Origin of the sequence: Coprococcus sp. AF21-14LB (assembly GCF_003458885.1) — a bacterium.
GTDB lineage: Bacteria > Bacillota > Clostridia > Lachnospirales > Lachnospiraceae > UBA9414.
This window is the reverse complement of record NZ_QRVX01000009.1, coordinates 1-57,671: the sequence shown is the minus strand read 5'-3', so window position 1 is coordinate 57,671 and position 57,671 is coordinate 1. Positions and strand designations below refer to the sequence as shown.

General features: G+C 41.4%; 51 protein-coding genes, 1 tRNA gene, 1 other RNA gene, 10 pseudogenes and 1 riboswitch (1 of these 64 running past the window's edge). Of the genes and pseudogenes, 48 read left to right on the top strand and 15 right to left on the bottom strand.

The features are described from left to right. The 4 genes in view from cobA to DWX73_RS03815 are tightly spaced (at most 19 nt apart) and all read left to right on the top strand, a layout consistent with a single transcriptional unit that may run on beyond the window. Positions 1 to 279, top strand: partial view of a uroporphyrinogen-III C-methyltransferase gene (gene cobA / locus DWX73_RS03830; protein WP_118347027.1) — the 3' end only. Its footprint begins 1,269 nt before the window's first position; 279 of the gene's 1,548 nt are visible here — the last part of the coding sequence; the start codon falls outside the window, past its left edge; it ends in the stop codon at positions 277 to 279. After that, complete coding sequence (locus DWX73_RS03825; RefSeq protein ID WP_118347025.1) at positions 261 to 1,964, top strand: MutS-related protein; 1,704 nt, start codon at positions 261 to 263, stop codon at positions 1,962 to 1,964. Before cobA ends, DWX73_RS03825 begins: the two co-directional genes overlap by 19 nt. A gap of 19 nt (positions 1,965 to 1,983) precedes the next feature. Continuing rightward, the gene (gene rnhA / locus DWX73_RS03820) at positions 1,984 to 2,466 is read left to right on the top strand and encodes a ribonuclease HI (protein WP_118347023.1); all 483 of its coding nucleotides are present in this window, start codon (positions 1,984 to 1,986) and stop codon (positions 2,464 to 2,466) included. Continuing rightward, positions 2,463 to 3,344: a uroporphyrinogen decarboxylase family protein gene (locus DWX73_RS03815; protein WP_118347022.1), complete on the top strand. Its 882-nt coding sequence runs from the start codon at positions 2,463 to 2,465 to the stop codon at positions 3,342 to 3,344. The genes rnhA and DWX73_RS03815 overlap by 4 nt, the downstream gene beginning before the upstream one ends. 116 nt (positions 3,345 to 3,460) lie before the next feature. Here the strand turns inward: DWX73_RS03815 and DWX73_RS03810 are convergent. Continuing rightward, positions 3,461 to 4,887: pseudogene (locus tag DWX73_RS03810) on the bottom strand (aspartate ammonia-lyase). A 152-nt stretch (positions 4,888 to 5,039) separates the two neighbouring features. Here DWX73_RS03810 and DWX73_RS15735 point away from each other — a divergent pair. From DWX73_RS15735 to DWX73_RS03770, 9 genes and pseudogenes are all read left to right on the top strand, one after another. Then, a complete protein-coding gene (locus DWX73_RS15735; protein WP_442871978.1) occupies positions 5,040 to 5,141 on the top strand; it encodes a helix-turn-helix domain-containing protein in 102 nt (33 codons plus the stop codon). A 41-nt stretch (positions 5,142 to 5,182) separates the two neighbouring features. Then, positions 5,183 to 6,007, top strand: coding sequence for a LysR family transcriptional regulator substrate-binding protein (locus DWX73_RS03805; RefSeq protein WP_330413446.1), 825 nt, complete (start codon positions 5,183 to 5,185; stop codon positions 6,005 to 6,007). A gap of 24 nt (positions 6,008 to 6,031) precedes the next feature. Next, positions 6,032 to 6,382: RNase P RNA component class A (rnpB, locus tag DWX73_RS03800), an RNA gene on the top strand. 204 nt (positions 6,383 to 6,586) lie between these two features. After that, positions 6,587 to 7,185, top strand: a pseudogene (locus DWX73_RS03795) (AAA family ATPase). A 42-nt stretch (positions 7,186 to 7,227) separates the two neighbouring features. Continuing rightward, the gene (locus tag DWX73_RS03790; RefSeq protein WP_118347020.1) at positions 7,228 to 7,794 is read left to right on the top strand and encodes a CDP-alcohol phosphatidyltransferase family protein; all 567 of its coding nucleotides are present in this window, start codon (positions 7,228 to 7,230) and stop codon (positions 7,792 to 7,794) included. A 1-nt stretch (position 7,795) separates the two neighbouring features. Then, the gene (locus DWX73_RS03785; RefSeq protein WP_118347018.1) at positions 7,796 to 8,572 is read left to right on the top strand and encodes a copper homeostasis protein CutC; all 777 of its coding nucleotides are present in this window, start codon (positions 7,796 to 7,798) and stop codon (positions 8,570 to 8,572) included. A 19-nt stretch (positions 8,573 to 8,591) separates the two neighbouring features. Further along, on the top strand, positions 8,592 to 9,221 hold the full coding sequence (locus DWX73_RS03780; protein WP_118347016.1) for a hypothetical protein: 630 nt from the start codon (positions 8,592 to 8,594) through the stop codon (positions 9,219 to 9,221). Beyond that, positions 9,110 to 11,080 (top strand): transglutaminase domain-containing protein, encoded by a 1,971-nt coding sequence (locus tag DWX73_RS03775; RefSeq protein ID WP_118347014.1) that lies wholly within the window; start codon positions 9,110 to 9,112, stop codon positions 11,078 to 11,080. The genes DWX73_RS03780 and DWX73_RS03775 overlap by 112 nt, the downstream gene beginning before the upstream one ends. A gap of 24 nt (positions 11,081 to 11,104) precedes the next feature. Beyond that, positions 11,105 to 12,520, top strand: coding sequence for a leucyl aminopeptidase family protein (locus DWX73_RS03770; protein WP_118347012.1), 1,416 nt, complete (start codon positions 11,105 to 11,107; stop codon positions 12,518 to 12,520). Between the two features lie 126 nt (positions 12,521 to 12,646). On the opposite strand, the gene DWX73_RS03765 is transcribed toward DWX73_RS03770, so the two are convergent. Continuing rightward, positions 12,647 to 13,102, bottom strand: a complete 456-nt coding sequence (locus DWX73_RS03765; protein ID WP_118347010.1) for an aspartate carbamoyltransferase regulatory subunit — start codon at positions 13,100 to 13,102, stop codon at positions 12,647 to 12,649. A gap of 12 nt (positions 13,103 to 13,114) precedes the next feature. Further along, on the bottom strand, positions 13,115 to 14,035 hold the full coding sequence (pyrB, locus tag DWX73_RS03760; RefSeq protein ID WP_118347008.1) for an aspartate carbamoyltransferase: 921 nt from the start codon (positions 14,033 to 14,035) through the stop codon (positions 13,115 to 13,117). 235 nt (positions 14,036 to 14,270) lie between these two features. On the opposite strand from pyrB, the gene pheA reads away from it, so the two are divergent. Both pheA and DWX73_RS03750 read left to right on the top strand, forming a co-directional pair. Further along, positions 14,271 to 15,416: a prephenate dehydratase gene (gene pheA, locus DWX73_RS03755; RefSeq protein WP_118347006.1), complete on the top strand. Its 1,146-nt coding sequence runs from the start codon at positions 14,271 to 14,273 to the stop codon at positions 15,414 to 15,416. Between the two features lie 20 nt (positions 15,417 to 15,436). Next, a pseudogene (locus DWX73_RS03750) lies at positions 15,437 to 16,722 on the top strand (ATP-binding protein). 6 nt (positions 16,723 to 16,728) lie between these two features. On the opposite strand, the gene DWX73_RS03745 reads toward DWX73_RS03750, so the two are convergent. Beyond that, the gene (locus tag DWX73_RS03745; protein ID WP_118347004.1) at positions 16,729 to 17,256 is read right to left on the bottom strand and encodes a GNAT family N-acetyltransferase; all 528 of its coding nucleotides are present in this window, start codon (positions 17,254 to 17,256) and stop codon (positions 16,729 to 16,731) included. Between the two features lie 22 nt (positions 17,257 to 17,278). Beyond that, positions 17,279 to 19,012 (bottom strand): Rqc2 family fibronectin-binding protein, encoded by a 1,734-nt coding sequence (locus tag DWX73_RS03740; RefSeq protein WP_118347002.1) that lies wholly within the window; start codon positions 19,010 to 19,012, stop codon positions 17,279 to 17,281. A gap of 192 nt (positions 19,013 to 19,204) precedes the next feature. On the opposite strand from DWX73_RS03740, the gene glyA reads away from it, so the two are divergent. The 9 genes and pseudogenes from glyA (at position 19,205) to DWX73_RS03695 (ending at position 27,450) form a co-directional block, all read left to right on the top strand. Then, the gene (gene glyA / locus DWX73_RS03735) at positions 19,205 to 20,452 is read left to right on the top strand and encodes a serine hydroxymethyltransferase (protein WP_118347000.1); all 1,248 of its coding nucleotides are present in this window, start codon (positions 19,205 to 19,207) and stop codon (positions 20,450 to 20,452) included. Between the two features lie 37 nt (positions 20,453 to 20,489). Continuing rightward, the gene (locus DWX73_RS03730; protein ID WP_118346998.1) at positions 20,490 to 21,515 is read left to right on the top strand and encodes a M20/M25/M40 family metallo-hydrolase; all 1,026 of its coding nucleotides are present in this window, start codon (positions 20,490 to 20,492) and stop codon (positions 21,513 to 21,515) included. Between the two features lie 104 nt (positions 21,516 to 21,619). Then, a complete protein-coding gene (locus DWX73_RS03725) occupies positions 21,620 to 22,498 on the top strand; it encodes a YicC/YloC family endoribonuclease (protein ID WP_118346996.1) in 879 nt (292 codons plus the stop codon). Positions 22,499 to 22,518: 20 nt separating this feature from the next. Then, positions 22,519 to 23,156, top strand: a pseudogene (gene gmk, locus DWX73_RS15455) (guanylate kinase). 3 nt (positions 23,157 to 23,159) lie between these two features. Next, the gene (gene rpoZ / locus DWX73_RS03715; RefSeq protein ID WP_118346994.1) at positions 23,160 to 23,405 is read left to right on the top strand and encodes a DNA-directed RNA polymerase subunit omega; all 246 of its coding nucleotides are present in this window, start codon (positions 23,160 to 23,162) and stop codon (positions 23,403 to 23,405) included. A gap of 69 nt (positions 23,406 to 23,474) precedes the next feature. Next, positions 23,475 to 24,800 carry a 30S ribosomal protein S12 methylthiotransferase RimO gene (rimO, locus tag DWX73_RS03710; RefSeq protein WP_118346992.1) on the top strand — a complete coding sequence of 442 codons (1,326 nt, stop codon included), beginning with the start codon at positions 23,475 to 23,477 and terminating at the stop codon, positions 24,798 to 24,800. After that, a complete protein-coding gene (gene pgsA / locus DWX73_RS03705) occupies positions 24,797 to 25,339 on the top strand; it encodes a CDP-diacylglycerol--glycerol-3-phosphate 3-phosphatidyltransferase (RefSeq protein ID WP_118346990.1) in 543 nt (180 codons plus the stop codon). The genes rimO and pgsA overlap by 4 nt, the downstream gene beginning before the upstream one ends. A 164-nt stretch (positions 25,340 to 25,503) precedes the next feature. Next, positions 25,504 to 26,036, top strand: a pseudogene (locus DWX73_RS03700) (CinA family protein). Further along, positions 26,026 to 27,450, top strand: coding sequence for a GNAT family N-acetyltransferase (locus DWX73_RS03695; RefSeq protein WP_118346988.1), 1,425 nt, complete (start codon positions 26,026 to 26,028; stop codon positions 27,448 to 27,450). Before DWX73_RS03700 ends, DWX73_RS03695 begins: the two are co-directional and overlap by 11 nt. Positions 27,451 to 27,535: 85 nt before the next feature. Here DWX73_RS03695 and DWX73_RS03690 read toward each other — a convergent pair whose 3' ends face one another. The 3 genes from DWX73_RS03690 to DWX73_RS03680 all read right to left on the bottom strand — a co-directional run bounded on the left by DWX73_RS03690 (position 27,536) and on the right by DWX73_RS03680 (position 30,136). Then, complete coding sequence (locus tag DWX73_RS03690; RefSeq protein WP_118346986.1) at positions 27,536 to 28,546, bottom strand: GGGtGRT protein; 1,011 nt, start codon at positions 28,544 to 28,546, stop codon at positions 27,536 to 27,538. A 30-nt stretch (positions 28,547 to 28,576) separates the two neighbouring features. Further along, complete coding sequence (locus DWX73_RS03685; RefSeq protein WP_118347059.1) at positions 28,577 to 29,269, bottom strand: iron-sulfur cluster assembly scaffold protein; 693 nt, start codon at positions 29,267 to 29,269, stop codon at positions 28,577 to 28,579. Between the two features lie 252 nt (positions 29,270 to 29,521). Beyond that, complete coding sequence (locus DWX73_RS03680) at positions 29,522 to 30,136, bottom strand: helix-turn-helix domain-containing protein (protein WP_118346984.1); 615 nt, start codon at positions 30,134 to 30,136, stop codon at positions 29,522 to 29,524. 444 nt (positions 30,137 to 30,580) lie between these two features. Here DWX73_RS03680 and DWX73_RS03675 point away from each other — a divergent pair, with 444 nt between their 5' ends. From DWX73_RS03675 to DWX73_RS03595, 16 genes and pseudogenes are all read left to right on the top strand, one after another. Then, entirely contained in the window at positions 30,581 to 31,588 is a 1,008-nt protein-coding gene (locus DWX73_RS03675; protein WP_118346982.1) for a proline racemase family protein, read from the top strand. Between the two features lie 21 nt (positions 31,589 to 31,609). After that, the gene (locus tag DWX73_RS03670) at positions 31,610 to 31,936 is read left to right on the top strand and encodes a (2Fe-2S)-binding protein (RefSeq protein ID WP_242996595.1); all 327 of its coding nucleotides are present in this window, start codon (positions 31,610 to 31,612) and stop codon (positions 31,934 to 31,936) included. Then, the gene (locus DWX73_RS03665) at positions 31,933 to 33,018 is read left to right on the top strand and encodes an NAD(P)/FAD-dependent oxidoreductase (protein WP_118346980.1); all 1,086 of its coding nucleotides are present in this window, start codon (positions 31,933 to 31,935) and stop codon (positions 33,016 to 33,018) included. The genes DWX73_RS03670 and DWX73_RS03665 overlap by 4 nt, the downstream gene beginning before the upstream one ends. After that, positions 33,018 to 33,863 (top strand): (2Fe-2S)-binding protein, encoded by an 846-nt coding sequence (locus tag DWX73_RS14655; RefSeq protein WP_118346978.1) that lies wholly within the window; start codon positions 33,018 to 33,020, stop codon positions 33,861 to 33,863. The genes DWX73_RS03665 and DWX73_RS14655 overlap by 1 nt, the downstream gene beginning before the upstream one ends. Continuing rightward, the gene (locus DWX73_RS03655; protein WP_158556818.1) at positions 33,856 to 35,025 is read left to right on the top strand and encodes an NAD(P)/FAD-dependent oxidoreductase; all 1,170 of its coding nucleotides are present in this window, start codon (positions 33,856 to 33,858) and stop codon (positions 35,023 to 35,025) included. Before DWX73_RS14655 ends, DWX73_RS03655 begins: the two co-directional genes overlap by 8 nt. 31 nt (positions 35,026 to 35,056) lie before the next feature. Then, complete coding sequence (dapA, locus tag DWX73_RS03650) at positions 35,057 to 35,947, top strand: 4-hydroxy-tetrahydrodipicolinate synthase (protein ID WP_118346974.1); 891 nt, start codon at positions 35,057 to 35,059, stop codon at positions 35,945 to 35,947. Between the two features lie 18 nt (positions 35,948 to 35,965). Beyond that, positions 35,966 to 37,372 (top strand): aldehyde dehydrogenase family protein, encoded by a 1,407-nt coding sequence (locus DWX73_RS03645; protein ID WP_118346972.1) that lies wholly within the window; start codon positions 35,966 to 35,968, stop codon positions 37,370 to 37,372. Between the two features lie 233 nt (positions 37,373 to 37,605). Further along, on the top strand, positions 37,606 to 38,262 hold the full coding sequence (locus DWX73_RS03640; RefSeq protein ID WP_118346970.1) for a YkgJ family cysteine cluster protein: 657 nt from the start codon (positions 37,606 to 37,608) through the stop codon (positions 38,260 to 38,262). Then, on the top strand, positions 38,259 to 39,872 hold the full coding sequence (locus DWX73_RS03635) for an oligosaccharide flippase family protein (protein ID WP_118346967.1): 1,614 nt from the start codon (positions 38,259 to 38,261) through the stop codon (positions 39,870 to 39,872). The genes DWX73_RS03640 and DWX73_RS03635 overlap by 4 nt, the downstream gene beginning before the upstream one ends. A gap of 260 nt (positions 39,873 to 40,132) precedes the next feature. Beyond that, entirely contained in the window at positions 40,133 to 40,774 is a 642-nt protein-coding gene (locus tag DWX73_RS03630) for a DUF3796 domain-containing protein (RefSeq protein ID WP_118346965.1), read from the top strand. A 3-nt stretch (positions 40,775 to 40,777) separates the two neighbouring features. Then, complete coding sequence (locus DWX73_RS03625) at positions 40,778 to 40,981, top strand: helix-turn-helix transcriptional regulator (protein WP_118346963.1); 204 nt, start codon at positions 40,778 to 40,780, stop codon at positions 40,979 to 40,981. Between the two features lie 282 nt (positions 40,982 to 41,263). Continuing rightward, positions 41,264 to 42,133, top strand: coding sequence for a DUF5688 family protein (locus tag DWX73_RS03620; RefSeq protein ID WP_242996593.1), 870 nt, complete (start codon positions 41,264 to 41,266; stop codon positions 42,131 to 42,133). 434 nt (positions 42,134 to 42,567) lie between these two features. Continuing rightward, positions 42,568 to 42,645 (top strand): annotated as a pseudogene (locus DWX73_RS13860) (type II toxin-antitoxin system HicA family toxin); the annotation flags it as partial. 34 nt (positions 42,646 to 42,679) lie between these two features. Further along, the gene (locus DWX73_RS03605; RefSeq protein ID WP_118346959.1) at positions 42,680 to 43,069 is read left to right on the top strand and encodes a type II toxin-antitoxin system HicB family antitoxin; all 390 of its coding nucleotides are present in this window, start codon (positions 42,680 to 42,682) and stop codon (positions 43,067 to 43,069) included. Between the two features lie 154 nt (positions 43,070 to 43,223). Further along, positions 43,224 to 43,295, top strand: a tRNA-Arg gene (locus DWX73_RS03600). A 32-nt stretch (positions 43,296 to 43,327) separates the two neighbouring features. Further along, entirely contained in the window at positions 43,328 to 43,972 is a 645-nt protein-coding gene (locus DWX73_RS03595) for a hypothetical protein (RefSeq protein ID WP_118346957.1), read from the top strand. 92 nt (positions 43,973 to 44,064) lie between these two features. Here DWX73_RS03595 and DWX73_RS03590 read toward each other — a convergent pair whose 3' ends face one another. The 6 genes and pseudogenes from DWX73_RS03590 to DWX73_RS03565 form a co-directional block, all read right to left on the bottom strand. After that, positions 44,065 to 44,403, bottom strand: a complete 339-nt coding sequence (locus tag DWX73_RS03590; RefSeq protein WP_118346955.1) for a hypothetical protein — start codon at positions 44,401 to 44,403, stop codon at positions 44,065 to 44,067. Between the two features lie 13 nt (positions 44,404 to 44,416). Further along, the gene (locus DWX73_RS03585) at positions 44,417 to 44,848 is read right to left on the bottom strand and encodes a hypothetical protein (protein ID WP_118346953.1); all 432 of its coding nucleotides are present in this window, start codon (positions 44,846 to 44,848) and stop codon (positions 44,417 to 44,419) included. Further along, positions 44,842 to 45,539, bottom strand: a pseudogene (locus DWX73_RS03580) (ABC transporter ATP-binding protein). Before DWX73_RS03580 ends, DWX73_RS03585 begins: the two are co-directional and overlap by 7 nt. Before the next feature lies 1 nt (position 45,540). Then, positions 45,541 to 45,909, bottom strand: coding sequence for a GntR family transcriptional regulator (locus DWX73_RS03575; protein WP_118346951.1), 369 nt, complete (start codon positions 45,907 to 45,909; stop codon positions 45,541 to 45,543). A 99-nt stretch (positions 45,910 to 46,008) separates the two neighbouring features. Further along, positions 46,009 to 46,915 (bottom strand): annotated as a pseudogene (locus DWX73_RS03570) (deoxyribonuclease IV). After that, on the bottom strand, positions 46,912 to 47,586 hold the full coding sequence (locus DWX73_RS03565; RefSeq protein WP_118346949.1) for a flavin reductase: 675 nt from the start codon (positions 47,584 to 47,586) through the stop codon (positions 46,912 to 46,914). Before DWX73_RS03565 ends, DWX73_RS03570 begins: the two are co-directional and overlap by 4 nt. A gap of 224 nt (positions 47,587 to 47,810) precedes the next feature. On the opposite strand from DWX73_RS03565, the pseudogene argS reads away from it, so the two are divergent. Then, positions 47,811 to 49,576 (top strand): annotated as a pseudogene (gene argS, locus DWX73_RS03560) (arginine--tRNA ligase). A gap of 56 nt (positions 49,577 to 49,632) precedes the next feature. Then, complete coding sequence (locus tag DWX73_RS03555; protein ID WP_118346947.1) at positions 49,633 to 50,874, top strand: alanyl-tRNA editing protein; 1,242 nt, start codon at positions 49,633 to 49,635, stop codon at positions 50,872 to 50,874. Between the two features lie 77 nt (positions 50,875 to 50,951). On the opposite strand, the gene thiT is transcribed toward DWX73_RS03555, so the two are convergent. Continuing rightward, positions 50,952 to 51,506, bottom strand: coding sequence for an energy-coupled thiamine transporter ThiT (thiT, locus tag DWX73_RS03550; RefSeq protein ID WP_118346945.1), 555 nt, complete (start codon positions 51,504 to 51,506; stop codon positions 50,952 to 50,954). Further along, positions 51,500 to 51,598, bottom strand: a riboswitch (TPP riboswitch). Its footprint overlaps the gene before it by 7 nt. 148 nt (positions 51,599 to 51,746) lie before the next feature. On the opposite strand from thiT, the gene DWX73_RS03545 reads away from it, so the two are divergent. From DWX73_RS03545 to DWX73_RS15450, 6 genes and pseudogenes are all read left to right on the top strand, one after another. Further along, a complete protein-coding gene (locus DWX73_RS03545; RefSeq protein ID WP_118346943.1) occupies positions 51,747 to 52,637 on the top strand; it encodes a CPBP family intramembrane glutamic endopeptidase in 891 nt (296 codons plus the stop codon). Positions 52,638 to 52,785: 148 nt separating this feature from the next. Then, positions 52,786 to 53,904, top strand: coding sequence for a C40 family peptidase (locus tag DWX73_RS03540; protein WP_118346941.1), 1,119 nt, complete (start codon positions 52,786 to 52,788; stop codon positions 53,902 to 53,904). Between the two features lie 282 nt (positions 53,905 to 54,186). Beyond that, positions 54,187 to 55,350, top strand: a complete 1,164-nt coding sequence (locus tag DWX73_RS03535) for a C40 family peptidase (RefSeq protein ID WP_118346939.1) — start codon at positions 54,187 to 54,189, stop codon at positions 55,348 to 55,350. Between the two features lie 274 nt (positions 55,351 to 55,624). Then, positions 55,625 to 56,389 (top strand): 30S ribosomal protein S2, encoded by a 765-nt coding sequence (gene rpsB / locus DWX73_RS03530; protein ID WP_118346937.1) that lies wholly within the window; start codon positions 55,625 to 55,627, stop codon positions 56,387 to 56,389. A 28-nt stretch (positions 56,390 to 56,417) separates the two neighbouring features. Beyond that, the gene (gene tsf / locus DWX73_RS03525) at positions 56,418 to 57,338 is read left to right on the top strand and encodes a translation elongation factor Ts (RefSeq protein ID WP_118346935.1); all 921 of its coding nucleotides are present in this window, start codon (positions 56,418 to 56,420) and stop codon (positions 57,336 to 57,338) included. 146 nt (positions 57,339 to 57,484) lie between these two features. Further along, positions 57,485 to 57,568 (top strand): annotated as a pseudogene (locus DWX73_RS15450) (arsenate reductase family protein); the annotation flags it as partial. Positions 57,569 to 57,671: the final 103 nt, after the last annotated feature.

The following is a 57,671-nucleotide window of genomic DNA, read 5'->3' as shown; positions in this document are numbered from 1 at the left end:
GAAGAGCGTTACGCATATATTGATCTTCGGCGAGAATTTTCCTACGAAAGAACCTATGCGATGTTTACAAGCGCTTCTACTGTCAGAGGATTTGTCAATGCAGCAGAGGGGATAGAACTCGGACAGGTGCATGCATTTTGCATAGGGAAGCAGACAGAAAAAGCAGCCAGAGCATTTGGCATGAAAACATTGACTGCAAAGGAGGCAACATTGGAATCACTTATCGCATTAGCGAAAAGTGTACAAAAAGGAGAGAACCTATGGGAACAGACATTTTAATTACAGGAAGTGTGCTTGCCGTTCTTCTGATTCTTTACAGTGTTATGTCGGCGAGTCGCCGTGCCAATCTCCTGAATCGCAGAAGAAAGATTGAGCGGGAGTGGGGAAATGTTCCGGACAGGGAATATATCAGCGGAGAATTAGAAAATATTGCACACTATTATCAGAATAAACTAAAGCGCCAAGAAGAAAAAAGTCATGTGATTGATGATATTACCTGGAATGATTTGGATATGGATCGAGTGTTCTGTATGCTGAACCGTACATATTCTTCTGTCGGACAGGAATATCTTTATTATATGTTAAGAACACCGGAAATGTCGGAAGAAAACATGCAGGAAAGAGAACGGCTGATCAGACATTTTGCAGAAGCAAAAACGGTCCGCACGGAATTACAGATGCAGTATTTTGAAATTGGCCGAACGAAGAAAGTATCTATCTGTGATTATATCCAGACATTGGAATCGCTGAAGCCAAAAAGCAATATGCCGCATTATCTGTCCATTTTTATTTTTCTGCTCTGTGCAGTTGGATGCTTTCTGAATCCAGCGGTAGGATTTCTCATATTGCTTGCGGATATAGGAGTTAATATCCGGGTTTATTATAAACAGCGGGGAGAAATCGAACCATACATTGTAACATTTGTACATTTGATCCGGATGCTGAAGGCAGGAGAGAAGATTAGTCGTATAGAAGATACTGAAATTTCTTCATACATAAATGAAATCAGAGAAATCCGCAAAAGTTTCGGGGCGTTTCAGAAAAAATCAGGATGGATTGCAGGCGGAGACAAAATGTCAGGATCGGCGCTTGATGTGTTTGCAGATTATATTCGTATGTTGTTTCATATTGATCTGATTGTATTCAATCAGATGCTGGGAGAGGTGCAGAAGAAAAGCCGGGAAATCTACAGGTTGATGGATCTTCTCGGAATGTTGGAAGCACATATTGCAATCGCTTCTTATCGGGAAAGTCTTCCGTTTTATGTACTGCCGGAATTTCTGAAGAATCAGGGAACAGAACTGGAAGCAGAAGATGTGTATCATCCAATGATCCGGGAGCCGGTAGCGAATACAATCCGTACGAAGAAAGGGGTACTGATTACAGGTTCAAATGCTTCAGGAAAATCCACATTTTTAAAAACCATTGCGATCAACGGAATCCTGGCACAGACAATCCATACCTGTCTTGCACATACCTATCGGACAAAATTCTTTCGCGTGTACTCTTCAATGGCGCTGCGGGACGATCTTGACAGTCAGGAAAGTTATTATATTGTAGAAATCAAGTCATTAAAGAGAATTCTAAATAAGACAAATGGGGAAGTGCCGGTACTTTGTTTTATTGATGAGGTACTTCGAGGAACGAATACCGTAGAGCGCATTGCAGCATCTGCACAGATTTTAAAGAGTCTGGCAGGAAATAATGTACTTTGCTTTGCGGCAACACACGATATCGAGTTGACGCAAATGTTGGAAGCCGATTATGATAATTATCATTTTCAGGAAGAAATCGTGGAAAATGATATTCTTTTTGACTATATTTTATATCCGGGACGTGCGACTTCAAGAAATGCAATTCGTCTGCTTGGCATGATCGGATATGACGAAGAGATTATCCGCAGAGCAGATGCAACCGCAGAGGAATTTTTAAAGAGTGGGGAATGGATTCTTGCAGAATTGTAGTGAGATAAAAGGAGGCAATATGAAAGTTCAGATTTATACGGATGGTGCAGCCAGAGGAAATCCGGATGGACCGGGAGGTTATGGAACTGTGTTGGAATATGTAGATTCAAAAGGAACTCTGCATGTGAAAGAGTTATCTCAGGGGTATGTGCGAACAACAAATAACCGGATGGAATTGATGGCAGTTATTGCGGGGTTAGAAGCGTTGAACCGCCCATGTGAAGTAGAGCTTTATTCCGATTCCAAATATGTCGTGGATGCTTTTAATCAGCACTGGATTGACGGATGGCTCAAAAAGGGCTGGAAGCGGGGGAAAAATGAACCGGTAAAGAATGTAGATTTATGGAAAAGACTTCTGAAGGCAAAAGAAAACCACCGCGTAACATTTTATTGGGTAAAGGGGCACGATGGGCATCCGCAGAATGAAAGATGTGATACGCTGGCAACGACAGCGGCAGATTCAGATAAGCTGATCATTGATGAGGGAGTGTCAGAGTCATGAGAAAAATTACGGAATTTCATTGTGAGCCGGAGAATCTGGATGGGCGTCAAAAAGAAGACGCGCTGAAGGCAGGATGTGTATTTCCGGAGGCTTATATCCAACAGGAAGAAATGATAAAACTGGCAAAATTTTATAAAAAAAGCAGTGGAGATGTATTTTGTGAAATGCCATTTTGCCATACACTTGAAGCAGAAGCGCTTGGTGCGGACATTCGTCTCGGTGATGGAACAACGCCGCCCCGGGTAGGAAAGTATTGTTGTGAGACTGTGGAGGAGCTGTTGGCGCTGCCGCAAATGCAGCTTGAAAGTGGACGAATGGCAGAGACTTTAAGGGCCTGCAGAGAGCTTACTCAGAATGGAGAAAAAGTAGTATTTAACTTGTCAGGACCGCTTACGATATGCAATTCCCTAATTGATATTCGAACTATTTTTAAAGCATTTCGAAAATGTCCGGAGCAGATGAAGAAGTTATTGGATAAATTCTGTCAAGAAGAGCTTCGGGTAATAGCAGCGGCAGAAGAAGCAGGGGTAAGATGGTTTAGTTATGCAGATTCAGCAGGGGCGGTCAGTATGATCGGACCAAAACTGATGGAACAGCTGACGGAAACATTTACAATGCCATTTTTAATACAAGCCTGCAGACAGATGCACCGTGACAGTATGATGATTCTTTGTCCGAAAACTACCTTTGCGCTTCTCGGAACAGGTTTAGGGACATTAAGAGATGTCAAACTTCCAGAGGTGATGACATATCATGAGGCATGTGCCAGAATGGCAGGAACTGTGAAAATTGCAGGGCAGATGTGTATGAAACGGCGAGAATATCAATTGAAGAATCAGATCCTGAAAGAAATAGTTCTGACAAGCAGAGAAGATTAGCAGTATCTTTCCGGAATCAATGGAGGAAAACAATAAAAATACAGGGCTGACATTTCACGCGCAATCCGTGAAATGCCGGCCCTTCTTATGTGTGATGCTCTATGAGATTTGTCGGTTTATTTGTTTCCCGGAATACCAGGTTCTGTCATATTAACAGGATCAAGGATCTTGTTTAATTCTTCTTCTGTCAGAAGATGTTCTTTTAAAATTAATTCGCGGATGGAAGAACCTGTCTGAAGAGCAGCTTTTGCAATGTCAGCAGCTTTCTGATATCCAACATAAGGGCAGATAGCAGTAATGACACCGATACTGTTTTCTACAAGATAACGACAACGTTCTTCATTTGCTGTGATTCCCTTTACGCAATTATCAACGAAAGTCTCAACAGCATATGCCAATGTATCAATAGACTGGAAGAGGCAATAGAATACAATTGGTTCGAATGCATTTAATTCTAACTGTCCTGCTTCAGCAGCCATAGTGATTGTCATATCATTTCCGATAATATTGAAAGCAACCTGATTAACCACTTCCGGGATAACCGGATTCACTTTTCCCGGCATGATAGAAGAACCGTTCTGTCTTGCAGGCAGGTTAATCTCGCCAAATCCGGCTCTAGGACCGGAAGACATTAAACGAGGTCATTGGCAATCTTAGAAAGTGTTACGGCACAGGCTTTGATTGCACCGGATACAGCAACAAAAGGATCAAGGCTCTGTGTAGAGTCGATTAAGTCAAATGCCTGCACAAAATCCATTCCGGAAATTTCGGATAGATTTGGCACAATACGTTTTAAATAGCCTTTATCTGCATTGATTCCGGTTCCGATAGCTGTTCCGCCCATATTTAATGTACGCATTTCGTCCATTGCTTTGTCCATACGATGGATATCTCTCATAATAGCAACAGAATATGCCTGGAATTCCTGACCGAGACGAATCGGAACAGCATCCTGCATCTGAGTACGTCCCATCTTAATTACATGATCAAATTCTCTTGCTTTTTCACAAAATGCTTCATGAAGTCTTTTTAATTCTTTCTTTAAATTTTCAAGCAATCTTAAAGAAGTCATTTTTCCGGCAGTAGGAATAACATCGTTCGTAGACTGACCGCAGTTTACATGGTCATTTGGGTTTACGATAGAATAGTCACCTTTCTGACCGCCAAGAAGCTCGATAGCGCGGTTGGCAATAACTTCGTTGGCATTCATGTTTAAAGAAGTACCTGCGCCGCCCTGAATCGGATCTACAATAAAATCATGCTGAAATTTACCTGCAATGACTTCATCACATGCTTTGCAGATCGCCTCAGCAATGGACTTGTCCAGTGTTCCTACTTCGCAGTTAGTAATTGCAGAAGCTTTTTTAATATATGCAAGGCTGCGGATGATTTCCGGATGCATATAGAGTCCGGTAATGTGGAAGTTCTCGGCAGCGCGCAGAGAATGTACTCCATAGTAGACGTTTTCCGGAACATCTTTCACGCCGATCGAGTCTTTTTCCATACGATAATTTTTTCCGTCCAAATTTACTTTCGTAACCATAATTCATTCTTTCCTCCAGATTTTGGTTTTCTTCTTGCTCTTAGTATACGTTGATGCTATAGTATAATCAAATACATATATTTTTATAATAAATATAATTTTTATTACTATACTAATGCACTTGCGGTATTACGAAAGCGGGGGAGAAATTGATGGAGGAAATTTTTCAGGGAATGGAATATATTTATGAAGTGTACAAGGAGAAAAGCTTTTCGAAAGCGGCCAGAAAATTATTTATTTCACAGCCTCTCTGAGTGCAAATGTAAAACGGATTGAACAGAAAATCGGCTATCCGGTGTTCGACAGGAGTACGAATCCGATTCGACTGACCGAATGCGGCGCCCGCTATATCGGTGCGGTAGAAGAAATTATTGCTGTTCAGAACAGCTTTGCCAATTATATTTCAGATTATGGGGAGCTTCGTACCGGACATTTGCGGCTTGGAGGAAGTAATCTTTTTTCTTCCTATGTTCTGCCGAAGCTGATAGGAAGTTTTACAGAACGTTTTCCGAAGGTTACGATTGAATTAGTAGAAGAGACAACCGCAAATCTTGAAAAATTTCTTGGAGCAGGGCTGTTAGACCTTGTAGTGGACAATTCGCGATTTAATGAAGCTGTATTCGGTATGCAGCTGTATCGGACAGAACATCTGCTTCTGGCAGTACCACGGCATTTAAAAGAGAATGAAGGGCTTGCATCATATCAGCTCATTCCCAATGGAAGTGGGAAAGGAACAAAGTTTCAGGAGGGAACAAAGGCAGTTCCGCTGGAATTATTTAAAGAGGCTCCATTTCTTCTTCTGAAACAGGAGAATGATACGCGGCAAAGGGCGATTCAAATCTGCAAAGAGCATGGATTTTCACCGAAAGTTGTGCTGGAACTTGATCAACAGGTAACTTCCTATAACATTACTTGTTCCGGAATGGGAATTTCGTTTGTCAGCGATACACTGATTCGCCGCGTTCCGCCGCATCCGGACGTAATCTACTATAAGCTGGATGGAGATGAAGTAGAAAGAGACATTTGTTTTTACTGGAAACAGGGAAAATACATGAGCAGAGCCATGACAGAATTTCTACGACAGGCATGTTTACAATCAAGTGATTTTATGGTAAAATAAATAACTCAGTGAAAGAAATAAATCTAAGTAGGACAGACAATCGCGGCTGCATGTACCGAAAGGTCGCAGGTGAGGAAAGTCCGGGCTTCACAGGGCAGGATGCCGGATAACGTCCGGTAGAGGTGACTCTAAGGCCAGTGCAACAGAAATAAACCGCCTGAGAAGACTCAGGTAAGGGTGGAAAGGCAGTGTAAGAGACTACCGCCCCGGTGGTAACAGCGGGGGCACATGTAAACCCCATCCGAAGCAAGACCGAACGAAAACAATGTGGCGGCCCGTCACGTTTTAGGTAGGTCGCTTGAAACTGTCGGCAACGGCAGTTCTAGATAGATGATTGTCCAACGACATAACCCGGCTTATCGTCCTGCTTAGATTTGTTTTCATCATAAGTTCCGATGCAAAGATGACGCGTATTCGGATAGAGTATATACGGTTAAAGTTAGCAGATACAGAGAAGAAATTCGGTATCTGTTTTTTATTTTTTTAGGTGAATTATGGTAAATCTATACAAAAAATGTTATAATACAAACATCACAACTAGATATAATCCGCATAGCGGTGTGGAAGGGGGACGTTTGTATGAAACGAGTCATTACAATTAACAGAACTTATGGAAGTGACGGACGGGAGATCGGAAAGGCTCTTGCAGTGAAGCTTGGCATCCACTATTATGATAAGCAGCTTTTGAAGATTATTCTGAGAGAAAAGACATTCCATATGAGGAACTGGCGAAAGTAGACGAAAAGCGCGCAAGTATGTGGCTGTACCCTGTAAATGATGAGTACCAGATGGAGCCGAAGTTCAGGTTTGAGCCAATGAACGATGTGCTTTTTGGTGAGACAGATAAGCTGATTCGGGAATTAGCTGAGAAAGAAGATTGTATTATCATTGGAAGATGTGCCAATGCAATCTTAAAGGATTGTGATTCTGTAAAAAGTATATTTATCCATGCACCGCTGGAGGCGCGTATTAATACTGTTATGAGGCGGGAACAGTGTGATCTGAAAGAGGCGAAGGCGTTAATTCGCAAGATGGATAAGCAGCGCCGGTATTATTATAATTATTACACCGATCAGGATTGGATGGATATGGAGCAGTATCATCTCTGCCTTGACAGCAGTAAGATGAAGAAAGAGGAGATGCTTGATATACTGACGGCATTGTATCGAAGTATGTAAAGGCGGCGGACATCAAGTTTCTGCTGCAGGAAGGAGAAGAATATGAAATTTAAGCGGGAAGAATGGTTTACGATTCCGAATCTGCTCGGCTATTTCAGGCTGATTATGATTCCGGTTTTCGTATATTTATATCTGCATGCAGAAACTGTGATGGAATATTATTATGCAGCGGCAGCCATTGGAATTTCCGGATTAACAGACTTATTCGATGGAAAGATTGCAAGAAAGCTAAATCAGGTCACAGAACTTGGGAAGTTTCTTGATCCGTTGGCAGATAAGCTGACACAGGGAGCAGTATTTTTATGTGTGACGATGAAATACAAATGGATGTGGCTTCTTGTAGGGTTATTTTTCATTAAAGAAGGTTTCATGGGAATTATGGGACTTCTGATGCTCCGGCACAACGGTCGGAAGCTGGACGGAGCGATGTGGTTTGGAAAAGTATGCACGGCAGCGATTTATGTTGTGCTGTTTGTTGTATTACTGTTTCCGCAGATGTCAGAGCAGATTGCAAATGGAATTATTTTTGCATGTGCGCTATTGATGGTATGGACATTGGGATGTTATATTCCGGTATTTCGTAAAATGTGGAAGGAGACAGCTGTATAAGATGAGATATGGAGTATTAGAATGTTGTACAGATTCGTTGGAATCGGTAAAGAATGCTGTTCGGGGCGGTGCAAACCGCCTCGAGCTTTGTGGTAATCTGGTTATTGGAGGGACAACTCCCTCCTTTGCTTTATTTGAGCAGGTAAAAGAAATCTGTGACACTCGGATAAATGTTCTGATCCGGCCGCGTTTTGGAGACTTTTGTTATACAAAAGAGGAGACCAGACAGATGGCAAGAGAAATCCGATGGTTCCGGGAACATGGAGCTAATGGTGTGGTAATCGGAATGTTGAATCCGGATGGGACGCTAAATACAGAAGGAATGAAGTATCTCCTGGAAGAAGCGGGAACAATTGAAGTTACACTTCACCGGGCTTTTGATATGTGTAGGAATCCGCAAGAAGTTCTCGAACAGGCAGTTTCTTTTGGTATTCGCAATATATTAACGTCCGGACAGCAGGAATCTGCGCCAAAAGGAGCAAAGCTTCTGAAACAGCTGCAGCAGCAGGCAGATGGAAGAATTCAAATTCTTGCAGGAGGAGGAATTCATGCAGGTGTGATCCGCAGCCTATATGAAGAGACTGGAATTCTGGATTATCATATGTCAGGCAAAATTGTCGTAAATAGCCAGATGCAGTATCGTAAATCAGAAGTCAGTATGGGCTTACCATCTCTGAGTGAGTATGAGATCTGGCAGACAGCAGAAGAGAACGTGAAGGAAGCAAGAAACGTATTGGACGAGCTGGAAAAGAAAGCAGAAGAACACTCAGAGAGATAGGATACAGGAGCAGAGAGTTATGTTTTCAGAAGGATACAGAAAGAAAATCATTGAGGATTTTCAAAGACGGATGACAGAACTCGGAACATTTGGGAGAGTGCTGTCTGAAAAGATTTCCGGATATGCCGGAGATGTGAGAGATGCCTTGTATGTGCTGTATGGAAGGATGCCTTTGAGCGACATGGCGGACTATCCGGTGGAAGTATTTGCAGATTTTGCAGAATGGGGAGCAGAGCTTTGGGCAAATGATATTTTTGCCGGTAAGATTCCGGAAGAGCTTTTTGCATCCTATGTATTGTTTCATCGGGTAAACGATGAGGAAATTGAGCCGTGTCGCAAGTTTTTCGGAAAAGAAATGCAGTGCATGCTGGCATCTTTAAAAGAAGGGGCGGAAAAAGAAGAGGGATATGATCTTGGCAGCAGGATGACAGAAGCGGTCCTGAAAATCAATTATTGGTGTGCCGGAGAGGTTTCCTACCGTCAGGAAGATGACCGCACGGCATCTGCTATGAGCGTATATCGGTGTGGAGAAGGCCGATGCGGAGAGGAATCTACCTTTGTGGTAAATGTCTGCGAAGTGCGGGAATTCCGGCGCGGCAAGTCTATGCGCCTCACTGGTCGCATTGCGATGACAATCATGCCTGGGTAGAAATCTGGTGCGGAGATACATGGCATTATCTTGGGGCATGTGAACCGGAAGAAGTTCTGGACCAGGGATGGTTTGACGGAGCATCTTCAAGAGCAATGATGATTCATACGCCGTATTTTGGAGGAAATGAAGAGGCAAAGCGTCAAGGGGAACAATTAGCGGGAGAAGATGGATGTGCGATATTGCTAAATGAACTTTCACGCTATGGGGAAACAACACTTCTTCGGATAGAAGTTATAGATGAGGAAGGAAAGGCTGTAAAGGATGCAAAGATTTGCTGTGAAGTGATGAATTACGCATCATTTCTTGAGATAGCGAATGGAAAAACGAATGCGTATGGGCAATATGAAATTTATACAGGCTTTGGAACGCTGCTGCTCAGTGCGCGCTGTGGTGACTGTTATGGAGAACAGTTGATTCAGGTAAAAGAAGATACGAGATGCCAAATTCAGATCCGCAGAGATCCATGGAAGACAGGCGTATGGAACACATTGGAATGTTTTGCGCCGGGATGCAGGAATCTTAATAAAAAAGCAAAAGCAGCAAAAGAAAAACTTGCAGCCGCAGCAAGGCATTTGCAGAAAAAACGCGAGGTCTTCTGGAACGCAGAGAAAGACCGATGGGAAAACACGGTAAAATCTTCGGAATGGGATCAGGAAACGCAGCGGGATATGGATAGATGGATAGAGAAGATCTGGCATCTTCTTCCAGAAAAAGATTTGCGGGAAGTCCCTTTTTCTGTTTTAGAAAAACAGGCAGAATGGGCAGGAAAATATGAGGGAAGATATCCAACGCAGGTATTTGAAGAGTATTTGCTGCAGCCAAGAATTGGACTGGAACGCCTGACTTGTTGGAAGGAAGCACTGGAAGCAATCGTGCCGGAGAAGGATCTGTATACATTCCAAACAGATCCGGAGAAGGTGGAGCAATATGTAGAATCAAAGGTAAAGACAGTGGAATCTCAATGTTATAAGGGACTTTTGAATACACCGCAGGCTTGTCTGGAATCCGGATATGGAATTGTGGGAGCAAAGGAGATTTTGAAAACAGCGCTCCTTCGGTGTGCGGGAATTCCGGCAAGATTGTCTCTGATTGACGGACGAGCACAGGCCTATCGAAGCAAAGAAGAAAAAGAAACATTCTGCTGGCTGACAGGAGAAAAGACAGGAATACTTTTTCTGAATGGTCCAGAGAACTGGAAGTATCGTACAGATTATAGTGTAGCTTTGCTGAAAAATGGTCAGTTCCGGGTATGTCAGGAAGTGGTGCTTGGAAGAGAAACAGAAGTCCCGGAAGGCATTTATCGGATTTGTACAGCAAATCGTCTGCCAAATGGAAACGTCTTTGCAAAAGTGCGTTATGAGCAGATTACGGCGGGAAACCGGACAGAGGTTATTCTGGAGAAAAAAGAAGCAGCATTATCGGAAATGTTGTCAGAGATACCGCTGCCGGAGATTTCTTTTCAAACAGCGAGCGGAGAAAGTTTTCAGGCAGCCAAACACGCGGGGATTTATATCTGGGCAGAACCTGGTAAAGAACCAACGGAGCACATTTTTAATGAACTGATCGAACGTGCAGAAGAATTTGGCGGAACACCAGTTTATATTGTGGCGGAGGAGAAATATTTTCAGCAGCAGACATATGTGAAACTGCGGGAAACATTGAAGTCAGTATACTGTCTGACAGAGAAAAGAAATGGACAGGCAGAACAGCTTGCCCGCAGAATGTTTCGGGAGCCTGGTTTGTATCCATTTATTCTTGTACTCCGACATGATTTGACAGGAATTTATGGAGAAGCAGGATATAATGTAGGAACAGCAGATATGCTGCTTCGCATGATTCAGTCAGGAGCAGTATAGAGAAACGAACGGAGGAAATAGCAGATGATAGAATTTGTTTGGGGCAAGATTATCGGAACACAGGTAATCTTTGCCGGAGAAGAATATAACTGGCAGGAATCCAAATACGCAGAGGCACAAAAAGCGTTCCACGGAGAGTATTTGGAGACGTATTATTTTCCACAGGAAGAAGGGATTCTTTTCGTGGGAACCGGAAAGGAAGATCTGACAAATGTAACGATACTGAAAGAGTTGATGGCAAAAGCATGCAAAACGCTGAAGCAGACACGAATATATCAGTTTTCTATTTTGATGGATCGTATTCTTGAGGAAAATGATGCTTCTGTGCTGACAGCATGTACGGAAGGAATCTGTCTCGGTCTTTATGAAGCGCCTACATACAAATCACAGCAGGAAGAAAAAGAATTTCAGGTATCGGTAATTGGGATTCCGGGAAAAGATCTGGAACGGGCGAAACAATGTGTGGCAGAGGGAGCCGTTATTACCGAGGCAATTACATTTGCAAGAGAAATGGTAAATCGTCCGGGGAATAAGCTCCGGCCGGCAGATTTTGCAGAAGAGATTCAGAAATTGGTAAAAGATACGAATGTGGAAATGGAAATCGTTACGGTAGATGAGATGCGTAAGCTGGAAATGGGAGCGCTTTTGGCGGTGGGAGAGTCAAGTGCGTATCCTCCGTATCTTGTAATCCTGCGCTATCGGGGAGAACCATTGAAGAAAGAAATAACAGCGCTTGTCGGAAAAGGTGTTACATGTGATACAGGCGGTTATTGTCTGAAACCAGCTTCCAGTATGGCGGGAATTCGGGGAGATATGGCTGGTGCAGCAGCAGTTGCAGGGGCAGTCTATGCACTGGCAAAGCGTAAAGAGAAAGTAAATGTAACAGCGGTGATGCCGCTTTGTGAAAATAGAATTTCGTCTGGAAGTTTTCTTCCGGGAGATGTGATTACATCATATTCCGGTAAGACGATTGAAATCGGAAATACAGATGCGGAAGGACGTTTGATTCTGGCAGATGCAGTAACATATGCCATCCACCATGAACGTGCGACGAGAATACTTGATATCGCAACATTGACAGGAGCAGTTGTGAATATGCTTGGGTTCAGTATTGCCGGAGTACTGTGTGATGATCATGGGCTTTGGCAGGAATTTGAGGCGGCAAGCGAAAAATCCGGAGAAAAATACTGGCTGCTTCCATTTGGCAGAGAGCATGAAAAAATGATTGAAAGTGATGTGGCAGATATTAAAAATATCGGCGGAAGCGTATGCGGAACGATTACAGCAGGACTATTTATCCGCGCGTTTGCAGAAGGACTTCCGTGGATTCATCTGGATATTGCGGGAACTGCATGGACAGAGACGCCGCTTTATGAATTCCAGAACAAATATGCCACAGGAGCTGCGGCAGAAACTATTTATTATTGGTTGAAACGATAGAGAAAATTGTCAGGATTCTCCGAAAGAAAATAGAGCAGAGGAATTGTATAGAAATGCCCCGGCAGTCTGTGAAACTGTCCGGGGCAGATGCTTTGTATATCATACGATTTTAGTTAATTTTTGATTCTATTTTTTTCTCAAATGTCCTACATATTTTTCTTCACAGTATTTACATCTGTAAATTTCTTTTTCCTCATCAGTAAGAATGAAAATATGATCCAGTTCCTGTTCGATGGATGTGATACAGCGAGGATTTTTGCAGCGGATAACGTTTTTGATTTCTTTTGGCAGATGGAGCCGTTTTTTCTCGATAATCCGATCATTCTGGATGATATTAATTGTGATATTATGATCAATGAAGCCAAGAACGTCTAAATCGATATAGTCGATTGGGCATTCGATTTTAATAATATCTTTTTTACCCATTTTATTGCTCTTTGCATTTTTGATGATTGCAACAGTGCAGTCGAGTTTATCAAGGTTCAGATATTTATAAATATCCATGCATTTTCCAGCCTGGATATGATCAAGTACGACACCTTCTGAGATGCCGCTGACATTTAATGTACTGTTTGTAGCCATGAATCAGCCCTCCTAGGAAACTTTAATATTGAGTAACGTAAGAATCAGTGCCATTCGCACATAAACACCGTATTGTACCTGACGGAAATATGCGGCTCTCGGATCATCGTCTACTTCTGTGGAAATTTCGTTGACACGCGGAAGCGGATGAAGAACAAACATATCTTCTTTTGCGAGTTCCATTTTCTTTTTATCCAGGATATAAAAATCTTTCATGCGTACATAGTCTTCTTCATTGAAGAAACGTTCTTTCTGTACACGGGTCATATATAAAATATCAAGAGAAGGCATAGCATCTTCCAGACGTACGACTTCCTCATACGGGATATGATTCTTGTCGAGAACGTCTTCACGGATATAGCTTGGAAGCCTTAATTCTTCAGGAGAAATCAGTACGAAACTGATGCCTTCGTAGCGAACAAGGGCATGGATAAGAGAATGTACGGTACGCCCGAATTTTAAATCACCGCAAAGTCCGATTTTGAGGTTGTTCAGTCGTCCTTTTGTAGAACGGATTGTTAACAGGTCTGTAAGTGTCTGAGTCGGATGCTGATGTCCTCCGTCTCCTGCATTGATTACCGGAATAGAAGAGTGACGGCAGGCAACCATTGGAGCACCTTCTTTTGGATGACGCATGGCAGCGATATCGGCATAGCAGGATACAGTGCGGATCGTATCGGAAACGCTTTCTCCTTTTGCAGCAGAACTGGAGTCGGCAGAAGAAAAGCCGAGTACGCTTCCGCCAAGCCGTAACATGGCAGCTTCGTGGCTTAATCTTGTACGAGTACTTGGTTCATAGAATAATGTTGCCATAATTTTTCCGTCACATGCGTGAGCATATTTTGCCGGATGCTGTTCAATATCATTTGCGAGGTCCAGAAGTTGATCCAGTTCCTCTACTGAGAAGTCCAAAGGACTCATTAAATGTCTCATAGAAACCTCCTCTTAATTTGTAAATTGTGATGATCTATACGATAGTATAATTGAAACGATGAGATATTTCTGAATAGTTCTGAATTAATAGAATGTCAGAGAAATCTCTATCTATCTTATAATAAAAGTGCTAAGATTTCAACAGAAAAATCAGTAAGAAGATAATTTTTGTTATGGCGAATGCAGCGTTTGGCTGTTACAATAAAAAGATAGAATAACATCAGGGGGTAAGAACATGATATCATTGGAAGAGATTAGAAAGAATCTTGATGAAATTGACAGCGAGATCGTAGCGCTGTATGAGAAGCGGATGCAGCTCTGCAAAGAAGTTGCAGAATATAAAATTGCAACAGGGAAGAAAGTATTTGACAAGGAGCGGGAGAATCAGAAACTGGCAGCTGTTTCTGAACTGGCTTCCAATGCATTTAACCGAAAAGGAATTAAAGAGTTGTTCGAACAGTTGATGGCGATGAGCAGAAAGTTGCAGTATCAGGAGATTGCAAGGAAGGGAACTTCCGGTCGTCTGCCGTTTATTCGTGTAGAAGAACTTGATACGAAAGGCGCCAGAATTGTATTTCCGGGAACAGAAGGGGCATATACACAAGCAGCAATGCAGAAATATTTTGGTGAAGATATCAATAGTTTCCATGTGAGGACGTTCCGGGAAGCAATGGAAGCGATGGAGGAAGGAACAGCAGATTTTGCAGTGCTTCCGATTGAGAATTCTTCTGCCGGCGGGGTAAATGAAGTAAATGATCTTCTTGTGGCATATGAGAATTATATTGTGGGAGAAGTAGTGCTTCCGATTGAACATACGCTATCTGGTATAAAAGGAACTGATCTGGAGACGATTGAAGCAGTGTATTCCCATCCGCAGGGGTTGATGCAGTGTGAGCATTTTCTGGATGAACACAGAAACTGGCAGCAGATTAGTGTGGCGAATACGGCGATTGCGGCAGAACGTGTTCTGAGTGAACAGGATATTCATAAGGCTGCTATCTGCAGCGCCTATGCAGCTAAGGTGCATGGACTGGAAATACTGAAAGAGCATGTAAATGATGAAGATAATAATTCCACCCGTTTTATTGTGATTACAAATCAGAAAATTTTCCTGCCGGATGCGGATAAGATCAGCATCTGCTTTGAAGTACCGCATGAGAGTGGTTCGCTGTATCATATTTTGTCGCATTTCATTTACAATGATCTGAATATGACAAAGATTGAATCCAGACCGGTGGAAGGAAAGACATGGGAATATCGGTTCTTCATTGATTTTGAAGGAAATCTGGCAGACAGTGCGGTGAAAAATGCAATTAGAGGACTCCGGGAGGAGACAAGAACTTTGAAAATTCTCGGAAATTATGCAGAAGCAGTCAGATGAGAAAAAAGGATGTGAGAAAGATGAGAAGTGATGAACTATTACTATACCGGAATATGCCTCAGGAACAAATTATGCGTAAGGTCGAATATTTAACAGAGCATTGCGGAAAAACAGCAGATGCGGAAGAAGAAAAAAGATGTTTTTTTGAGACACTGAACCAACTTCTTGTTTGGCGGATCAGTATGGACTGAAAGGGAATCTTTGGCAGGCGTATTTGACTATCCTGCTCGCCAGCCATGAGAATCCGTACAGTATGGCATGTGAGATTTCAGGAGTCGCAGAAGGTACGCTTGGCGAAGTGGCTGCCCATGATTTTGAAATTTTCCGGGAATTGTTTGCTCTTGATCTGAGTTGTCTGTGCAAAGATTCGGAAGGAGTCGTTTTGAACATGATTCAGGAATATCATGTGGGAAATCGTCACGGTACAGCATTTAACAGAAGAATTCGTGATCGGATTGAGCATTTGACGAAAGAACTTGCAGATGCGAAGAATCTGCAAGCGTTTCAAGATGCAGTTGCTGAGTTTTATAAGGAATATGGTGTGGGGAAATTTGGTCTTCATAAGGCATTTCGCATAGAACGCGCAGAGAACCGGATGCAGATTATTCCAATTACAAAGACTGCTCATGTGGAGTTGGATGATTTGATCGGCTATGAAACCGCTAAAAAGAAATTGATTCAGAATACAGAAGCATTTGTAGAGGGGAGAAGTGCCAATAACTGTCTGCTGTTTGGTGCAGCCGGTACAGGAAAATCTTCTGCAATTAAGGCGATTTTAAACCGCTATTATGATCAGGGACTTCGGATGATTGAAGTATACAAGCATCAGTTTCAGGATCTGCATGAGGTGATTCAGCAGATTAAAAATAGAAATTATCGATTTATTATTTATATGGATGATCTGTCATTTGAGGAATTTGAGATTGAATATAAATATTTAAAAGCGGTAATAGAAGGCGGACTGGAAAAGAAGCCGGAAAATATTCTGATCTATGCCACATCTAACCGGAGGCATTTGATCCGGGAGTCATTCCGCGACAGGGAGGAATATGACAGTGATATTCATGCAAATGATACGGTGCAGGAAAAATTATCCCTTGTGGCTCGGTTTGGTGAAACGATTTTCTTTGATTCTCCGGCAAAGAAGGAATTTCAGCAGATTGTATGTGAACTTGCCAAAAGAAATGGAATTAAACTTCCGCAGGAGCAACTGCTTTTAGAAGCGAATCGCTGGGAACTGACACACGGCGGGCTGTCCGGCCGCACCGCGCAACAGTTCATAGATCATTTAAAAGGAAGCAGATAAAAGAGTTTACGCTTTCCTTAGCTCTTTTGCAAGAAATAGCACGAGGTCATCGTCATTGCAGCAGTCAGCATACGGCGGCAATGGTTTTTGGTTCCACCAGATTCCGCTGCCGTCGGGAATGTATCCTCGTTTCACATACATGCGCTGAGCACTTCCATAGCCGGAATAGAGACCGACACCAAGACAGATGTGATCGCTGAAAGAAGCGGCGAAGTTTTCGGCTGCATCGAGAATATGATTTCCAATTCCATGACGGCGGAATTTCTCCCAGACATTAAAATCCACAACTTCCGGATAACATTCTTTGTAAGGACCGTCACAGGCAAGCGGAAGCAAAGTCGCATAACCGGCTGTCTGTCCCTTGTATTGTGCGACAAAGATATAACGTTTTCCTTCAGCCTGTTCTTTGAGGTAGCGTTCGTGGATTTCCGGTTTGGGAGTCCAACCCATCTCAAGAAAGGCTTCTGTGAAAGAAGGAATATCTTCTTTTATCATGGAGCGTATTTGCAATTCTGTATTTTCCCAGTAAATCATTTAGAATCCTCCTTTATTATGGTTATATTTGCCGGATGCCGGAAATGTCAGAGTCAATGACGAGAGAATAATTTGTATGATAAATAACAAATCCCGGCTTGGCGCTTTTTACTTTTTTGATATGTTTTTTTTGAATATAATCAATTTCGACTTTATCATTTCCACGATTTTTGGAATAAAATGCGGCCAGGCGACCGGCTTCTTCAAAAGTACGATCCGGAAGTTCTTCGTTATTGGCTTTTACAATGACATGAGATCCGGGGCAGCCTTTTGCATGAAACCACCAATCATTTCCGGTAGCCACCTGGAACGTAAGTTCTTCATTCTGATAATTGTTTTTTCCTACAAAAATATCATATCCGTCAGAAGAGATATAGTGAAAAGGTTTGCTTGTAATCTTGACTTTCTTTTTGGAAAATTTTCGTTTCACATAGCCGGTTTCCATTAATTCTTCTTTGATCTGAATGAGATCGTCTTCTTCGAGCGCAATATCAAGGGCATTGCTGATAGATTCCAGATAAGTAATCTCATCCTGTGTTTCCTGGATCAGCGTGGAAAGCGCTTCAAAAGTACGTTTCTGTTTATTGTATTTTTCAAAATAGCGCTGTGCATTTTCCTGTGGCGTTTTTGCAGGATCCAGAGGAATGGTTACCATTTCATTTGTATAATAATTGAGTGCTTCCAGTTTTTTGGAACCTTCCGGAAGATGATAGCCATAAGTATGGATCAATTCTCCGTAGACTTTGAATTTGTCACGCCCCTCTGTATCTCGCAGCTGCTTTGACTGCAGCTCATATTTCTTGCGGTTGCGCTCAAGAGAAGTCTGTACAACATGACGAAGATCAGCGGATTTCTGGCGGATCCGGGTAAGTGTATTCTTCATAGAATAATAATCTTGAAGCAGTGCGGAAACGGAGTCATATGGAATTGCCTGAAGGGCTGCAAAATGTGTCAGCGGCAGAGAAGAAAACTCCTTCGGTTCTTTTCCGTCAGTATAAATACATGGTTTAAAAGCGCCCTCTGTTACTTGATCAAAATAAATCCGGAATTGTTTATACAAATGAAGCATTAGATCACTAGATAATTCGGAAGCAGGAATAGATGAATCCAGTCCGGAGAGGTGACAGATTTCCTCTGCAGCAACAGGGCTGATTCCGGTAAAACTTGTGTAAATTGCTTTTGAAAGCGACATTGGTTTTCTAATAAGGAGTTCAGAGAATACCGCTTCGGAAACCGTCAGAGGGTCCGATTTTTCCATCGTATCCGGGATAAAATAAGTGCGTCCGGGAAGCACTTCGCGTACAGAACTCATCTGAGAAGAAACGTGTTTAATACTGTCGATGATTCGTTGATTCGTATCACAGAAAATGATATTGCTGTGTTTGCCCATGATTTCTACAATGAGGTATTTGCGGCAAAGATCTCCAAGTTCATCCAGATGTTCGATCTCGATAGAAATAATTCGCTCAAGTTTTGGCTGCGAAATTGAAATGATCCGACCATTGCTGATATGTTTTCTTAAAAGCATACAGAAATTAGGTGCGTTCATTGGACTCGGTTTATTATCTGCTGTCAAATAGATAAGCGGAAGAGAAGCGCTTGCAGAGATGAGAAGACGCTTTTGTCCGGCTGGAGTCTTAATTGTGAGTAACAATTCGTCACTTTCGGGTTGTGCGATTTTATAAATACGGCCACCGTTTAATGATGCATTTAATTCCTGTACAAGGTTTGCAACGGTAATTCCATCAAATGCCATAATCATTCCTCTTTTCTTATTAGTTTGATGTTTCTATTGTGCCGTATTTGTATCTGATTTTCAAGAGGAAATTCAGAAGAACATAAATGGGAAAAGAATGGAATTCTTTTGTCCGGTGTATTTCAAAAATGTCCTGGATATGGTAAGATAAATATTATGATATGCTTAATTGACACAGAAGGAGGAACGGCGATGAATTTAATTACAGAAGTTATGAATTATGTGAAAGAACATGATCCGGAAGTAGGAGAAGCATTGTTTCAGGAAATGAAAAGAGAACGAAGAAATCTGGAATTGATTGCTTCAGAAAATGTTGTATCTCCGGCAGTTATGCTTGCGATGGGAACAGTTCCGACAAATAAATATGCGGAAGGCTATCCGGCAAAGCGCTATTACGGAGGCTGTGAAGAGATTGACGTACTTGAAGAGCTGGCAATTGAGAGAGCAAAGAAGCTTTTTGGTGCAGAACATGCCTGCGTTCAGCCGCACAGCGGAGCGAATGCCAATTTGGCAGTGTATCAGGCGTTTCTTAAGCCGGGAGATACGGTAATGGGATTGAATCTGGAGCATGGAGGACATCTGACACATGGTTCACCGGTAAATGCATCAGGACTGCTGTATCATTTTGTACCGTACGGAGTGAATCGGGAAGGCGTACTTGATTATGAAGAGATTCGGAAGATTGCGAAAGAGTGTCAGCCGAAGATGATCGTTGCGGGGGCATCTGCTTATCCAAGAGAAATCCGTTTTGATCTGTTTGCGGAGATTGCAAAAGAAGTCGGGGCATATCTCTTTGTAGATATGGCGCATATAGCAGGACTTGTAGCAGCCGGGCTGCATCAGAGTCCGGTTCCGTATGCAGATGTAGTTACGACTACAACTCATAAGACGCTGCGCGGACCACGAGGCGGTATGATCTTATGTAAAGAACAATATGCGAAAGCGATTAATAAGGCAATCTTTCCGGGAACACAGGGAGGACCGCTGATGCATGTAATCGGTGCAAAGGCAGTTTGCTTCGGAGAGGCGCTGAAACCGGAATTTAAGGAATACCAGCAACAGGTAGTGAAAAATGCGAAAGCATTGGCAGAAGCGCTGATGCAGGAAGGATTTGAACTTGTCAGCGGTGGAACGGATAATCATTTGATGCTTGTAGATTTGAGAAATATGCATATTACAGGAAAAGAACTTCAGAATCGTCTGGATGAAGTATATATTACCGTCAATAAAAATGCAGTTCCGGATGATCCAGAGAGTCCGTTTGTGACAAGCGGTGTGAGAATCGGAACGCCTGCGATTACTACGAGAGGGCTGAAAGAACAGGATATGCCGGAAATTGCACACTGTATCAAACTTGCAGCAACAGAATTTGAAACGAAGGCGGATGAAATTCGCGAACGTGTTGGACATATCTGTGAAAGATATCCGATTTATGAATAAATGATGAAAAAATAATCAGGAGAAGGAAGACAATATCATGAAGAATGAAAAATTTTTGACAGACATTTTAAATCAGATTTCAGTAGGAGGTTTTCCGGAGAAGCTTCAGGAAGTACTTCAGAAAGAAATGGCTTCTTATGCGGATGAGATTCGTACAGATGCTATTGGCGATACTGTTTGTGTTTTGAATCCGCAGGCAGAGAAGAAGATTCTTCTTGCGGCACATGCAGATGAGATTGGGCTTATGGTAACACATATTGCGGAAGATGGAATGCTTCATGTTTCAAGATATGGTGGAATTATTCCGCATACTTATCCGGGGCAGCGTGTACAGATTGAGACAGCGAACGGTGTTGTCTATGGTGTAGTACAGATTACAAGAGAACTGATGAAAAAACAAGATCTGTCAGCCTCTGATTTTCTTGTGGATATCGGCGCTTCTTGCAGAGAAGAGGCAGAGAAACTGGTAGAGCCGGGAGACGGAGTTGTGTTTGATACCTGTATTAGAAAGCTTGCAGGCGGCAGATTTACAGCAAGAGCTCTGGATGACCGTCTCGGAGTCTTTATCATTATGGAAGCGCTGAAACGTGCAAAAGAAAGAGGATGCAGCTGCGGTGTGTATGCAGGAGCAACAGTCGGAGAAGAAACAACAAAAAATGGCGCCCGCTGGACAGCAGAACGTGTAAAACCGGATGCGGCTATTGTAGTAGATGTTACCTATACAAGTGATTATGCAGGCGTACATGATGGGGATGCCGGACGTGTTGAGCTTGGGAAAGGACCGGTTCTTTGTATCAATCCTCTCATCGTAAAATCAATGAATGCCAAGATGAAAACATGTGCTGAAAAATCAGACATTGCTTATCAGATTGAAACGGGATCCGGAATGACATGTACAGATGCTGACCAGATTCATTTCGCCAATGAAGGAATCCCGACAGTTCTTGTATCAATTCCACTTCGCTATATGCATTCGCCGGCCGAAGTGGCAGATGAGAAAGATGTGGAAGGCTGTATTGAACTGATTACAGAATTTCTTCTGGATGCTTCAGCAGATTTATAAAATTCATAAGAGCAGGGAATTGACGGCTATTTTAAAATGTTTTATAATAAAATTTAGTGCCAAATAGTCAAATACTGAATGAGGAAGTTAAAGAGGAAATTTCAATGATAAAAAGTATGACAGGCTTTGGAAGATTTGAAGTCTCTGAAGCACAACGCAAATTTACGGTAGAGATGAAGGGTGTGAACCATAGATATTTGGATATCAACATCCGTATGCCGAAGAAACTCAGTTTTTTTGAATCTGCGATCAGAACGCTGCTGAAGCAGTATGCACAGCGTGGAAAAGTTGATATTTTCATTACATATGAAGATATGACAGAGACACAGGGCGTTTTGAAATATAATGAATCCCTTGCAGCAGAATATATGGAATGTTTTAAGATGATGGAAGAGACATTTGGATTAGAGAATGATATTCGTGTTTCTACATTATCACGCTATCCGGAAGTGCTGACGATGGAAGAACAGACAGAGAATGAGGAAGAGCTCTGGAGCAGTCTTGAGAAGGCGTTAAAAGGAGCATTTACACAGTTTGTTGAGACAAGGACAGCAGAAGGGGCACATCTGAAAGAAGATCTGCTTGGCAAGCTGGATGGAATGTTGGAGAAGATTACACTGATCGAAGAGCGTTCCCCGCAGATTGTTTCTGAATATCGGGAAAAATTAGAAGAAAAAGTAAAGGAACTTCTGGAAGATACTCAGATTGATGAGGGAAGGATTGCAGCGGAAGTAGTTATTTTTGCAGATAAGATCTGTACCGATGAAGAAGTAGTACGCCTTAAGAGTCATATCGCACATATGAAGGAAACATTGGAGAGCGATGAAGGAATCGGGCGAAAGCTTGATTTTATTGCTCAGGAGATGAATCGGGAGGCGAATACCATTCTGTCTAAGGCAAATGATCTGGAGATTTCTAATATTGCCATTGATTTGAAGACGGAGATTGAAAAAGTCAGGGAACAGATTCAGAATATTGAATAAAGAGTTTGGAAGGTGAACAGATGAAAACACAGGGAATCTTAATCGTTGTATCCGGTTTTTCGGGCGCAGGGAAAGGGACACTGATGAAAGCGCTGATGAATCGTTATCATGATCGCTATGCGCTGTCGGTATCTGCCACAACAAGAAATCCGCGGGAAGGCGAGAAAAATGGTGTGGAATATTTTTTCCGTACAAAAGAAGAATTTGAAAAAATGATTGCGAAAGATGAGCTGATAGAGTATGCTAGGTACGTGGATAACTACTATGGCACACCAAAGGCGTATGTGGAAGAACAGTTATCTGCCGGAAAAGATGTGATTCTGGAAATTGAAATTCAGGCGCACTTAAGATTAAGGAGAAGTTTCCTGACACATTGCTCCTCTTTGTGACACCGCCGGATGCTGAGACATTAAAAGAACGGTTGATCGGCAGGGGAACAGAGACGATGGATGTCATTGAAGCGAGAATGAAACGCGCAGCAGAAGAAGCGCAGTTCATGGATCGGTATGATCACCTCGTAATTAATGATAAGCTGGAAATCTGTGTGGAAGAGATGCATCAGATTATTCAGAGTGAGCATCGCAGGACATTCCGAAATCAGAATTTTATAGAACAGATTAGAACAGAGCTTCAAGAAGCTCAAATGAAAGGAGAATAATTTATGTTACATCCATCTTATACAGATTTGATGAGAGTAGTAAATCAGGACGTGGAAGAAGGTGCAACAAAGATTGTTAACAGCCGTTATTCCATTGTACTTGCCACTGCAAAACGTGCAAGACAGATCATTGCAGGAGCAGAACCGCTTGTTCCGGCAAAGGACAAGGATAAACCGCTTTCTATTGCAATCAGTGAATTGAACAATGGAAAGATTAAGATTATTGCAGAAAACTCAGAAGAAGAGTAGCATAAAAAGGCAGATGCCGGATCCGGTATCTGCCTTCTAAAAATATAGGAAGACAGGAGAAACAGATTGATGAATTTATTGTTTATTTCTCTCGGATGTGATAAGAATCTGGTAGATACAGAAGTGATGCTTGGAATGCTGGCAAAACACGGATATCAGATGGTTGATGATGAGGCTAGTGCGGACATTATTGTGATTAATACATGCTGTTTTATCCATGATGCAAAAGAAGAGAGTATTAACACCATTCTTGAGATGGCTGAATGGAAGAAAAATGGGAAACTGAAAGCGCTTATAGTTACAGGATGTTTGGCTGAACGTTATCGACAGGAAATTATGGATGAGATTCCGGAAGTAGATGCAGTGCTTGGTACAACTTCTTATGATAAGATTCTCGAAGCAATTGCAGCTGCGCTTCACGGAGAACATAAGCTGATTGTCAACGATGTGAATGCACTTCCGCTTGTAGATGAAAAGCGGATTGTGACAACCGGTGGTCATTATGCTTACATGAAGATTGCAGAAGGCTGTGATAAGCACTGTACTTACTGTATCATTCCCAAAATACGCGGAAATTATCGCAGTGTTCCAATGGAGCGCCTTGTAAAAGAAGCAGAGTATCTGGCAGAGCAGGGCGTAAAAGAACTGATTCTGGTGGCACAGGAAACAACGGTATACGGCAAAGACATTTACGGCGAGAAATCCCTTCCAAAGCTTTTGCGGGCGCTTTGTAAAGTCAGCGGACTTCGGTGGATTCGTATTCTTTATTGCTATCCGGAAGAGATTACAGAAGAATTGATCCAGGTTATGAAAGAAGAGCCAAAGATTTGTCATTATATTGACCTCCCAATCCAGCATGCCAGCGATGCGATTTTAAAACGGATGGGACGGCGCACATCAAAAGCGCAGTTGATCGAGACGGTGGAACGTTTACGGGAAGAAATTCCGGATATTTGCATCCGAACGACACTGATCACAGGATTTCCGGGAGAAACCGAGGAACAGCACGAAGAGGTTATGGATTTTGTCGATCAGATAGAATTTGATCGACTTGGTGTATTTACTTATTCACCGGAAGAAGATACTCCGGCAGCAGAATTTGAGCATCAGATTCCCGAAGAGGTTAAGGAAGATCGTCAGGCAGAACTTATGGAGCTTCAGCAAGATATTGCTTTTGAGCTTGCAGAAAACATGATCGGGCAGACGGTGCTTGTGATGATTGAGGGCAAGGTGGCAGATGAGAATGCCTATGTAGGAAGGACTTACAAGGATGCGCCGAATGTTGACGGTTTGATTTTTATTATGACAGATGAAGAACTTGTTTCCGGAGATTTTGCAATGGTAAAAGTGACCGGAGCACAGGAATACGATTTGATAGGAGAGTTATTATCATGAATTTACCAAATAAATTAACGGTACTGCGTGTGCTGATGATTCCGTTTTTCGTAGTATTTATGCTGACGGATCTGGGCGGCGCTTCCGGAAAGTGGATTGCCCTTGCAATTTTTATCATAGCTAGTTTGACAGACCTTTTGGATGGGAAAATCGCAAGAAAATACAATCTGGTAACAAATTTCGGAAAATTTATGGATCCGCTGGCAGATAAACTTCTTGTTTCTGCTGCAATGATCTGTCTCATAGAGAACGGAAAACTGGCGGCATGGATTGTAATTATTATTATCAGCCGTGAATTTATTATTAGCGGATTCCGTCTTGTTGCATCAGACAATGGAATTGTTATTGCTGCAAGTTACTGGGGCAAATTCAAAACAACATTTCAAATGTTAATGATTGTCGTATTGATCATGGATCTTGGCGGTATTTTTGATACAATCGGAACAGTTCTGATTTGGGTATCATTGGCGCTGACGATCATCTCACTTGTAGATTATATTGCAAAGAATAAAGAAGTCCTTACAAGAGGCGGTATGTAAAAAATAATGGAAAGTCCTGCCAGGGTAGAGCAAAGTTCCCCTGGCAGGATTTTTTTGATAGAGAAATATGAAAAAAGTGTGTAATTAGCCATTCGTGATAAAAAACGTGTTATAATATTAACTAATACAGATATTTGGGGAAAATGAAAACAGGAGAGGAATAGATGAAAAAAGCGATAGAAGAGATGGTAATAGAAGTATTAAGAGAAAGAAAATGGAAGGTTACTACAGCAGAATCCTGTACCGGCGGTCTCCTTGCAGGACGTCTTCTGAATGTTTCCGGTGCGTCTGAAGTGTATGAAGAAGGACATATTACTTATCTAATGCAGCGAAAGAGAAAATCTTAGGAGTGGCTCATGAAACGCTGGAGAAATTTGGAGCGGTCAGCAGCCAGACAGCAGAAGAGATGGCGCGGGGAGCAGCAACAATAGCTAATGCGAATGCTGCGCTTGTAACGACAGGAATTGCCGGGCCGACAGGAGGAACAAAAGAAAAACCGGTAGGGTTGGTGTATATCGGATGTTGTTTAAATAACAGGATTCGTGTAGAAGAATGTCATTTTCATGGAACACGGGAAGAAATACGAAAAGCTTCTGTAGAACGGGCGATTGAAATTCTCAGAGAAGAGTTGGAGGATACACTGTCTGTTCAAGAAACAGTATGTGACAGCAGAATGGAGGAAAAGAATGCAGATTAGAATTGTAAAAGAAACGGAATTATGGAATGTACTGAATTTCTCGGCTCAGATGTTCTGGAAACAAGATCTGGCACGCTATACAGAAGAAGGGAAAGAAGCATTTCTTGCATTTTTAAAATATGAAAATCAATTAGAACGTTATCAGACAGGTAAGATTTTGCTGTTTGCAGCTTATGAAAAAGAAACAGTATGCGGGGCTTTGGAACTGGACACACAAGGAGAAGTGCTCTTTATGTATACGGATCCGGGTTATCAAAAAGAGCATTTAGAAGCCAAGCTTCTGCAGGAGGCTTGCCGTCTTGCGGTGACTTCAAATATGTATACACATCTGACAGTAAAGACGATTCCGGAGAAAGAGACATTATACCGGGAACTTGGATTTGAAGAGGAAGGCGCATTTGTGCCGGAGTATGGAATGATGAAAAAGACGCTTCGAATGTCTGTTCAGAAATGCTGTCAGCAGAATCAGGCTAAGAAAAAATCCAATACAGGTCTGTATATTGGAATTGCAGTTATGGCAGGCATTATGTTTCTTGTGTTCATTTTAGGGGTGTTAGCTTTTTTCGTATTTGGAACGGTACAAAGACAAAAAGAAACCGGACGGACTTATGCACAGGAAATTCCGTTTGATGAGAAGATGATTCCGATGCCGGAAGAAGAACCAGAGGAGGAAAATGACGGTATTTTACAGGCAGAAGCATATATTGCCGTAAATGCAGGGTATGAGATTGAAGAAGAAAATGATGCATTTGAAAGTGACAGATCATCAGCGTATTTTATTTCTTATAATATTAATTATCCGCAGCTAAGCGGACTCTCAGAAAAGGTAGAAAAAGAACTTAATGAGAAGCTGAAAAATTGTGCAAGAGAAACTGTCATAACATACTATGAAAATCCGACAGAAGAGATGAAAGAATGGATGATGCAGCAAGAAGCAGTTGTGGCATCACAAGTGAATTATAAAGTCACTTATCAGGATGAAAACTTGCTCTGTGTAGCTTTTGAAGATTATTACAGTGTTGGAAATTATAACAATATCCGGGTAGGACTTCGTTCAGTTGTTGCGAATGTAAAGAGCGGAGAAATATATGATTTGAAAGATGTGATTAGTACTAATCATACATTTGCAAACATGTGGAAAGAAGAAGCCATGGATCACTATCCGGAAAATGGATTTGTAAATGTTTATGATGCAAAAGAACTGGAACATTTCTTTGAAGGCGACAGTGGTGAAGAGAGGATTTCTCCAATATTTATGCTGACAGGAGAAGGAATTGAGATTGGCTTTGAATATGTGACCGAAGATACTTCTGTTGGGAATGGGTATCTAACGATTGATTTTGATAAAGAAGAATTAAAGAGATTCCAGAAAAAACCAAAATTCTGGAAAATGGTGGCGGAAGAAATTTCATAGAAGTGAAAATAGGGCAGAAACATTATGTTTCTGCCCTAAATTTATTTCAGTAAATCTGAGATACAGATTTGGAAATCAATGATTCTTAGAATTTACCTTCTTTAGCAGCTTCTTCTACAGCAACTGCAACAGCAACAGTCATACCAACCATTGGGTTGTTACCAGCACCGATCAGTCCCATCATCTCAACATGAGCCGGAACAGAAGAAGAACCAGCGAACTGTGCATCAGAATGCATACGTCCTAATGTATCTGTCATACCATAAGAAGCAGGACCTGCTGCCATATTGTCCGGGTGAAGTGTACGTCCTGTACCACCGCCTGAAGCAACAGAGAAGTATTTCTTTCCAGCTTCGATACATTCTTTTTTGTATGTACCTGCAACCGGGTGCTGGAAACGTGTTGGGTTTGTAGAGTTTCCTGTGATAGAAACATCAACGCCTTCTTTCCACATAATAGCAACACCTTCGCGAACATCATTTGCACCGTAGCAGTTTACTTTTGAACGAAGACCATCTGAGTAAGATGTTCTTGCAACTTCTTTTAATTCACCTGTGTAGTAGTCATAATCTGTCTCTACATATGTGAAACCATTGATTCTGGAAATGATTTTTGCAGCATCTTTTCCAAGTCCGTTTAAGATAACACGGAGTGGTTTCTGACGAACTTTGTTAGCTTTCTCAGCGATACCGATAGCACCTTCTGCAGCTGCGAAAGATTCGTGACCTGCAAGGAATGCGAAGCAGTCTGTATCTTCTTCCAGCAACATCTTACCTAAGTTACCGTGACCAAGACCTACTTTACGCTGATCTGCTACAGAACCCGGAATACAGAAAGCCTGAAGTCCTTCACCGATTGCTGCAGCTGCGTCTGCTGCTTTTGTACAACCTTTTTTAATTGCGATAGCAGCACCTGTGATGTATGCCCAGCATGCATTTTCGAAACAGATCGGCTGGATACCTTTTACCATATCGTAAACATTAAGTCCAGCATCTTTTGTGATCTTTTCAGCTTCTTCCAGTGAAGCAATTCCATAGCTGTTTAATACTTCATTGATTTTATCAATTCTTCTTTCATATGATTCAAATAAAGCCATTTCATTGTCCTCCTATATTATTATGACTGATTACTCTTTTCTTGGGTCAATAATCTTAACAGCGTCAGCAACGCGGCCATACTGTCCCTGAGCTTTTTCCCATGCTTCGTTTGGTGTATCGCCAGCTTTGATGAAGTCTGTGAATTTTCCGAGACTTACGAATTTGTATCCGATGATTTCGTTGTTCTCATCAAGAGCGATACCTGTAACATATCCTTCAGCCATTTCAAGGTAACGAGGACCTTTTGCAAGTGTACCGTACATTGTACCAACCTGAGAGCGAAGACCTTTTCCTAAGTCCTCAAGTCCGGCACCGATCGGAAGACCATCTTCTGAGAATGCGCTCTGTGTTCTTCCGTATACGATCTGTAAGAATAATTCTCTCATAGCTGTATTGATAGCGTCACAAACAAGGTCTGTATTTAAAGCTTCAAGAATTGTCTTGCCAGGAAGAATTTCAGAAGCCATAGCTGCAGAATGAGTCATACCTGAGCATCCGATTGTCTCAACCAGTGCTTCCTGGATGATACCATCTTTTACGTTCAGTGTTAATTTACATGTTCCCTGCTGCGGAGCACACCAGCCAATACCGTGTGTTAAACCGGAAATGTCTTTCACTTCTTTTGCTTTTACCCATTTTGCTTCTTCCGGGATTGGAGCTGGTCCGTGATTGGCACCCTGTGCTACAGGACACATCATCTGTACTTCATGTGAATAAATCATGTTAAAAACTCCTTTCAAATGCATATATTCTGCTTGAATGATAAATGGTTGATAAACTTTTAACACCATATATATTTATTCTCTCATAAACAGGACGATTCGTCCATAGATTTTTTACAAAATTCTTCAGATTTTGCAACTTCGGCGTTTTGCCCGAAAGCAGGAAGAAAGAGAAAAGCTTTTTAAAATACTTTACAGATATATTTATGATTTTTTGAAAAAAAGAAGGATGTGTATATGGCTGGATGAAAATTATAGCGGCATAATATGTCCCTCTTCCGGATGACGGAACGGATTCGGTACGTTTACGGAAAGAAGACGTGCTGTTTTGTTTGTACAGTTTCGCCAGTTGTGTTCTTCATTTGAGTGAATCTGGATACTGTCGCCGGGATAGAGAATATATTGTCGGCCGTCTACATGAATTGTTACGATACCTTCTAGAATATAAATAAATTCCTCGCCCTTATGACTATACATTTCCAAATGTTCCTCTTCGTCATTTGCAAAGGGCATAAGATCAAAAAGTCTTGGAAGAAGATCAAAAGCCATAACATCTTTGCTCAAAACTGTCTGAATGATCTGACTGCTGACAGGGGTTGCGTGTTGTGCAAAGCTATGGATAACGGGATCTTCGTTTTCAACAGTCTCTCCGGTTGGAGAAGAATCTTCGAAGAAACTTGTAAGGCTGACATTAAGTACTGAAGCGATCTTTTCTAACGTATCAATGGCGATGGAAGACATGCCGCGTTCCATTTGAGACAGGAAACCGACCGACAGATTTGTCATCTCCCCCAATTGTTTTAAAGTAAGATTATTTGCATTGCGAAGAGCTTTGATCTTTTCGCCGATTGGTAAATTGTGGTTCATGGCAGGAGCTCCTTTCATCTGTGTTTTGTTAAGTTCAGTATATCTTTTTTTGGGTGAAACGTCAACTTTCTGGAAATTCACATATATGAAAAAATAGAATGCTTAAAAAGAAGATAAAAAATCACAATAACAGATCTTTATTAATCTAAAAATGATAAAAATCTTGATTTATATTAATGTAATAAAAATTTAACGAGGAATAATCTAAAAATGATAAAAATCTTGATTTATATTAATGTAATAAAAATTTAACGAGGAATAATGTGAAGAATATGCTAAAAAAACAATAGTCAAAAAATTCACACACAAAGTCAATAATTTCACATATATGAAAAAACGATTGACATAGAGTAAATAAATGTTATAATGAAAACAAGATTTAAACCATAGTCTAGAACACGGTACAAAACAAATTTAGTGTAGTAGAGAGGAGAAAAGCAGGATATGAAAATTAAGAAAACTTTTCATACGATTGACACTCATACCTGTGGAGAGCCGACTAGAAATGTACTCGGCGGAATTCCCAAAATTCCAGGCAAAACGATGATTGAAAAACTGGAATATATGTCTACAGAGGGAGACTGGGTAAGACAGCTTCTGACATATGAACCGAGAGGAAATGAGGTTATGTCAGGGACGATCATCACAGAACCTTGCAGAGAGGAAGCTGATTTTGGAGTTCTTTATTTTGAAGTAGGCGGTTGGATGCCGATGTGCGGACATGACACCATTGGTGTTGGAACGGCATTGATTGAATCAGGAATGGTCGAAATTGAGGAACCTTATACACATGTGACACTTGATACAGCAGCAGGTCTTGTAAGACTTAAAATTGAAGTGAAGGATAACACAGCAGTTAGTGTAACGTTTGTAAATGCACCGGCGTTTGTTATGGCAGAAGATGCGGTCGTTAAAACGGAAGAATATGGCGAAGTTCAGATGGATATTGCTTATGGAGGCAATATTTATGCAATCTTACCGGCGTCATCTGTGGGACTGAGTGTTGAACCAAAACAGGCATCTAAACTTATCGCAGCAGGAAACAGATTAAAAACATACATTAATGAACAGATCCACGTTGTTCATCCGGAAATTCCATTTGAGAATCATGTAACACATGTGGAGTTTTATGAACCGTCAGGACAGGAAGATGGTGCGGTAAAGAATGCGGTAATTATTCCTCCGGGAGCAATCGACAGGTCTCCTTGTGGAACAGGAACATCGGCAAAGCTTTCTGTACTTGCGAAAAAGGGTAAGATTCAGTTAGGAGAATCATTTATACATCAGAGTATTATCGGAAGCCAGTTTAAGTGCACCTATCTTGGGAATGCCGAGGTATCAGGAATTCCTGCAGTGATTCCGGAAGTAACCGGAAAGGCATGGGTAACTGGAATTCATACATTTGTTCTCGATCCGGATGATATTTTTCCGATGGGATATCAATTAGCATAATTAAGAAGGGAGAGTAAAAACATGGATGAAATGAGAGTGACAGAGCATCCGATTTTGGGAGATCAGGAACCGACAGAGATGGTTGAGATTACGGTTGACGGAAAAAAACTGACAGCAAGGAGCGGAGAAATGATTGCGGCAGTTCTGATGGCAAATGGTATGATGGTACATAGGCATACTGCAAAAAATCATGAACCGCGAGGGATTTTTTGCGGAATCGGCCAGTGTACGGATTGTGTTATGACAGTGAATGGAAAACCTAATGTACGAACATGTATTACTCCGGTAGAAGATGGTATGGTAATCGAGACACAGGAAGGATACGGAAAAAGGAGGATCCGGGAATGAAAAAAGAAGTAGTGATCATCGGCGGCGGACCGGCTGGTCTTGCAGCTGCAATTGAGGCGAAAAGCCACGGGTGTGAAGTGCTTGTTATTGATGAAAATAGAAAAGCGGGAGGACAGCTTTTCAAACAGCTTCATAAATTCTTTGGTTCCAAAGCTCACAGCGCAGGAGTTCGCGGAATTGATATCGGAAAGCAGCTATTAAAAGATACAGAGGAAAGCGGCGTTGAAGTTTGGCTTAACAGTGCCGTGATCGGAATTTTCTCAGATAAGCGTGTAGCAGTATTGCGTGATGGTGTGACAGAGGTTGTAGAAGCTGAAAAACTTCTGATCTGTACAGGGGGAGCAGAAAATCCGCTGCGTTTTCCGGGGTGGACACTTCCAGGCGTTATGGGAGCAGGCGCAGCGCAGACAATGGTAAATGTAAACCGTGTATTGCCGGGAAAACGTGTTCTGATGGTCGGCTCAGGAAACGTCGGAGTAATTGTTGCGTATCAGTTGCTTCAGGCAGGCGCAGATGTTGTTGGAATTGTTGAAGGAATGCCAAAGATCGGAGCATACGGCGTTCATGCAGCAAAATTAAAAAGAGCCGGCGTTCCGTTCTTCCTCGGACATACGATTGCAGAGGCACAGGGAACAGATAAAGTAGAACGTGCTGTCATTGCAAGATTTGAAAATGGAAAGATATTAAAAGGAACGGAAATGGCGGTTGATGTAGATGTTATCTGTGTCGCAGTCGGATTAAGACCGCTGTCAGAGCTTGCGCAGATGGCAGGGGTACACCATGAATTTATCCCTGAGCTTGGTGGTTGGATGCCGATGCATGATGAAAATATGGAAACAAGCGTGGACGGAATTTATGTGGCAGGTGATACCGCAGGAGTTGAGGAAGCAAGTACGGCTATGGATGAAGGTCGTCTTGCAGGTGCGGCAGCGGCGGAAGCTCTTGGGCATTTGGCGCCGGAAATGGCTGTTGAGAGAAAGAAAGAAATTAATGAACGACTTTTGTCACTTCGTCAGGGACCATTTGGAGAACGAAGAATGAGTGCGAAGGAAAGAGTGCTGGAAAAGGGGGCTCGCAAATAATGGAAAAGAAATCAGGAGTGATCTATGACGGGTATCCGACAATGGAAGAGATTAAAGCAGCAAATGGCTGGCCGACAGAAGAGCGTTTTGCACAAGGGCCAGTGGCAATTGCAGAATGTGTACAGGAAATTCCATGTAATCCATGTGAGGGGGCATGTCCGTTTCATGCAATTACAGTTGGAGAGCCAATTACGAATACCCCGCAGATCGATCGCGGAAAATGCACCGGATGCGGAATGTGCGTGGCAGCGTGTTCAGGTCTTGCAATTTTTGTTGTAGATAAAACATATAGTGAAACAGAGGCAACAATTAGTTTTCCATTTGAATATCTGCCGCTTCCGGAAAAAGGAGATGTGGTAGATGCATTGAGCCGCGGAGGAGAATTTGTATGTAAAGGAACGGTTGTCAGAGTTATGAATCCGGTTCGAAATGATCATACGCCGGTCATTACGATGGCAGTTCCGAAAGAGCACATTGATGAAGTTAGAACAATGCGCCGTCTGAGACTTCCGGAACCGGGAAAGGGATTTGAACGAATTGAGCCGGAAGGTGTTCTTGATGATGATGTGATTGTTTGCCGCTGCGAAGAGATTACAGCAGGGGAAATCAGAAAAGCAATCCGTGAATATAAAGCAACTTCTGTGACAGAGATTAAGCGCCGCGTACGTGCAGGAATGGGACTTTGCCAGGGGAGAACATGCGGTAAGCTGGTAAGCAGAATTCTTGCAGAAGAAACAGGAAAACGTGCAGATGAGATAACAGGAAGTACAGATCGGCCACCGGTTCGTCCGGTTACATTTGGAGAATTGGCGGAAGATGGAAAGGAGGCTTGTGATCATGAGTAAAGCATTTGATGTAGCAGTAATCGGTGCGGGGGCAATTGGTTCCTCCGTTGCTTATTACAATGCTAAAAAGGGAGCATCAGTTGTTTTAATTGATGCGGGGGATATTGCAGAGTCCACAAGCAGCCGAAGTGATGGGAACGTACTTGTCTGTGATAAACAGCCTGGATTTGATGCATTATTTGCAAGGGAAAGCCAGAGAATGTTTCCGGAACTTGCCAAAGAACTCGATTATGATCTGGAGTGGAAGCAGAAAGGAAGCCTTTTTCTGACAGAAACTGAGGAAGAATTTGAAATCGCGAGCCAGTTTTGTGAAGATATGAAAAAATGCGGCATCCAGATGCGCATGATGGATCAGAAAGAAGTTCAGGACGATGAGCCATTTCTTGCAAAAGATGTCTATGGAGGTCTGGAAACTATTACTGATGGATCTGTATATCCGATTGGTCTTGCGTATGGGCTTGCCCTTGGTGCAGAGAAAAAGGGAGCGGTGCTTTCGCTTCATAATCGGGTAACAGGAATTGAAAAAGACGGAAATGCATTTATTATTCATACAGAAAAAGAAGATATTTATGCTAAAAATATTGTAGATGCCTGTGGTGTCTGGGCTCCGGTAATTGGTAAAATGGTAGGACTTGATATTCCGATTCAGGCAAGACAGGGACAGATTCTTGTTTCAGAGCAAACCTTCCAGGTTGCAAGAAGAAAAGTGCATGAATTTGGATATATGCTGACCAAATTCCAAAATGGCGGTTACAAACGTCCGGTTTCAGAGCGCGTTGAGCGAAATGGTGTTGCGTTCGTATTTGAGCCAACAGCGTCCAACAATTTCTTGATCGGTTCATCCAGATGCTTTGCAGGCGAAAATGTTTCCTGTGAGATTGATGTTATGAAAGCATTGGCAGAACGGGCAATCCGTTTCTTCCCGGTTATTGCTAATATCAAAGTGATTCGCGGATACAGCGGTCTTCGCCCATATACTCCGGATCACATGCCGATTGTTTCAGGAACACCGGTTCCGGGATTCTATATTGCAGCAGGGCATGAGGGAGATGGCATTGGACTTTCTCCGATTACAGGAAAAGTAATGGCTGATATCATCGCTGGAGACCAGCCATTCATGGATCTGAGTCCGCTTAGTTTTGAAAGATTTTTAGAAAAATAAATTATATTAAAAAAGGAGAGGAGACAACATTATGAATCCAAAGTTTAAAGGCGTTTACGCGGTAGCAGTAACTCCATTCAAAGAAGACGGACAATTTGATTTTGAATCTGCCAAGAAAAATCTTGACTGGCTGATTGAGAAGGGAGTGCAGGGAATTTGTGTTCTTGGAGCGACAGGAGAATATCAGAGCGTGTCGGATGAAGAACACATGGCTTATGTAAGAGAAATCGTTCCATATATTAAAGATCGAGTAAGTGTAATCGTAGGAGCATCTCGCGAACGTCCGGAGGATGTTGTAAAGCTTGTGCAGAATATCAAGGAATGCGGCGGTCATGCAGCGATGATTCTGCCACCATTTTACTGCCATCCGTCACAGGATGAAGTTGTAGCACATTATCGCTACATTGCTGAGCATGTTGATTTCCCGGTGGTTGCGTATAATAACCCTGGATCAGCAGGCATCGCAATTGAAAGAGATACATTTAAAGAAGTATTTCAGATTCCAAATACAGCAATTGTAAAAGAATCAAGTGGAGATATGCATAAGCTGACAGAAGTGTTAATGGATGCACCGGAACAGGTGTCTGTATTCTGCGGATGTGATAATCTTGCATTTGAAAGTTTTGCTGACGGGGCATGCGGATGGATCAGCATGTTGGCAAATATTGCACCGGAGCAGTGTGTAGAGCTTTATAAAGCAGTGTGTGAAGAAAAAGATCTTGAAAAAGGAAAAGAAGTGTACAAACAGATTCTTCCGGCGCTTGATGTTCTGGAATCTTTCCCGAAACCTGTTCAGGCATTAAAATATGCATTAAGCTTCAAAGGGTTAAATGGTGGTTATGTTCGTCGTCCGCGTTTGGAACTGACGGAAGAAGAGAAAAAATTTGTGGAAAATGAAATGTTTCTTGACCAGTTAAGATAGCGAGAGGAGATCATGGAAATGGACGTTCGTAAATTATATATTGATGGTGCGTGGGTAGAAGGCGAATCAGGTGCGATGATTGATATTGAGAATCCGGCAACACATGAAGTTGTGGCCAGAGTTCCAAGAGGAAGTGAAAAAGATGTTGATAAAGCGGTTCAGGCTGCCAGAAAAGCATTTGAAACATGGCAGTACACACCGCTGGAAACTCGTGTAGAACTGATGAAGAAAGTTGTAGCAGGACTTAAGAGCCGCCGTCAAGAGTTGATTGAAACAATTACAAAAGAACTCGGTTCGCCATATACGGTATCTGCGGATGTACATACAGATCCATTCTTGCTAGAAGCAGAGCATTATATTGAAGTTGCAGCTAATTTCCAGTATGAAGTTCGCAGAAATACATCTGTAGTAAGAAGAGAGCCGGTTGGTGTTGTCGGCGGATTGACACCGTGGAATTTCCCACTTGAACAGATTGAGAAAAAAGTAGTTCCGGCGCTTCTTGCAGGTAACTGTGTTGTGTTAAAACCTAGTCAGTTTACACCTTTAACAGCTTATATTCTCACAGAAGAGATTGACAAAGCAGGATATCCGCAGGGGGTATTTAATCTTGTTACCGGACGCGGCGGAGAAGTGGGAAATGCATTATCACTTCATCCGGATGTTGATATGATTTCTTTTACAGGTTCCACAGATGCAGGGCGTGAAGTTGCCCGTATGGGTCTTACAAATATTAAGAAAATTGCTCTTGAACTTGGCGGAAAATCAGCGGCAGTGTTCTTAAAAGGCGGAGACTGGGAGAATGGAGTAAAAGGTGTTCTCGATACAGTCATGCTGAATGCCGGCCAGACATGTAATGCGCTGACAAGAATGCTTGTACCGAGAGATGAATTAGCGAAAGCAGAAGAGATCCTTGTTCGTCAGGCAGCAGAATATAAATTTGGACCGATGGATGATCCGGCTACAACATTGGGACCACTGTCTTCCAGAAAGCAGTTTGATCGTGTAAAGAAATATATTGAGCTTGGTATTGAAGAAGGTGCCAGAGTTCTCATTGGCGGTGTTCCGGAAGATAACGGAAGTTATGTAGCAGAGCCGACGATTTTCAGTGATGTTACAAGAAATATGAGAATTGCACAGGAAGAAATCTTTGGACCAGTATTAGTGGTACTTCCGTATGATACAGTAGAAGAAGCTGTGGAAATTGCAAATGACAGTATCTATGGACTTGCAGGAGCGGTATACGGACCGGAAGAAGAAGCGAATATGGTTGCACGTCAGATGAAAACAGGTACTGTTTATGTAAATGAAGGTCAGTGGGATGTAGCATCTCCGTTCGGTGGATATAAACAGTCCGGACTTGGAAGAGAAGGCGGCGTAGAAGGATATGAAGAATTCCTTGAGGTTAAGACAATTTACGACAAATAACCCAATATTGCGAAGCGGACAATTAAAGATAAAATAAAAGTATTTCTGAATGATGAAATAAGTAAACAGGCATGTAGTATGGAATGATAAAATTCTGTATACATGCCTGTTTGCGCTGTCAGCACGGTTGTCAAAAAATTTGCCAAAATTCCAAATAGGTTTGCTAGTGAAGTGTTTTGTGTTATATTTAGGTTAGATTAGCTATTAAAACAGAACATAAAGGAGAACGGAAGATGAAACGAGATGTAGATATGAAAGAAATCTCTGATGGGAAGCGGTATCATGCCAATGATATGGTAAAAGCTGACTGTGGAGGTTGTGTAGGATGTTGTGACTGTTGTCAGAAGATGGGGAATTCCATTGTGTTGGATCCAATGGATGTTTTTCGGCTGGAAGTGAACCTGCATATGACATTTGAAGAGCTGTTGCAAAAATATCTGGAATTAAATATGGTAGACGGGATCATTCTTCCGAATTTACAGATGAAGGGACAAGAAGAATGCTGTGCATTTCTCAATGAAGAAGGGCGCTGCAGTATTCATGAATTTCGTCCGGGCATTTGCAGGCTCTTTCCGCTTGGACGAATTTATGAAGGGGAAGAATTTTCTTATTTTCTTCAAGTACATGAATGCCCGAAGTCAAAAACGAAGATTAAGATAAAAAAATGGCTTGAGATACCGGAATTAAACCGTTATGAAGCATATATTCTTAGTTGGCATCAATTGCTAAAGAAAATAGAAAAAAGCATTGCCGTATCTTCCGATGAGAATTGGAGAAAGAGTGTGACGATGCTTTTGCTAAATACATTCTATGTAGCCGCTTATGAGGAAGGCAGAGACTTTTACAGTCAATTTGAAGAACGCAGAAGGACGATGGAGAAACTTTTATGAGAAAGAAGAAAGCGGTTGAGCCGACAGCTGTGTTAGCGTTTACCGGATTAAGTATTGCTGTTGTAGACGTGGTATGCAGGATTTTTTTAAAGAAGATTATTGGTGATCAGGGATATGCATACTACAATTATGCATGGCAGACCTGTTTTTTTCTCATGCTGTTTTCTGTGAGAGGGATTTCTGAAGCGGTGTCAGAACTAATGTCAGAACGTTTGGCAGATCGGCAATATAAAAATGCACATCGGATTTTTGTGGGAAGCGGAATGTATGTACTGTTTGTCAGTGTGATTGCAGCAGCATGTGCATACTTGTTTTCGCGGCAATTACTTCCAAAGGGAGGGGAAGGTGCTATCCCGGCATTTCGTATTCTGCTACCGGCTATTTTTCTTACAGGAATTCTCGGAGTCATGCAGGGATATTTTAGTGCTTATCGTAATATGATGCCGACAGTCATTTCAAAAGTTGTCGAAGCAGCTGCAGGTGCGGCGGTTACTCTGGGCGTTAGTATGGCAATGAGCAGTTGTGCTGATGGCGTAGATTCCGTGTCGAAGGCAAGCTGTAAAGCGGCGGGAAGCGCATTTGGTCCAATGGCAGGAGCAATGAGCGGGATACTGGTTATGATGCTGGTATTTTCAATCAATCGGCGGAAAATCCATAAACATATTATAAATGACAAACATCATGCAGAGGCTGTTGAAAGTGTGAAAAGAAGTATTTTGCAGCAAATAAAGCCTCTTGCGTTTAGTATGGGATTTTTTGGGGTTGGTATTTATATAGATCAGATGTTGTTTGCTTCTATTATGGCAGAAAAGGGAATTGACGGCGGAACAGTTGCGAAAATGTTCAGTAGATTTAGCGGGATGTATTTATCAATGCTTTTAGTTCCGTTTACATTGGCGTGCGTGTCCTCTGCCATGCTGGCTCCTCATGTAAGGAGATGCTTTGTGTCTCGGAAATTCCGAGATCTGAAACAGAAAATCAATGACGAAATACGGAATACGATGTTATTCGTAATTCCGATTTCAGCGCTTTTATCAGCGTTTGCATTTCCTTTAATGCGGATATTTTTCGGAAAACACACAGAAATGGCAGGGTGGATGCTGGTATTTGGCAGTTGTGCAGTGATATTTTATTCACTTTCAGCAATTACGGGAAGAGTACTGCTAGAGATTGGTCAGTCTGCTGTGTTATCGAAAAATGAACTGGCAGCTTTATTGGTAAATGTAGTATTAACAATTGTACTTACATCGGCACTTCCGTTGGACGGTTTTTCAGTGATGATTGCAAATTTGGCAGCAGGTATTTTTTTGAGTATGCTGAACCAGAAGACACTTCGGAAATGTATTCGGTATCAGCCGGAATATCAGATGACGTATATATATCCGGGCCTGGCAGCGTTTGGCATGGCGGCATCGGCAATGGTTCTCTATGGAATTATGGAGTATTTGTTTGAAAATTCCGTGGTAAGTCTGCTTATGGCAATTTTGGCTGCAATAGGTTTGTACTTCATATATTATGTGTTGTTGACACATATAAAAGAAGAGGAATTAGGGAAAATGTATATGGGAAACGTATTAATACGAATGATGAAGCTGCTGAAAATTTATTAAGTTTGAATGTAAAGGGATATAAAAAGTGCAGACATTTGATTATAAATACAGTACGTAAATTGACAGGTAAAGGCAGAAGATATTGTGTTGAAGAATAAAGGCAACCAAAACGCAGGCAATACACAGAATCATGCGCCACAGGAACAGCGAAAACATAGAAGTGATGTATTTGTCTTAATTTTGATTGACACAAGCAATGTGGAGTGATATATTTATCTCATAAAGATACAAAAACATCTCATTTGAAAGGAGAGATAAATATGTCAAAGAAACAAATTAAAAAAATTATTTTTATGGGAGTAGGGTGTGCTTTATTGCTTATTGTTGGTACAATCTACTCCCTATTATATAATGATGGACGCTGGGTTAAAAATATGGATATGTCGGAATATGTATTTTCTTACAAGGATATTCCTATGTTAGTAATTGAAGCTTTAATAGCACTATATGCGATCTATATAGTAATTATCTGCTTAAAAAATGCCTTTTCAAAAAACAGCAGGGAAAAACGATATTCAAGAACAATTTCTCCTTACTGGGGATTGTGTGGAATGTTTGGCTTTCTAGGGTTTGGCGGATTTTGGACATACGATAAATTTGGAGAAATATTTCCTTTTGCTTTTTTCGTATTTTTTGGCTTTTTCAGCTTTTTCTTTGAAGGTAAACTTTCCTATATCTTAGAAGATGAGCTTTTTCAAGAAAATAAACGTAAGGCACAGTTAGAAGCCTACAAGATAGGGTTTAAACTATTATTTGTAGTTATCTGGCTTATGGCAATAGGTATGTTTTCCTGTAATGTTGAGTGGTGTGCAATATTTATGCTGATTTCTGTTTCACTTATCTATGCTCTTGTTCTTTTTCTTAGCAACTATCTATTATATCGTTATGAAAAAAGGGAATAAATTATGGAAGCAAAGTTTGTATGTAATTTAAAAAAATATCGTGTAGCACAAGAATTGACACAAGAACAACTCGCTGACATTGTAGGAGTTCGCCGTGAAACTATTATGAGATTAGAAAAAGCACAATATAATCCGTCGCTTAAATTGGCAATAGATATTTCAAGAGCTGTAAAAGTTCCGATAGAAGATATATTTATTTTTGAATAAGGACAGTTTAAAGCAGTTAGTCTTAGGATTAACTGCTTTTTAACAAAACACACCACGTAGATGTCATTAGATATAAAATTTATGTGTAATCTTTGCTAGAAAAACAGTGTAAAAACATTAAAATTTGAGAAAAATAGTTGAGATTTGCGTGTGATACATTTATAATAGAGGTACATAATATTCTGGCACTGCCTATTCTATGGCGGTGCATTCTTAATCTATTTTCTGTACGGATCCGTACATAATTCCAAGATGGGCGTTGTATAAAAGAGAGGAGAATATATGAATTATCAGCAATTTATCAACGCGGTAGAACAGGAAATGAAAGGAAGTGTTGCCGGAAAAATTGAAATTTCTATTCAGGATACTTTGAAAAATAATGGAGTCAGAAGAAAGGGGTTGCTGCTGCAGGAAAAGGGACAGTCGATGAGTCCGACAATCTATTTGGAGGAATATTATCAACAGTATCGGACAGGAGTCAAACTGGAAGATATTACGGAACAGATTCAATCGCTTTACAGAGAACTTCGTATGAAACCAATCACAAAAACAAGGTTTCTTTATGAATATGAACAAGTAAAAGATCGAATTGTTTTGAAAGTAATTAATCGAGAGAAAAATGAAGAGCTCTTAGAAACCATTCCGTATTGGCCATTCCTTGATCTGGCCATTGTATTTTATGTGCTGCTTGATATTAATGAAACCGGTGCAGCTACGATGCCGGTTAATTTAGAACATTTGAAGATTTGGAATGTTACAGAGCAGGAGCTGCTAAAGAAAGCAAAAGAAAATGCAGTACGGCTGCTCCCGGCTCAGCTTCGGACAATGAGTTCGATTGTGGCTGAAATTATGGGAGCAGCCCCTAAAGAAGAAGTGGAAGATTTTATGTTTGTATTATCGAACAGCCTTCGCTGTCTCGGTGCAGTATGTATTGCATATGATGAAGTATTGTATTTGATCGGAGAACAGTTGGGAGAGAACTATTTTGTTTTGCCGAGTAGCATTCATGAAGTGATTATTGTGCCGGAAAGTGCAAGTCCCGGGTACGGTGATTTGAATGAAATGATTAGGGAGATTAACCAAACACAGGTGCAGAAGAAGAGGTGCTTGGGGATCATGCGTATTATTACGATTGTGCGAAGAAGGAATTAAGAGCCTGTTATTCAGAGAATTAAATTCATTTTTAGTGTATAACATATATAGTCAACACTATTTGGATGACTAAAAACTAATCTACACATTAAGATTATTAGGTGGATGAAGATGAAATATTGTATGTAAACTGGAATCAGCCACTACAACTGACAGAAGCATATATGAATGTATTTTGCCTTACCGATGCAAAAAATGAGACAGTACTGTCCGGCGTATGGGTTTTCATGAGGATAAAGAAATGTAATCAGAAAGTACGTGGTGTTAGAATGCATATGAATCAGAGTGTAAAGTATAGGAAGAAAATTGAATAATAAAATACGTGAAAATACGTAAAACAATATCTACATACGTAAAAATACGTGTTATAATATGAGCGTGATAGGGAAAGGAAATACAAAAGATGCCATTGATGCCAAGAGAATGGAAAGACAGTTATTGTTCCTTATCATTCCAAAGCTATGAAAAAAGGGTTGGAACTAGCAATATTAAAACAGGCAGGGCTTAAATAGCTCTGCCGGCACAGAATAGATGGAGGTATTACGTGTGAACAGATTGTTTTATCCGGCAGTGTTTCATAAAGAAGAAAGTGGATACTGGATTTCTTTTCCTGATTTTCCGGAATGCTTTACAGAAGGCGATGACATGCAACAGGCATATGAACGTGCAGTGGACGCGTTAGGACTTGCGATTGTAAGCAGAAAAGAGGAAAAAGAGGAGATACCAAATCCAACAGAAGTTACTAAACTTAAAGAAGAAGATGGAATGGTAGTCATTATTGGAGTTGACATGGTCGCATATCAGAAGAAACATAATTCGAGAGCTGTTAAGAAGACATTGAGCATTCCGGAATGGTTAAATGAAGAAGCTATGGAGATGGGAGTCAATTTTTCTCAAGTTCTACAAGAAGCATTGTTGAACAAATTAAATATGTAGATTTTAGAGAGCGAATACTCGCGCTCTCGGACTGTAGACAAAGTTGGTGTTGGGAGTTATCCCCAACACCACTTTATTGCAGAAAAAGCTCTTTACAAGTATTTAAAAGTATGTTATTATTATCAATGCAGTTTAGATAGTAGCTGCATATTATACACCTATAGCTCAGGGGATAGAGCACCGCCCTCCGGAGGCGGGTGCGGCGGTTCGAATCCGCCTAGGTGTGTACTATGAAAATTGTATATCAGGAGGCAATACATGTCTGGTTCTGAAAAGACCCGTGACTGCTTTTGCGAATGTAAGATAACCCATAAAAAACGAATGTTTTTTGTGGGATTTTTCATTATTGGAGCAATAGCAGCCGGACAGGCTTTGACGAATGAGAAAATGCCGGAAGAGACGAAGGTAATCGTGCAGGAGGTTGTAAATCCGCATATTTTGAGGAAAGTACAGATTGCTCAGGAAGAAATAAATCCACTACTGCATGAAGTTTATACGGAAGTCGATGAGGTTGTGGAAGAATACTATCGTGAACTTGCAAAGGAGGCGAAGTTTGTAGAATGTTACGATGATGTGAGCATTTATACAAAACTTGGACCATACGAACATTCCTATATTGTATTTGCATATTATGAAATGAAGATAAAGGATATCAATACAAAGATTCCGGGACTTGGAACACTTTACTTGGAAGAAGATGGGAAAGGGGAACTTTCGCTTATCCGGCATGTAAAAGATGAAAATGTAAATGTACTGGTAAGGGAACTGATGCAGCATCAGGATGTACAGGCTCTGACAGCGCTGGTAAAAGAAAGATACACAGCTGCATTTGACTCAGATATTGCACTTCGGGAAGCTGTGCGGGATCTTCGCAAAGCGTATGAGACATCGCCTTTACGTTGACGGAATATAAAAACAAGATTAAGAAAAAAGAGGAGATATCACATGGAATAAAATTCAGTGATGTCTCCTCAGATTGTTTTACAAAAATTTTTTTACTGCAGATTGACTTTTTTCTTTAAAACATAATAAGAAAGAGAGCCGCCTGCAGCTGCAAATATGATTGCCGGAAATATTGTGATAAAGAAAAGCATCGGGAGTAACTCTATTTCCGGTAAAGTTGTTAGTTGACGCAGTGATAAAGAAGCTCCGAATACGCCGCCAAATAATGCGGAAATACCGGTAATCAATACATAGATGATAACGGACCACAGGATACGGTGACTGGAAAATAGTTGACCGGCACAGACAGTTCCGTAAGCAAACAGAGGATTTCCAATGCAGCTGATAGCACTGAGAATCAGTATAAATGCCAGAAATTGATTGAGTGTCATCCCGTTTGTACGCTCAAATGCCAGACAGGCATCCAGCCTCGGAAGTGAGAAGCGCTTTCTGAACCGTACTGGAAAAATAAATCAGAAGTAAAGAACCGTTAATAAAAAGTAGATCAATTAGTGTCCAAAGCCCTCCGGCCAGTGTTTTGCTCATTAAATGTTGAAACGGTGTTGCAGGAAGCGTCAGTGTAAGGTATCCCTGATCTGAGAACAGGTTTTTATAAAAATAGATTGCAATGTACAAGGTGGTAAAAGTTGATGCGATTACAGTGTAAATGAAATACAGCAGCATACCACAAATATTGATGAGATTCACTCCGTTTTGCTCAATGTCAGGCACAACAAACATGACAATAAAAGCAATGATTGGAATCAGAATCAAGTGTACAATGATAAGTACTCTGGAAAGTGAAATCATATCATATTTAAATAGTTTCTTTAACATCTGAATACCTCCCGGAAAAATGCATCTACGGATTTCTGATGTTCTGTGCGGATCTCGTCCACGGTCTGATTTAATAACAGTTGTCCATTCTGAATGAATACAACGCGATCTAATATCTGTTCAATGTCTGCAATCAGATGTGTGGAGATTAGTACAGTTGCATTTTCATTATAATTTGAAATGATCGTTTGAAGAATATAATCCCGAGATGCCGGATCTACCCCGCCGATTGGTTCATCAAGGATGTATAATTCTGCATTTCGGCTCATAATAAGGATGAGCTGTACTTTTTCTTTTGTACCTTTTGACAATGTGTGAAGACGGGCAGAAGGATCGATTTTCAAATCTGCCAGCATAGCATACGCCTTTTTGTCATCAAAATCATTGTAAAAATCTTTGAAATAAGATACAATATCGCGCACGCGCATCCAGTTATTCAAATAAGTGCGTTCCGGAAGATAGGAAATAATTTTTTTCGTCTCAACTCCCGGAGAGAGTCCTGCGATAGTAAGTGTGCCGGAAGAAGGCGTAAGAAGACCGCAGATTAATTTAATTAAAGTAGTCTTTCCGCTTCCGTTTGGTCCGAGGAGCCCGACGATCTGTCCGCGTTCAAGACTCAAATTCAAATGATTGAGTGCGTAGACTGATCGTATTTTTTGATGAGGTTATGACATTCGAAAATCGGCTCCATATTAATTACACTCCTTTGTAAAGCGCTGCATCAGTGAAAGTGTTTCGTTTGGCGTATAGCCAAGCTGTTCCATTTTTTGAAAAAATTCTCGAATCTGTTCTTCTGCCACTTCTTTTTTTAGTTGTTTTAACATATCTTCATCCTCCGTGATAAATCGTCCGCTTGTCCGCTGCGAATAAACGAGATGATTTCGTTCTAATTCAGAAAGAGCTTTTTGCATAGTGTTGGGATTCACTGCGGCTTCTAATGCCAAATCGCGTACGGAAGGGAGCTTTTCGCCAGCATGGTATTTTCCAGAGATGATATCTGTCTGAATTCGTTCCATAATCTGCAGATAGATTGGGCGGTCATTGTCTAATGCCCACGGCATATCTTCACTTCCTTTCGAATTATTGTATTATTGATATAATACAAATGATAATGTCGTTTGTGGAAAATGTCAAGAGAAAAAATCAAAGCCCGCGAAGCATTATGCTTCGTGAGCTTTGATGATCTCTTCCGGAAGTTCCGGATGAAATGTGTTATTTCTCAGCATTTCGATTTCGTAACGGTAAGGCGCATAAGATTTCTTTGAAACAGTTGGAGAAGGAATGTATGGTGTTTCAAGAATTTTCGGAATAGATTCAAAATCCTTGTGGTGAACAATGTGAGAAAGAGCATCAAATCCGATCTCACCGAATCCAAGATTGGCATGTCTGTCTTTGTGTGCACCTGGAATGTTTTTGCTGTCGTTGATATGAAAAACAGCTATCTGATCTTTTCCGAGAATTCGGTCAAAAGTATCTATTACACCGTCAAAATCATGGATGATATCATAACCGCTGTCGCTTGTGTGACATGTGTCGAAGCAGACGCGAAGCTTATCCTGACAAATCACACCATCGTAAATGCGTGCCAGTTCTTCAAATGTCTGTCCGAGTTCAGAGCCTTTTCCTGCCATTGTCTCAAGGGCGATCTGCACAGGGGTATCAGGGGTTAAGACTTCGTTCAATCCTTTGATGACCTGAGCGATACCGGCATCTGTTCCCGCACCCACATGTGAACCGGGATGCAGAATGAGGATATTACTTCGGCAGGCAGCGGTGCGTTCAATTTCTTTCTGCAAAAATTCTACAGCGAGTGAAAATGTCTCCGGTTTTACACTGTTGCCAAGATTGATAATGTAGGGAGCATGAACAACAATCTGAGAAATGCCGTGAGCGTTCATATAGTCCCATGCTTCCTCAATGCGCAGCTCCTCAATACTTTTGCGTTTTGTATTCTGAGGGGCGCCTGTGTAAAACATAAAAAGTATCTGCACCGTAAGAAACAGCTTCTTTTGCAGAACCAAGCAGCATCTCTTTGCCGCTCATACCAACATGCGAACCTAAAATCATAATGTGACCTCCTGCAGTTTGAATTTATCTTTCGGCTGCTTACAGAGCGGGCAGACAAAATCATCCGGGAGTTCTTCGAAAGGAGTATCTCCGTCATAGATGTAACCACAGACAGAACATACCCATTTAGAAGCAGATGTGTTTTCTGTTGGGGCAGAAGCTGCTGATTCTTCTTCTGGAATATAAGTCGGAGCGGTTTTAGGGCTCTTTCCTTTAATAACATTGTGATAGTAAGCGTAAGTCATGGCTGGAGCAGAAAGAAGTACATCTCCGTCAATGACTTCGCCGAGAAATACGGTGTGGGAAGAGGTTTCCATTTTATTAATGACTTTGCAGACAATGTATCCGCAGCTGTCAGTGATGATCGGAACACCTGATTTCATCTCGAAAGAAACCGTATCGAACTTATTCACCTCTCTGCCAGACTGAAAACCGAAATGTCCGATCAGAGATGGCGCGGATGTTTCAGCAAGAATAGAAACTGCAAACAGACCGGATGCATCAATACAATGGTTCGTATAGTTGTCGTGATTGATGCTGACAGCAATTGTTGCCGGTGATGAAGTAATCTGCATTGCACTGTTGGCGGTGCATCCGGTCGGACGTTCACCGTCCATAGTGCTAACAATATAGACACCGTAAGAAAGGGTTCTTAATACTTTAGAATTCATATGAATGCCTCCTTAAAATAGTAATTATTACTGAAATTTTCTTGATATTAAAGTATCATTTTTGCGGAAAAAAAGCAAGGAAAAATTAAAAAGAAAGAAATATCAAAATGGAAAGGTTAAAATAGTAGTTGTTGCAGTTGAAAGCTTGTGATAGAATGTGATAAGTAATATGCATAAAATCTCACAAAATATAAAATAGAAAATCAAGAGAAAGGGAGAATGAGATGAAAAAAATATCTGAAATCATTGCAGGAGAATTGGAAAATGCTTTTGAGCAGGCAGGTTATGACAGAAGTTTTGGAAAAGTAACCTTATCTAATCGACCTGACTTGTGTGAATATCAATGTAATGGCGCGATGGCGGGGGCAAAGACTTATAAGAAAGCTCCGATCATGATTGCGAATGATGTGAAGGAAAAGCTTGTTGGCAGTAAGTGTTTTGCAGAAGTTGATGCAGTAAATCCAGGATTTATTAACTTAAAACTGGCTCCGGAATTTGTTTCTTCTTATTTAAAAGAGATGGATCAGGATGCAAAACTTGGAATGGAAACAGCAGAACATCCAAAGAAGATCATTGTGGACTACGGCGGAGCGAACGTGGCGAAACCTCTTCATGTGGGACATTTACGTTCAGCGGTTATTGGTGAGAGTGTCAAACGTATTGCAAAATTCGCAGGACATGAAGTGATTGGTGACACACACCTTGGCGATTGGGGATATCAGATGGGGCTGATCATTACAGAAATGAAGAAACGCCATCCGGAGCTTCCTTATTTTGATGAGGAATTTCAGGGAGAATATCCGACAGAAGCTCCATTTACAATTAGTGAATTGGAAGAAATCTATCCATATGCAAGTGGGTTTGCAAAAGAGCATGAGGATTACAGAGAAGAAGCGCTGCAGGCAACATTCCTTCTTCAAAATGGAAGACCGGGCTATCGGGCTCTTTGGAAGCATATTATGAATGTATCTATCGAGGATCTGAAGAAGAATTATTATAATCTGGATGTAACATTTGAGTGGTGGAAAGGCGAGTCAGATGCCCAGGAATATATTGCACCAATGGTAGAGAAGATGAAAGCAGACGGATTTGCACACTATGATGAAGGTGCGCTTGTTGTAGACGTGAAAGAAGAGACAGATACAAAAGAGATCCCGCCATGTATGATTCTGAAATCAGATGGAGCAGCACTCTATGACACAACAGATCTTGCAACACTTGTGGAGAGAGAAAAACTTGTAGCACCGGATGAAGTGATCTATGTAGTTGATAAGCGACAGGAACTGCATTTTGTACAGGTATTCCGCTGTGCAAAGAAAACAGGAATTGTACGGGACGAAGTAGAATTAAAATTCCTTGGTTTTGGTACGATGAACGGAAAAGACGGAAAACCGTTTAAAACAAGAGAAGGCGGCGTAATGCGTCTTGAAAATCTGATCAATGAGATTAATGAAGAAATGTATAAAAAGATTGTAGAAAACCGTACTGTTTCAGAAGATGAGGGAAGAAAGACAGCTCAGATCGTAGGATTATCTGCTCTGAAATACGGAGATCTTTCCAATCAGGCATCAAAAGATTATGTATTTGATATTGATCGGTTTACATCTTTTGAGGGGAATACAGGACCGTATATTCTCTATACAATTGTTCGTATTAAGTCTATTATGAATAAATATGCAGAAAGCGGAAATAGCCTGGAAGGCTGTGAACTTCTGGCGCCGGCAAATCCAAGTGAGAAAGCTTAATGCTTGAAGTTTCTAAGTTTAATGAAGTAATTGAAAATGCATACAAAGATACAGCGCCACATAAAATCTGTGCATATATTTATGATCTTGCAAATGCATTTAACCGTTTCTACCATGAGACAAAGATTCTCTCAGAAGAAGAGACAACACGTCGGGAAAGCTATATTGCACTTTTGAAACTGACAAGAAAAGTACTGGAAACATGTATTGATCTGTTGGGATTTGAAGCACCGGAGCGGATGTAGTCAAGCCAGCGACAGATCGTCAGAAAGATCAGATCAAAAGATCAGGAGGCAGAACAGTGACGAAAAAATTATTTTACGAGGACAGTTTCCGGCAGGAGTTTGATGCTGTGGTAACAGAATGCAAAGAGCAAGAGGGAACATATTTGATCGTACTTGATCAGACTGTTTTCTTTCCGGAGGGCGGTGGTCAGAGTGCAGATACAGGAATGCTCTGGTGCACATTTGGTCAGGATGACCAGAAGACAGTAACGGAAAGTATGTGCAGCTGGGAAGAAGAGGCGGTACATATTACGGATGTTCAAGAGAGAAATGGACAGATTTATCATAAGGGAGATCGGCCGCTGGAGGTAGGAAGTAACGTACATGGGAAGATTGACTGGACGGATCGGTTTTCCAAAATGCAGCAGCATACAGGAGAACATATTGTATCCGGGCTGGTAAACAGTATTTATGGCTATCATAACGTGGGCTTTCATCTTGCGAAAGACTATGTCACACTGGACTTTGACGGCGCTCTGACAAAGAAACAGCTTCGGGAAGTGGAACAAAAAGCAAATGGAGCAATTGCAGAAAATATCCCGGTGGAAGTTGCTTATCCGAGTCATGAGGAATTGAAGACAATTGCTTATCGAAGTAAAATTGAGATTGAAGGTCAAGTAAGGATTGTTACCATTCCGGGGTATGATGTATGCGCCTGCTGTGCACCGCACGTGAAACAGACGGGGCAGATCGGTATGATTAAATTTGTCGGGATGCAGAATTATAAAGGCGGTGTCCGGATCACAATGCAGTGTGGTTTTCGCGCGTTGGAGGACTATAATCGAAAAGAAGCACTTGTGCAGAAGATTTCCACTTCTCTTTCTGTAAAAGAAGATGAGGCAGCAGATGCAGTAGAGCGCTTGAAAGAAGAGATTTACCGCCTGACAAATGAAAAAGCGGCACTGATGAGTCAGATTCTTTCCTACAAAGCAGAAAATCAAAATCCAGTCGGACGGATGCTGATTGTTCTTGAAGAGGAGCTTGACGGAGCGCAGATGAGGGAATATGTAAATCTGTTGATGGAGAAAGAAGTGGATACTTGTATTCTTCTGAATGGAGATGGACAGGCAGAGTGTCGGGAGTTTAAATATGTAGCAGCAAGCAAGACAGAAGATGCCAGAAAGATTGCAAAGTGGCTGAATGACCGGTGTCACGGAAGAGGAGGCGGCAAACCTGATATGGTACAGGGAGCGCTTCAGACAGAGCGTCAGGAAATCGAACAGCTGATTGAAGAAATAAAAACGCAGGCAGAAGCTTAGAGCCTGTAATGTTTAAGAATTATTGAGAAAAACAAAACCGGAAGATTCCTTTGGAGTCCTCCGGTTTTTTCGTGAAATTAAATTGCTTTTAACTTTGTGATTGCCTGCCGAACAGGAGGCAGTGTGAGAAGGATAATAGTAATAATCGCTTCAAGTCCTAAGTAAGAACCGTTATAAATGATAGAATATACAAGAGGGTGCATACTTTCTGGCGCTGCGGAAGCAAAAAAGACAACTCCGGACAGCACTGCAAAGAAATAACGTCCGAATACAGAAGCGATATAGCCCAGGATCAAACCCTGCTTTTGATTACGGAAAAATCCGGAACATCCAAGAGCTCCGAAAGCAAAAAAGTAATCAATGACAACCTGCGGGATGCTAAGGATATAAGGTTCTAAAATAAATTGAAGAATTCCGTGAGCGATACCGGTAAGAATTCCGGCTTTTGGACCGAACCAATAGCCAATCAAAGAAATGAACAGCATACTGCAAAGGGTAACAGATCCGCCCATAGGTAATTTAAATACCTTGATATAAGAGGCGACTGTGGCTAATGCAATAGCCATTGCTGAAAATACAAGTTTTTTAGTTGTGCTGTAAGATACGACAGCAGTTTTTGATGTCTGATTCATAAAATCTCCTTCCTTTCGCCAGCATTATCTGGATCAAGTAATGAGGGTTCACATAAAATGTGTCTCAGCGAAATGCTCCCCTAGTTACTATATTTATTTTACGGACTTAATCATAGTTGCATTGATCGTAAAAGTCAAGAAAGAATTCATAAATAATCCGGATTTACAGTTGAAACTTTGGAGAAAGAGAAGTAGAATAAATAATAGTTTGGCAAAAAATGAAGAATGTGAGGAAATTTTATGCAGAAAAAAGGCTGTTTTGGACAGTTCTGGTATATGCTTGGCCCAATAATTATTCAAAATATTGTGGCTTTAGCAGTTTCAATGGCGGCAAGTACTGCGGTGCTTCTGCTGAATTTTGATGAATACATGAAAGTGATTATGAGCGCAGATCAGCAGGCGGTCATGGAATATGTGATGGAGCAGACGAATGAAGTGCTGGCTCACTCTGCTCATTTAGCCCTTGTAACGGCACTGTGTACGATTCCGATTATGTGGATTTTGTTTCACAGAGATGAAAAGAAGAGAAAACAAATGACAGCAGTTGGGCAGATGAGTTTTCAAAAAGTGAAGTGGACGAAATTTCTGATTATTATACCATTTGCAGCGGCAGTCGGGCTTGTGCTGAATAATATTTCGCTGCTTGCAGATTTGGCGATTGCCTCGGAAGCTTATGCGGAAACATCAGTAAAGCAGTATGCAATTCCACTGATCGGTCAGCTGATCGGTTATGGACTGATCACACCGCTTAGTGAGGAATTGATTTTCCGTGGACTGATCTATAAAAGACTGAGAGATGATTTTTCTTTTAAAAATGCAATGTTTACATCTGCAATTCTGTTCGGATTTTTCCACGGAAATATGATACAGATGCTTTATGCCTTTGGAATGGGATTGCTTCTGGCGTATTTGTATGAAAAATATCATTCGCTGGCAGCGCCTGTGTTAGCGCATGGCATGGTAAATATTGTTTCAGTGCTTCTGACGGAAGCGGGAGGGTTTACCTGGATGTTTGAAAATCCGTTGCGGATCAGTCTGGTCTCCATCCTCTGTGCAGCAGCAGCTTCTGGAATTTATGTAAAATTTTTTATGAATGATCAAAAAGATGAAAAGATTTCAGAAGAGAAGTAATCTGCTCATTACCATGATGTTTGGGAAAGAAATAGTAACATAAAATAATAGAAATGTTACAAAAATATTAAAAAGTGTTGCTTTTTTGAAAAGAATGTAATATACTAGCGCAAGAGATAAAATTTAGAATATAGGAAATGGTGAATCTATGAATAAATTTGGAAAAGCAATTCTTGCATCTGTACTTGCGGCATCTTTGGCAGTAACACCGGTATTTGCAGCACCGGATGTGGAAGGGATCAGACAGTCAAAAGAAGCGTCAGAAAGCGCACTGGAAAGTTTAAAGAATGATCTGGCAAAAACAATTGAAAATATCAATGAACTGGAAGGCCAGTTGGTAGAAACGGGTGAGAAGATCGCACAGGCTGAGGTGGATCTGGCGGCGGCTCAGGAAAAAGAAGATGAGCAGTATGAAGCGATGAAGCTCCGGATTCGTTATATGTATGAAGAGGGCAATACTTCTTTCCTGACGGGACTTCTGGAATCCAAAAGTATTTCGGAAGTATTAAATAAAGCAGAATATATTCAGAACGTACATCAGTATGACAGACAGAAGCTGGAAGAGTATGTGGATACCAAAAAACAGGTTGAAACATTGAAAGCAGAGCTTGAACAGCAGCAGGCTGAATTGATGGCAAAGCAGGCAGAATTTGAACAGGAAAAAGCCAGCATCAGCACAATGGTAGAAGAAAAGCGGGCAGAAGTTGCAGAACTTGATGAACAGCTTCAGGCAGCAATTGTGCAGGCAGCGGCAGAAGAAGCTGCAAGAAGAGCAGCTGAGGAAGCAGCAAGAGCAGAAGCGAATCAATCTGTTTCTAATAATAACAATCATCATAGCAACAGTAACACACCGTCAAACCAGACAAATAATAATACTTCATCAGGGAACAGTAATGTTTCAGGTGGCAGCACTTCACAGGGAGGAAGCGGTGATACAAGTGTTGCTCAGGCGATTGTAAATGCAGCCTATTCACAGCTTGGAGTGCCATATGTATGGGGAGGAACAACTCCGGGTTCCGGACTTGATTGCTCTGGTCTGACACAGTACGCGCACCGGGTGGCAGGAATTTCCATTCCTAGAACGTCAGGACCTCAGGGTTCCGGTGGAAAAGCGGTATCGAATCCACTTCCGGGAGACATCGTATGCTATTCCGGACATGTTGGAATTTATATCGGCGGCGGTCAGATGATCCACGCACCACAGCCGGGCGATGTCGTAAAAGTTGCAAATGTATACGGTTCCCCATGGTATCGCAGATATTGGTAGAATTTATATGATAGAAACTATCGGATAAAGAGAAACACTCTGAATCCGGTAGTTTTTTTGTTGAACGTAAAATAAAAAATGGCAGTAAAATGTGAAACAATTGTTAACAAATAAGAGATATTATTGCAAAAATATTTCTTGAGATTTATAATAATCAATAGTAACGGTACGAAAAATATGTTTCCAGGACTAAAAGCAGATAGTTGCAAAACGATGACAAATGTTGTATTCTGTCATCATATATGTGGGGACATATAAATTTGATAAGAGGAAGGGTGAGCTATGAAGAAATTTAGCAGAATGCTCATGGCATCTATCGTAGCAGGATCGCTGATCGCAGCGCCGGTATATGCATCGGACATTGACGCCATTGAAACACAGAAGAAAGAAGCAGAAAATGCAGTCAACAGTCTTCAGAAAGAATTGGAGACGGCGCTTGGACAGATCAGCCAGCTGGAGACAGATATGGTAGTCAAAGCAGATGAGATTGCTCAGGCGAATGTTGATCTGGAAGCAGCACAGGTAAAAGAAGCTGAACAGTATGAAGCGATGAAATATCGGATTCGCTATATGTATGAAGACGGCGGTGTTGCAGCGATTGAGAAGATTTTTACTTCTGGGTCGATTTCGGAGATGCTGAATCAGGCGGAATATATCCAGAAGATACATAGCTACGACAGAAAAATGCTTGATGAATATGTGCAGACTAAAAATGATATTGCCAATCTGAAAGCACAGCTTGAGCAGGAGCAGAAGAACATGCAGGAATTGGATGCACAGCTGACTGCAAAGAGTGATCAGTTATCCCAGACGATCTCCAGTAAGCAGGCAGAAGTGGCGAATCTGGATGAGCAGCTTCAGGCAGCAATTATTGCAGAAGAGCAGCGCAAAGCTGAAGAAGCAAGAAAAGCAGCAGAAGAGGCGGCTAAGCAGCAACAGGCACAGAGTCAGCAGAACCAGCAGACAAACACGCCGTCAGGAGGAAATGGCACGAATATTGAGACGCCATCTGCACCATCACAGCCGGAAACACCGTCACAGCCATCTGCACCATCACAGCCGCAGGCTCCATCAGCGCCAAGCGCACCGGAGACAGACAATAATAGTGGTGGAAATACAAGTGCTGCACAGACAATTGTAAATGCAGCTTACTCACAGCTTGGAGTTCCATATGTATGGGGAGGAACAACTCCGGGAGTCGGACTTGACTGTTCCGGACTGACAAGTTATTGTCATCGCGTAGCCGGAATTTCTATCCCGCGTACATCAAGTGCACAGCTGGCCGGCGGAAGACGAGTTTCTAACCCGCAGCCGGGAGATATTTGCTGGACACCTGGTCATGTAGCGATTTATATTGGAAATGGCCAGATGATCGAGGCACCGGATATTGGACAGGTTGTCAAGATCAGCCGTGTGCGTGCATCAGTTTATGTGAGATATTGGTAAAAATTTAAGAACAATATTACAAAGAAGGAGCAGATCGAAAAGGTCTGTTCCTTTTAAGATTAGTTGAGTGGCAGAGATAGAAGAAGACAAATAGAAATGCGAGAGAAATAAGAAGAAAACCGGAAAATAGTACTTGCAATTCTAGTGATTTATATGCTATACTGTTCAGGTCGTAGTAAACACATATGCGGGTGCATCAGAGGTGCCGGAACAACGCAGCCGGTCCTGACAGCGAAAACGTATATGGAAGAAAAACCAAATGGAGGATTTAAACATGAGCGTTATTTCAATGAAACAGTTATTAGAAGCAGGTGTTCATTTTGGACATCAGACAAGAAGATGGAACCCTAAAATGGCTCCGTACATTTACACAGAAAGAAATGGTATCTACATCATCGACTTACAGAAATCTGTAGGTAAAGTAGACGAAGCTTACAAAGCAATCGCAGATATCGCAGCTGAAGGCGGCACAATCCTGTTTGTAGGTACAAAGAAACAGGCTCAGGACGCAATCAAATCAGAAGCAGAGCGTTGCGGAATGTTCTATGTAAATGAGAGATGGTTAGGTGGAATGCTCACTAACTTCAAGACAATTCAGGGAAGAATCAACCGCTTAAAAGATATCGAGAGAATGGCAGAAGACGGAACATTTGATGTATTACCTAAGAAAGAAGTTATCGAAATCAAGAAAGAATGGGAAAAACTTGAGAAGAACTTAGGCGGAATCAAAGAAATGAAGAAGATCCCGGATGCTATTTTCATCGTTGACCCGAAGAAAGAAAGAATCTGTGTTCAGGAAGCTCACACACTTGGTATCCCGTTGATCGGTATTGCAGATACAAACTGTGATCCGGAAGAACTTGATTATGTAATTCCAGGTAACGACGATGCTATCAGAGCTGTTAAATTAATCGTTGCTAAGATGGCAGACGCTGTAATCGAAGCTAACCAGGGAGCAACTGGTGAAGAAGAAATCTTTGAAGAAGCTGCAGTAGAAGCAGAAGAAAAAGATATCGAAGAAGTAGCTGAAGAAGCGTAAGAACACATTTGACACGGAGGAATGAATCATGGCTATTACAGCAAGTATGGTAAAAGAATTAAGAGAAATGACAGGCGCAGGAATGATGGACTGCAAAAAAGCTCTTAACGAAACAAATGGTGATATGGATGCAGCTGTTGAGTTCTTAAGAAAGAACGGACAGGCAAAAGCTGAGAAAAAAGCTGGAAGAATTGCTGCTGAAGGTATCGTTAAAACAGTTGTAAAAGATGACAAAGTAGCTTCTATCGTTGAAGTTAACTCTGAGACAGACTTTGTTGCTAAGAATGCTGATTTCCAGGCATATGTAGAAGCAGTTGCAACACAGGCAGCTAGCACAAATGCAGCTGATATCGATGCATTCCTTGCAGAAGCATGGGCAGAAGATCCGTCTATGACTGTAGCAGAAGCTTTAAAAGCTAAAATCGCAGTTATCGGCGAGAACTTAAATATCAGAAGATTTGCTAAAGTTGAAACAGAAGGCTGTGTAGTTTCTTACATCCATGGCGGCGGAAGAATCGGTGTTCTTGTTGAAGCTGATACAGATGTTATCAATGAAGATGTAAAAGCTTGCTTAAGAAATGTTGCTATGCAGGTTGCAGCTATGAGCCCGAAATATGTTTCTCGTGACGAAGTAGGAGAAGAGTACTTAAATCACGAAAAAGAAATTTTACTTGCTCAGGCTAAAACAGAGAATCCGGAAAAACCGGAAAACATCATCGAAAAAATGATCATTGGTCGTCTGAACAAAGAATTAAAAGAAATCTGCTTATTAGATCAGGTTTATGTTCAGGACAGTGATTTAACAGTTGCTAAATACGTTGATCAGGTTGCAAAAGCTAACAACGCTAAAATCACAGTTAAGAAATTCGTTCGTTTTGAGACAGGAGAAGGTCTTGAGAAGAAGAGCGAAGACTTTGCTGCTGAAGTAGCTGCTCAGATGGGAAACTAATGCGAACGTTGCATTAAATATTTATAGAATAAACCCTTATAAATAGTGTGTATACGCTGTTTGTAAGGGTTTTTCTGTAAATTCGAAAAGAGAAGTGGATTTAGGATATTTTTTTATAAGATGAAAAAGCGGATAGAGAGGAACAGATGAATATACAAATTTTTGGAACGAAGAAATGTAATGATACAAAGAAAGCAGAGCGTTTTTTTAAAGAGAGAGGAATTAAATTCTTTAGGTTAGAATCGATGATGGGGTAAACGAAAAAGCAGTTTTGACATTTCAGTGAACTGCCCCTTCGTTTACTCTATTTTCGATTTGACCTAATTGAACAAA

What these genes read in the sequence shown, in the direction of transcription:
- DWX73_RS03785 (WP_118347018.1), top strand. Translation starts at nt 7,796, where the DNA reads ATGAGATATGGAGTATTAGAATGTTGTACAGATTCGTTGGAATCGGTA.
- tsf (WP_118346935.1), top strand. Translation starts at nt 56,418, where the DNA reads ATGGCTATTACAGCAAGTATGGTAAAAGAATTAAGAGAAATGACAGGC.
- rimO (WP_118346992.1), top strand. Translation starts at nt 23,475, where the DNA reads ATGAATTTATTGTTTATTTCTCTCGGATGTGATAAGAATCTGGTAGAT.
- DWX73_RS03625 (WP_118346963.1), top strand. Translation starts at nt 40,778, where the DNA reads ATGGAAGCAAAGTTTGTATGTAATTTAAAAAAATATCGTGTAGCACAA.
- DWX73_RS03685 (WP_118347059.1), bottom strand. Translation starts at nt 29,269, where the DNA reads ATGATTTATTCACATGAAGTACAGATGATGTGTCCTGTAGCACAGGGT.
- DWX73_RS03790 (WP_118347020.1), top strand. Translation starts at nt 7,228, where the DNA reads ATGAAATTTAAGCGGGAAGAATGGTTTACGATTCCGAATCTGCTCGGC.
- DWX73_RS03645 (WP_118346972.1), top strand. Translation starts at nt 35,966, where the DNA reads ATGGACGTTCGTAAATTATATATTGATGGTGCGTGGGTAGAAGGCGAA.
- DWX73_RS03740 (WP_118347002.1), bottom strand. Translation starts at nt 19,012, where the DNA reads ATGGCATTTGATGGAATTACCGTTGCAAACCTTGTACAGGAATTAAAT.
- DWX73_RS03670 (WP_242996595.1), top strand. Translation starts at nt 31,610, where the DNA reads ATGGATGAAATGAGAGTGACAGAGCATCCGATTTTGGGAGATCAGGAA.
- DWX73_RS03680 (WP_118346984.1), bottom strand. Translation starts at nt 30,136, where the DNA reads ATGAACCACAATTTACCAATCGGCGAAAAGATCAAAGCTCTTCGCAAT.
- thiT (WP_118346945.1), bottom strand. Translation starts at nt 51,506, where the DNA reads ATGAATCAGACATCAAAAACTGCTGTCGTATCTTACAGCACAACTAAA.
- DWX73_RS03595 (WP_118346957.1), top strand. Translation starts at nt 43,328, where the DNA reads ATGTCTGGTTCTGAAAAGACCCGTGACTGCTTTTGCGAATGTAAGATA.
- rpsB (WP_118346937.1), top strand. Translation starts at nt 55,625, where the DNA reads ATGAGCGTTATTTCAATGAAACAGTTATTAGAAGCAGGTGTTCATTTT.
- DWX73_RS03780 (WP_118347016.1), top strand. Translation starts at nt 8,592, where the DNA reads ATGTTTTCAGAAGGATACAGAAAGAAAATCATTGAGGATTTTCAAAGA.
- DWX73_RS03535 (WP_118346939.1), top strand. Translation starts at nt 54,187, where the DNA reads ATGAAGAAATTTAGCAGAATGCTCATGGCATCTATCGTAGCAGGATCG.
- DWX73_RS03540 (WP_118346941.1), top strand. Translation starts at nt 52,786, where the DNA reads ATGAATAAATTTGGAAAAGCAATTCTTGCATCTGTACTTGCGGCATCT.
- DWX73_RS03775 (WP_118347014.1), top strand. Translation starts at nt 9,110, where the DNA reads ATGCGGAGAGGAATCTACCTTTGTGGTAAATGTCTGCGAAGTGCGGGA.
- DWX73_RS03665 (WP_118346980.1), top strand. Translation starts at nt 31,933, where the DNA reads ATGAAAAAAGAAGTAGTGATCATCGGCGGCGGACCGGCTGGTCTTGCA.
- DWX73_RS03745 (WP_118347004.1), bottom strand. Translation starts at nt 17,256, where the DNA reads ATGATTTACTGGGAAAATACAGAATTGCAAATACGCTCCATGATAAAA.
- DWX73_RS03825 (WP_118347025.1), top strand. Translation starts at nt 261, where the DNA reads ATGGGAACAGACATTTTAATTACAGGAAGTGTGCTTGCCGTTCTTCTG.
- DWX73_RS03770 (WP_118347012.1), top strand. Translation starts at nt 11,105, where the DNA reads ATGATAGAATTTGTTTGGGGCAAGATTATCGGAACACAGGTAATCTTT.
- rpoZ (WP_118346994.1), top strand. Translation starts at nt 23,160, where the DNA reads ATGTTACATCCATCTTATACAGATTTGATGAGAGTAGTAAATCAGGAC.
- DWX73_RS03765 (WP_118347010.1), bottom strand. Translation starts at nt 13,102, where the DNA reads ATGGCTACAAACAGTACATTAAATGTCAGCGGCATCTCAGAAGGTGTC.
- DWX73_RS03675 (WP_118346982.1), top strand. Translation starts at nt 30,581, where the DNA reads ATGAAAATTAAGAAAACTTTTCATACGATTGACACTCATACCTGTGGA.
- DWX73_RS03585 (WP_118346953.1), bottom strand. Translation starts at nt 44,848, where the DNA reads ATGTTAAAGAAACTATTTAAATATGATATGATTTCACTTTCCAGAGTA.
- pyrB (WP_118347008.1), bottom strand. Translation starts at nt 14,035, where the DNA reads ATGAGACATTTAATGAGTCCTTTGGACTTCTCAGTAGAGGAACTGGAT.
- DWX73_RS03725 (WP_118346996.1), top strand. Translation starts at nt 21,620, where the DNA reads ATGATAAAAAGTATGACAGGCTTTGGAAGATTTGAAGTCTCTGAAGCA.
- DWX73_RS03545 (WP_118346943.1), top strand. Translation starts at nt 51,747, where the DNA reads ATGCAGAAAAAAGGCTGTTTTGGACAGTTCTGGTATATGCTTGGCCCA.
- DWX73_RS03620 (WP_242996593.1), top strand. Translation starts at nt 41,264, where the DNA reads ATGAATTATCAGCAATTTATCAACGCGGTAGAACAGGAAATGAAAGGA.
- DWX73_RS14655 (WP_118346978.1), top strand. Translation starts at nt 33,018, where the DNA reads ATGGAAAAGAAATCAGGAGTGATCTATGACGGGTATCCGACAATGGAA.
- DWX73_RS03565 (WP_118346949.1), bottom strand. Translation starts at nt 47,586, where the DNA reads ATGAATTCTAAAGTATTAAGAACCCTTTCTTACGGTGTCTATATTGTT.
- dapA (WP_118346974.1), top strand. Translation starts at nt 35,057, where the DNA reads ATGAATCCAAAGTTTAAAGGCGTTTACGCGGTAGCAGTAACTCCATTC.
- DWX73_RS03640 (WP_118346970.1), top strand. Translation starts at nt 37,606, where the DNA reads ATGAAACGAGATGTAGATATGAAAGAAATCTCTGATGGGAAGCGGTAT.
- DWX73_RS03635 (WP_118346967.1), top strand. Translation starts at nt 38,259, where the DNA reads ATGAGAAAGAAGAAAGCGGTTGAGCCGACAGCTGTGTTAGCGTTTACC.
- DWX73_RS03575 (WP_118346951.1), bottom strand. Translation starts at nt 45,909, where the DNA reads ATGCCGTGGGCATTAGACAATGACCGCCCAATCTATCTGCAGATTATG.
- pgsA (WP_118346990.1), top strand. Translation starts at nt 24,797, where the DNA reads ATGAATTTACCAAATAAATTAACGGTACTGCGTGTGCTGATGATTCCG.
- DWX73_RS15735 (WP_442871978.1), top strand. Translation starts at nt 5,040, where the DNA reads ATGGAGGAAATTTTTCAGGGAATGGAATATATTTATGAAGTGTACAAG.
- DWX73_RS03590 (WP_118346955.1), bottom strand. Translation starts at nt 44,403, where the DNA reads ATGACACTCAATCAATTTCTGGCATTTATACTGATTCTCAGTGCTATC.
- DWX73_RS03730 (WP_118346998.1), top strand. Translation starts at nt 20,490, where the DNA reads ATGAAGAATGAAAAATTTTTGACAGACATTTTAAATCAGATTTCAGTA.
- rnhA (WP_118347023.1), top strand. Translation starts at nt 1,984, where the DNA reads ATGAAAGTTCAGATTTATACGGATGGTGCAGCCAGAGGAAATCCGGAT.
- glyA (WP_118347000.1), top strand. Translation starts at nt 19,205, where the DNA reads ATGAATTTAATTACAGAAGTTATGAATTATGTGAAAGAACATGATCCG.
- DWX73_RS03630 (WP_118346965.1), top strand. Translation starts at nt 40,133, where the DNA reads ATGTCAAAGAAACAAATTAAAAAAATTATTTTTATGGGAGTAGGGTGT.
- DWX73_RS03690 (WP_118346986.1), bottom strand. Translation starts at nt 28,546, where the DNA reads ATGGCTTTATTTGAATCATATGAAAGAAGAATTGATAAAATCAATGAA.
- pheA (WP_118347006.1), top strand. Translation starts at nt 14,271, where the DNA reads ATGATATCATTGGAAGAGATTAGAAAGAATCTTGATGAAATTGACAGC.
- DWX73_RS03695 (WP_118346988.1), top strand. Translation starts at nt 26,026, where the DNA reads ATGCAGATTAGAATTGTAAAAGAAACGGAATTATGGAATGTACTGAAT.
- DWX73_RS03655 (WP_158556818.1), top strand. Translation starts at nt 33,856, where the DNA reads ATGAGTAAAGCATTTGATGTAGCAGTAATCGGTGCGGGGGCAATTGGT.
- DWX73_RS03815 (WP_118347022.1), top strand. Translation starts at nt 2,463, where the DNA reads ATGAGAAAAATTACGGAATTTCATTGTGAGCCGGAGAATCTGGATGGG.